This is a genomic window from Paraburkholderia largidicola (assembly GCF_013426895.1).
GTDB lineage: Bacteria > Pseudomonadota > Gammaproteobacteria > Burkholderiales > Burkholderiaceae > Paraburkholderia > Paraburkholderia largidicola.
The window spans coordinates 1,316,374-1,373,397 of the sequence record NZ_AP023175.1 but is presented as its reverse complement, the minus strand read 5'-3'; the positions used below and the strand labels follow the sequence as shown (position 1 = coordinate 1,373,397).

53 protein-coding genes and 1 pseudogene (2 of these 54 cut by a window edge) are annotated in these 57,024 nt (G+C 61.8%); 33 read left to right on the top strand and 21 right to left on the bottom strand.

What is annotated here, in order from left to right:
- The 3 genes from PPGU16_RS22770 to PPGU16_RS22760 all read right to left on the bottom strand — a co-directional run.
- Positions 1-181, bottom strand: partial view of a porin gene (locus PPGU16_RS22770; protein WP_180722680.1) — the beginning only. Its footprint begins 956 nt before the window's first position; 181 of the gene's 1,137 nt are visible here — the first part of the coding sequence; it begins with the start codon at positions 179-181; the stop codon falls past the left edge of the window.
- 312 nt (positions 182-493) lie between these two features.
- Entirely contained in the window at positions 494-904 is a 411-nt protein-coding gene (locus PPGU16_RS22765) for a DoxX family protein (RefSeq protein ID WP_180722679.1), read from the bottom strand.
- Positions 905-948: 44 nt separating this feature from the next.
- Positions 949-1,674, bottom strand: a complete 726-nt coding sequence (locus PPGU16_RS22760) for a pirin family protein (protein WP_180722678.1) — start codon at positions 1,672-1,674, stop codon at positions 949-951.
- A gap of 167 nt (positions 1,675-1,841) precedes the next feature.
- Between PPGU16_RS22760 and PPGU16_RS22755 the strand changes: the two genes are divergently transcribed.
- The 4 genes from PPGU16_RS22755 (at position 1,842) to PPGU16_RS22740 (ending at position 7,251) form a co-directional block, all read left to right on the top strand.
- On the top strand, positions 1,842-2,732 hold the full coding sequence (locus PPGU16_RS22755; RefSeq protein WP_180722677.1) for a LysR family transcriptional regulator: 891 nt from the start codon (positions 1,842-1,844) through the stop codon (positions 2,730-2,732).
- Positions 2,733-2,924: 192 nt separating this feature from the next.
- On the top strand, positions 2,925-3,125 hold the full coding sequence (locus PPGU16_RS22750) for a DUF3311 domain-containing protein (protein WP_180722676.1): 201 nt from the start codon (positions 2,925-2,927) through the stop codon (positions 3,123-3,125).
- Complete coding sequence (gene mctP / locus PPGU16_RS22745; protein ID WP_180722675.1) at positions 3,122-4,597, top strand: monocarboxylate uptake permease MctP; 1,476 nt, start codon at positions 3,122-3,124, stop codon at positions 4,595-4,597. Before PPGU16_RS22750 ends, mctP begins: the two co-directional genes overlap by 4 nt.
- A gap of 248 nt (positions 4,598-4,845) precedes the next feature.
- Positions 4,846-7,251: a penicillin-binding protein 1A gene (locus PPGU16_RS22740; RefSeq protein WP_243460603.1), complete on the top strand. Its 2,406-nt coding sequence runs from the start codon at positions 4,846-4,848 to the stop codon at positions 7,249-7,251.
- A 15-nt stretch (positions 7,252-7,266) separates the two neighbouring features.
- Here the strand turns inward: PPGU16_RS22740 and PPGU16_RS22735 are convergent, their stop codons facing one another.
- The 3 genes from PPGU16_RS22735 to PPGU16_RS22725 form a co-directional block, all read right to left on the bottom strand.
- Positions 7,267-8,076: a hypothetical protein gene (locus PPGU16_RS22735; RefSeq protein WP_180722673.1), complete on the bottom strand. Its 810-nt coding sequence runs from the start codon at positions 8,074-8,076 to the stop codon at positions 7,267-7,269.
- Positions 8,077-8,096: 20 nt separating this feature from the next.
- Complete coding sequence (locus PPGU16_RS22730; protein WP_180722672.1) at positions 8,097-9,560, bottom strand: metallophosphoesterase family protein; 1,464 nt, start codon at positions 9,558-9,560, stop codon at positions 8,097-8,099.
- Between the two features lie 134 nt (positions 9,561-9,694).
- Entirely contained in the window at positions 9,695-10,594 is a 900-nt protein-coding gene (locus tag PPGU16_RS22725; RefSeq protein WP_180722671.1) for a DUF72 domain-containing protein, read from the bottom strand.
- A 355-nt stretch (positions 10,595-10,949) separates the two neighbouring features.
- On the opposite strand from PPGU16_RS22725, the gene PPGU16_RS22720 reads away from it, so the two are divergent.
- From PPGU16_RS22720 to PPGU16_RS22705, 4 genes and pseudogenes are all read left to right on the top strand, one after another.
- On the top strand, positions 10,950-11,258 hold the full coding sequence (locus PPGU16_RS22720; protein WP_180725184.1) for a hypothetical protein: 309 nt from the start codon (positions 10,950-10,952) through the stop codon (positions 11,256-11,258).
- Positions 11,259-11,503: 245 nt separating this feature from the next.
- Positions 11,504-13,156: pseudogene (locus tag PPGU16_RS22715) on the top strand (acyl-CoA synthetase).
- A 325-nt stretch (positions 13,157-13,481) separates the two neighbouring features.
- Positions 13,482-13,736 carry an H-NS family nucleoid-associated regulatory protein gene (locus tag PPGU16_RS22710; protein ID WP_180722670.1) on the top strand — a complete coding sequence of 85 codons (255 nt, stop codon included), beginning with the start codon at positions 13,482-13,484 and terminating at the stop codon, positions 13,734-13,736.
- Positions 13,737-13,835: 99 nt separating this feature from the next.
- Positions 13,836-14,621: a class II aldolase/adducin family protein gene (locus PPGU16_RS22705; RefSeq protein WP_180722669.1), complete on the top strand. Its 786-nt coding sequence runs from the start codon at positions 13,836-13,838 to the stop codon at positions 14,619-14,621.
- Between the two features lie 179 nt (positions 14,622-14,800).
- On the opposite strand, the gene pcaG is transcribed toward PPGU16_RS22705, so the two are convergent.
- The gene (pcaG, locus tag PPGU16_RS22700) at positions 14,801-15,391 is read right to left on the bottom strand and encodes a protocatechuate 3,4-dioxygenase subunit alpha (RefSeq protein WP_180722668.1); all 591 of its coding nucleotides are present in this window, start codon (positions 15,389-15,391) and stop codon (positions 14,801-14,803) included.
- Between the two features lie 2 nt (positions 15,392-15,393).
- Positions 15,394-16,098 (bottom strand): protocatechuate 3,4-dioxygenase subunit beta, encoded by a 705-nt coding sequence (pcaH, locus tag PPGU16_RS22695; RefSeq protein WP_009771205.1) that lies wholly within the window; start codon positions 16,096-16,098, stop codon positions 15,394-15,396.
- A gap of 109 nt (positions 16,099-16,207) precedes the next feature.
- Here pcaH and pcaQ point away from each other — a divergent pair, with 109 nt between their 5' ends.
- Together pcaQ and PPGU16_RS22685 are read left to right on the top strand one after the other, a co-directional pair.
- Entirely contained in the window at positions 16,208-17,338 is a 1,131-nt protein-coding gene (pcaQ, locus tag PPGU16_RS22690; protein ID WP_180722667.1) for a pca operon transcription factor PcaQ, read from the top strand.
- 117 nt (positions 17,339-17,455) lie between these two features.
- Complete coding sequence (locus PPGU16_RS22685) at positions 17,456-18,583, top strand: 4-hydroxyphenylpyruvate dioxygenase family protein (RefSeq protein ID WP_180722666.1); 1,128 nt, start codon at positions 17,456-17,458, stop codon at positions 18,581-18,583.
- An 830-nt stretch (positions 18,584-19,413) separates the two neighbouring features.
- Here PPGU16_RS22685 and PPGU16_RS22680 read toward each other — a convergent pair.
- Positions 19,414-20,040, bottom strand: a complete 627-nt coding sequence (locus PPGU16_RS22680) for a helix-turn-helix domain-containing protein (RefSeq protein WP_180722665.1) — start codon at positions 20,038-20,040, stop codon at positions 19,414-19,416.
- Between the two features lie 325 nt (positions 20,041-20,365).
- Between PPGU16_RS22680 and amaB the strand changes: the two genes are divergently transcribed.
- Both amaB and PPGU16_RS22670 read left to right on the top strand, forming a co-directional pair.
- A complete protein-coding gene (gene amaB, locus PPGU16_RS22675; RefSeq protein ID WP_180725109.1) occupies positions 20,366-21,865 on the top strand; it encodes an L-piperidine-6-carboxylate dehydrogenase in 1,500 nt (499 codons plus the stop codon).
- A gap of 130 nt (positions 21,866-21,995) precedes the next feature.
- Positions 21,996-23,168 carry an NAD(P)/FAD-dependent oxidoreductase gene (locus PPGU16_RS22670; protein WP_180725108.1) on the top strand — a complete coding sequence of 391 codons (1,173 nt, stop codon included), beginning with the start codon at positions 21,996-21,998 and terminating at the stop codon, positions 23,166-23,168.
- 10 nt (positions 23,169-23,178) lie between these two features.
- Here PPGU16_RS22670 and PPGU16_RS22665 read toward each other — a convergent pair whose 3' ends face one another.
- The 5 genes from PPGU16_RS22665 to PPGU16_RS22645 all read right to left on the bottom strand — a co-directional run bounded on the left by PPGU16_RS22665 (position 23,179) and on the right by PPGU16_RS22645 (position 27,985).
- Entirely contained in the window at positions 23,179-24,768 is a 1,590-nt protein-coding gene (locus PPGU16_RS22665; RefSeq protein ID WP_180725107.1) for an alanine/glycine:cation symporter family protein, read from the bottom strand.
- Between the two features lie 166 nt (positions 24,769-24,934).
- Positions 24,935-25,444 (bottom strand): metal-dependent hydrolase, encoded by a 510-nt coding sequence (locus PPGU16_RS22660; RefSeq protein WP_180725106.1) that lies wholly within the window; start codon positions 25,442-25,444, stop codon positions 24,935-24,937.
- A gap of 129 nt (positions 25,445-25,573) precedes the next feature.
- Complete coding sequence (locus PPGU16_RS22655) at positions 25,574-25,912, bottom strand: sugar ABC transporter ATPase (RefSeq protein WP_180725105.1); 339 nt, start codon at positions 25,910-25,912, stop codon at positions 25,574-25,576.
- Positions 25,913-26,136: 224 nt separating this feature from the next.
- On the bottom strand, positions 26,137-26,556 hold the full coding sequence (locus tag PPGU16_RS22650) for a YfiM family lipoprotein (protein ID WP_180725104.1): 420 nt from the start codon (positions 26,554-26,556) through the stop codon (positions 26,137-26,139).
- 274 nt (positions 26,557-26,830) lie between these two features.
- A complete protein-coding gene (locus PPGU16_RS22645) occupies positions 26,831-27,985 on the bottom strand; it encodes a porin (protein WP_035997692.1) in 1,155 nt (384 codons plus the stop codon).
- A 684-nt stretch (positions 27,986-28,669) separates the two neighbouring features.
- Between PPGU16_RS22645 and PPGU16_RS22640 the strand changes: the two genes are divergently transcribed.
- Entirely contained in the window at positions 28,670-29,173 is a 504-nt protein-coding gene (locus tag PPGU16_RS22640; protein WP_180725103.1) for a hypothetical protein, read from the top strand.
- A 26-nt stretch (positions 29,174-29,199) separates the two neighbouring features.
- On the opposite strand, the gene PPGU16_RS22635 is transcribed toward PPGU16_RS22640, so the two are convergent.
- Positions 29,200-29,634 carry an HIT family protein gene (locus tag PPGU16_RS22635; protein ID WP_180725102.1) on the bottom strand — a complete coding sequence of 145 codons (435 nt, stop codon included), beginning with the start codon at positions 29,632-29,634 and terminating at the stop codon, positions 29,200-29,202.
- 663 nt (positions 29,635-30,297) lie between these two features.
- Complete coding sequence (locus PPGU16_RS22630) at positions 30,298-30,735, bottom strand: hypothetical protein (RefSeq protein ID WP_180725101.1); 438 nt, start codon at positions 30,733-30,735, stop codon at positions 30,298-30,300.
- Positions 30,736-30,985: 250 nt separating this feature from the next.
- Here PPGU16_RS22630 and PPGU16_RS22625 point away from each other — a divergent pair, with 250 nt between their 5' ends.
- The 6 genes from PPGU16_RS22625 to PPGU16_RS22600 all read left to right on the top strand — a co-directional run bounded on the left by PPGU16_RS22625 (position 30,986) and on the right by PPGU16_RS22600 (position 37,773).
- Positions 30,986-31,672 carry a CDP-alcohol phosphatidyltransferase family protein gene (locus PPGU16_RS22625; RefSeq protein ID WP_180725100.1) on the top strand — a complete coding sequence of 229 codons (687 nt, stop codon included), beginning with the start codon at positions 30,986-30,988 and terminating at the stop codon, positions 31,670-31,672.
- On the top strand, positions 31,672-32,526 hold the full coding sequence (locus tag PPGU16_RS22620; protein ID WP_180725099.1) for a HalD/BesD family halogenase: 855 nt from the start codon (positions 31,672-31,674) through the stop codon (positions 32,524-32,526). Before PPGU16_RS22625 ends, PPGU16_RS22620 begins: the two co-directional genes overlap by 1 nt.
- Entirely contained in the window at positions 32,523-33,527 is a 1,005-nt protein-coding gene (locus PPGU16_RS22615; RefSeq protein ID WP_091786377.1) for a flippase-like domain-containing protein, read from the top strand. Before PPGU16_RS22620 ends, PPGU16_RS22615 begins: the two co-directional genes overlap by 4 nt.
- A 21-nt stretch (positions 33,528-33,548) precedes the next feature.
- A complete protein-coding gene (locus PPGU16_RS22610) occupies positions 33,549-34,313 on the top strand; it encodes a phosphocholine cytidylyltransferase family protein (protein ID WP_180725098.1) in 765 nt (254 codons plus the stop codon).
- Between the two features lie 181 nt (positions 34,314-34,494).
- Positions 34,495-35,634, top strand: a complete 1,140-nt coding sequence (locus tag PPGU16_RS22605; RefSeq protein ID WP_180719574.1) for an IS481 family transposase — start codon at positions 34,495-34,497, stop codon at positions 35,632-35,634.
- A 735-nt stretch (positions 35,635-36,369) separates the two neighbouring features.
- Complete coding sequence (locus PPGU16_RS22600; protein ID WP_180725097.1) at positions 36,370-37,773, top strand: MFS transporter; 1,404 nt, start codon at positions 36,370-36,372, stop codon at positions 37,771-37,773.
- Positions 37,774-37,813: 40 nt separating this feature from the next.
- On the opposite strand, the gene ehuA is transcribed toward PPGU16_RS22600, so the two are convergent.
- The 4 genes from ehuA to ehuB all read right to left on the bottom strand — a co-directional run bounded on the left by ehuA (position 37,814) and on the right by ehuB (position 41,071).
- Positions 37,814-38,638, bottom strand: coding sequence for an ectoine/hydroxyectoine ABC transporter ATP-binding protein EhuA (ehuA, locus tag PPGU16_RS22595; protein ID WP_274599991.1), 825 nt, complete (start codon positions 38,636-38,638; stop codon positions 37,814-37,816).
- A gap of 50 nt (positions 38,639-38,688) precedes the next feature.
- Positions 38,689-39,348, bottom strand: coding sequence for an ectoine/hydroxyectoine ABC transporter permease subunit EhuD (gene ehuD, locus PPGU16_RS22590; RefSeq protein ID WP_180725096.1), 660 nt, complete (start codon positions 39,346-39,348; stop codon positions 38,689-38,691).
- On the bottom strand, positions 39,348-40,028 hold the full coding sequence (gene ehuC, locus PPGU16_RS22585) for an ectoine/hydroxyectoine ABC transporter permease subunit EhuC (protein WP_180725095.1): 681 nt from the start codon (positions 40,026-40,028) through the stop codon (positions 39,348-39,350). Before ehuC ends, ehuD begins: the two co-directional genes overlap by 1 nt.
- 188 nt (positions 40,029-40,216) lie before the next feature.
- Entirely contained in the window at positions 40,217-41,071 is an 855-nt protein-coding gene (ehuB, locus tag PPGU16_RS22580) for an ectoine/hydroxyectoine ABC transporter substrate-binding protein EhuB (protein ID WP_180725094.1), read from the bottom strand.
- On the opposite strand from ehuB, the gene PPGU16_RS22575 reads away from it, so the two are divergent.
- From PPGU16_RS22575 to ppk2, 13 genes are all read left to right on the top strand, one after another.
- Positions 41,046-41,249, top strand: coding sequence for a hypothetical protein (locus PPGU16_RS22575; RefSeq protein ID WP_180725093.1), 204 nt, complete (start codon positions 41,046-41,048; stop codon positions 41,247-41,249). The two genes, ehuB and PPGU16_RS22575, sit on opposite strands and share 26 nt — an antisense overlap.
- A gap of 81 nt (positions 41,250-41,330) precedes the next feature.
- Complete coding sequence (gene ehuR / locus PPGU16_RS22570) at positions 41,331-42,728, top strand: MocR-like ectoine utilization transcription factor EhuR (RefSeq protein ID WP_180725092.1); 1,398 nt, start codon at positions 41,331-41,333, stop codon at positions 42,726-42,728.
- Between the two features lie 156 nt (positions 42,729-42,884).
- Positions 42,885-43,859 (top strand): hydroxyectoine utilization dehydratase EutB, encoded by a 975-nt coding sequence (eutB, locus tag PPGU16_RS22565; RefSeq protein ID WP_180725091.1) that lies wholly within the window; start codon positions 42,885-42,887, stop codon positions 43,857-43,859.
- 13 nt (positions 43,860-43,872) lie between these two features.
- Positions 43,873-44,874: a cyclodeaminase gene (locus tag PPGU16_RS22560; protein ID WP_180725090.1), complete on the top strand. Its 1,002-nt coding sequence runs from the start codon at positions 43,873-43,875 to the stop codon at positions 44,872-44,874.
- 9 nt (positions 44,875-44,883) lie between these two features.
- Positions 44,884-46,113, top strand: a complete 1,230-nt coding sequence (doeA, locus tag PPGU16_RS22555) for an ectoine hydrolase DoeA (RefSeq protein ID WP_180725089.1) — start codon at positions 44,884-44,886, stop codon at positions 46,111-46,113.
- 4 nt (positions 46,114-46,117) lie between these two features.
- Positions 46,118-47,137, top strand: coding sequence for a N(2)-acetyl-L-2,4-diaminobutanoate deacetylase DoeB (gene doeB, locus PPGU16_RS22550; RefSeq protein ID WP_180725088.1), 1,020 nt, complete (start codon positions 46,118-46,120; stop codon positions 47,135-47,137).
- Positions 47,134-47,610 (top strand): Lrp/AsnC family transcriptional regulator, encoded by a 477-nt coding sequence (locus tag PPGU16_RS22545; protein ID WP_180725087.1) that lies wholly within the window; start codon positions 47,134-47,136, stop codon positions 47,608-47,610. Before doeB ends, PPGU16_RS22545 begins: the two co-directional genes overlap by 4 nt.
- Positions 47,610-47,849, top strand: coding sequence for a hypothetical protein (locus tag PPGU16_RS22540; protein WP_180725086.1), 240 nt, complete (start codon positions 47,610-47,612; stop codon positions 47,847-47,849). Before PPGU16_RS22545 ends, PPGU16_RS22540 begins: the two co-directional genes overlap by 1 nt.
- A gap of 683 nt (positions 47,850-48,532) precedes the next feature.
- Entirely contained in the window at positions 48,533-50,038 is a 1,506-nt protein-coding gene (locus PPGU16_RS22535) for an NAD-dependent succinate-semialdehyde dehydrogenase (protein ID WP_180725085.1), read from the top strand.
- 38 nt (positions 50,039-50,076) lie between these two features.
- Positions 50,077-51,474, top strand: coding sequence for an aspartate aminotransferase family protein (locus tag PPGU16_RS22530; RefSeq protein WP_180725084.1), 1,398 nt, complete (start codon positions 50,077-50,079; stop codon positions 51,472-51,474).
- A 157-nt stretch (positions 51,475-51,631) separates the two neighbouring features.
- Complete coding sequence (ggt, locus tag PPGU16_RS22525; RefSeq protein ID WP_180725083.1) at positions 51,632-53,362, top strand: gamma-glutamyltransferase; 1,731 nt, start codon at positions 51,632-51,634, stop codon at positions 53,360-53,362.
- A gap of 118 nt (positions 53,363-53,480) precedes the next feature.
- Complete coding sequence (locus PPGU16_RS22520) at positions 53,481-53,867, top strand: VOC family protein (RefSeq protein ID WP_180725082.1); 387 nt, start codon at positions 53,481-53,483, stop codon at positions 53,865-53,867.
- 142 nt (positions 53,868-54,009) lie between these two features.
- On the top strand, positions 54,010-54,936 hold the full coding sequence (gene ppk2 / locus PPGU16_RS22515; protein ID WP_131240036.1) for a polyphosphate kinase 2: 927 nt from the start codon (positions 54,010-54,012) through the stop codon (positions 54,934-54,936).
- 102 nt (positions 54,937-55,038) lie between these two features.
- Here the strand turns inward: ppk2 and PPGU16_RS22510 are convergent, their stop codons facing one another.
- A complete protein-coding gene (locus tag PPGU16_RS22510; RefSeq protein ID WP_180725081.1) occupies positions 55,039-56,628 on the bottom strand; it encodes an inorganic phosphate transporter in 1,590 nt (529 codons plus the stop codon).
- Positions 56,629-56,860: 232 nt separating this feature from the next.
- On the opposite strand from PPGU16_RS22510, the gene PPGU16_RS22505 reads away from it, so the two are divergent.
- Positions 56,861-57,024, top strand: the 5' portion of a protein-coding gene (locus PPGU16_RS22505) for a LysR substrate-binding domain-containing protein (protein WP_180725080.1). Its footprint extends 778 nt past the window's final position; 164 of the gene's 942 nt are visible here — the first part of the coding sequence; its start codon is at positions 56,861-56,863; its stop codon lies beyond the right edge, outside the window.

Sequence of the window (57,024 nt, the reverse complement as noted above, 5' to 3'; positions counted from 1 at the left end):
TCGCGCCGTTGGTCATGAACAGACGGCCGTCGTTGTTTGCATTCGAGTGCGTGAGATAGCGAATGCCGACGTCCGCGACGCCATATAGCGTCACCGAGCTTTGCGCGAATGCGCTTTGGCAAGCGAGTGCGATGGCCGTTGCGCCCAGCGCGGTAACTGTGCGTTTGATTTGCCTGGTCATGGGTGTTGTCTTTTCATGTGTTGAGAACCCTGCACGAGCTTGTTGTTGTTGTGCGCTACGGGTGGCGGAGATGCGGTCGCGTCTGCGTTGCAATCGAAGCGCAATGCATACCGTCCATTCAAGTCTTATAGGTCCGCGCGCACGTGATCCCGTGCAGCCCGGCGGACTTTTATCACATCAGTTTCGGCTACGCCGCGAACATGACAAGAGTGTTGCATTCATGCCTAAAGTGCCTGGCATCGCATTGCAAACAACAAAAAAGGGCGGCCCGAAGGCCGCCCGCTTGACAACGCGTAGTGCCGCTTGATTCGCTTATGCGCGATCGATCGAGTACTTGCCCGGACCCGTCACGAACAACAGCAGCAAGCCGCCAATGATGCTGATGTTCTTGTAGAAGTTGATCATGTTGATGTACTGCTCCATGCCCGTTTGCGTCCAGAAGTGGTGGCCGATGAACGCGGTGCCGAGCGTATAGAGCGCGAGCACCAGTGCGAGCACACGCGTCTTGAAACCCACGGCGATGACGATGCCAACAGCCAGTTCCATCACGATCGCGATCACGGCGGCCAATGCCGGGACGGGTGCGCCCGTCGACGCCATGTATTGCTCGGTGCCCGAGAAGCCGGTGAGCTTGCTCCAGCCAAACAGTACGAAAAGGACGACCAATAGCACGCGTGCGACGAGCAGCAGTGCATCCTTGCGTTGTTCGATAAAGATGTTCATGTTCAATCCTTTTTCAATGTGGTCGGGTCGTTGGCGTTCGCTGCTCAGGACCACAATTCCGATACTTCGTTATTGCGCAGGTCGAATACGAGTACTTCCGCATCGTGGCCTTCCGTGAATTCGAGGCGACGCTCATTGCGAATGCGCGCACCGTCGCCTTCGTTCAACTCGACGCCGTTCAGCTTCACGCTGCCGCGCGCCACATGCACATACGCATAGCGGTCGGCGGCGATATCGATGCCAGCCGCTTCGTTGCCGTCGAAAAGACCTGCATACACACGCGCGTCCTGGCGCAATTCGAGCGAGCCATCCGTGCCTTCAGGCGACAACACGAGACGCAACTTGCCGCGCTTGTCTTGCGCCGAAAAATTCCGCTGCAGGTAACGCGGCGTCGCGCCCTTGACCGACGGTGCAATCCAGATCTGCAGGAAGTGGACGGAGTCGCTGGCCGAGTGATTGAACTCGCTGTGCGCCACACCCGTGCCCGCGCTCATCAGTTGCACGTCGCCGGGAACGATCACGGAACCCGTGCCCATCGAATCCTTGTGCTCGAGCGCGCCTTCCAGCACGTACGAGAAGATTTCCATGTCGCGGTGCGGATGCTTGCCGAAGCCACGGCCCGGCGCCACGCGGTCGTCGTTGATCACGAGCAGGTCGGAGAAGCCGATCTGCTTCGGATCGTAGTAGTTCGCGAAAGAAAACGTATGACGCGAGCTAAGCCAGCCGTGTTCGGCGCGTCCGCGTTCGTTGGCGTGTCTGATGTCGATCATTTCTCTTCTCCGTTATCGAATTGCCTTTGCTTCTCGTGACATCGGCGGCGCCGTTGTCTGAAGCAGTGATTGAAGTGTAGGTCAATCAGAGTGGCTATAATCGACGTCAAAAGAGAATCACTGTCACGGTGAAGTGGACAATTAACGCGTAACGCAGAGGCAAAGCCATGCAGTTGGACGATCTGAAGATCTTCGTCGCCACCGTCGACGCGCGCAATTTCACGGCCGCCGCGGTCCGCCTGCAACTGTCGAAACAGTTCGTCAGCCGGCGCGTGATGGCGCTGGAGGCGAGCCTTGGCGTGCGGTTGCTGGTGCGCAATACGCGCAAGCTCGCGGTGACGGACCTCGGCTACGAGTTCTATCAGCGCGCGACGCGCATCCTCGGCGATGTCGAGGATGCCGAGCAGGCGATGTCGTCGGGGCGCTCGGACCCGCGCGGACTGCTGCGCGTCAGCGCGCCGATGTCGTTCGGGATGATCCATCTGTCGCCGCTCGTCGCCGCGTTTCTGCGTGCGCATGCCGACGTGCGCATCGATCTGGAACTGAGCGATCGCGTCGTCGATGTGGTCGGCGAAGGTTTCGACATGGCGCTGCGCATCGGCACGCTCGCGGATTCGACGCTGATCGCGCAGAAGCTCGCCGAAATGCGTATGGTCGCGTGTTGCAGCCCTGCGTATCGCAAGGCGCGACGGCCGCCTGCGACGCCCGACGATCTCGCGCGCCACGCGTGCCTGCTATATGGGCAGGAAGCGCGCAGCGGCTGGGAGTACATCGTGGATGGCGCGAGCCGGACCATCGAAGTGCACGGCCCGCTTCGCGTCAACAACGGCGAAGTGATCCGCGATGCCGCGATTGCGGGGCTCGGCATTGCGCGTCTGCCGGAATTCATCGTGGCCGACGCTCTGGCAAGCGGCAAGCTCGTCGAAGTGCTCGGCGACTACGTCTCGCCGCCGTTGACGCTGTACGCCGTGTACCCGCAGCACCGTCAGGCCTCCGTGACGATACGCGCGTTCACACAGTTTCTTCGCGACCGCTTCGGCAAGGCCATGCGCAAATAACACCGTGTTTTAAAGCTAATTGAAAGCTTGGCGCGCATTGAATAAACGCTTGTTACGCTGCAAGCAACAATAAAGCTTTTCGCAGATAATGCGCGTACTTTCGCGGGCGCCCGCGTGAATATGCACGCTCTCGCATGTATTCGGGCGCATCAGCAAAGCGGATTCAATCAGATAGACCAAAGAGGGACACACGTGGAACCTACCGAACCGGCCGGCCGTTCTTGGCTCTGGCTCATCTTGCTAATCCCCTATATCGCGCTGCTGTGGCTGCCTTTCTATAACGACACGCGCCCGTCATTCGCTGGCTTTCCTTTCTTTTACTGGTATCAGTTCCTGTGGGTTCCGCTCACGTCGCTGCTGATCTACGTCGTGTACCGGGGCATTAAACAATGAGCGATCTGAACCCTGTGAACCCGGTCGCGATGACCGTCTTCGTCGCATTCTTTCTACTCGTCACGGTGCTGGGTTTCGTCGCCGCGCGCTGGAAAGCAGGCGATCTCACGCAATTGCACGAGTGGGGCCTTGGCGGCCGGCAATTCGGCACGATCATTTCGTGGTTTCTGGTAGGCGGCGATTTCTATACGGCCTATACGGTGATCGCGGTGCCCGCACTGGTCTATTCGGTCGGCGCGTATGGCTTCTTCGCGTTGCCTTATACGATCATCGTCTATCCGTTCGTGTTCGCGGTGATGCCGAAGCTGTGGAAGATCGCGCACGCGAAGAACCACATCACGGCAGCCGACTACGTGCAAGGCGAGTACGGCGGCAAGTGGTTCCCGGCGGCCGTCGCGCTGACGGGTATCGTCGCGACGATGCCGTATATCGCGCTGCAACTGGTCGGCATGCAGGTCGTCATCAAGGGGCTTGGTATTTCCGGCGAAGCACCGCTCGTGATCGCGTTCATCATCCTCGCGCTCTACACGTATACGAGCGGCCTGCGCGCGCCGGCGATGATCGCATTCGTCAAGGACATCATGATCTATATCGTCGTGATCGCGGCGGTGTGGCTGATTCCGTCGAAGCTCGGCGGCTATGGTCATGTGTTCGATGCAGCGGACACCTACTTCAAGGCGAAAGGCGGCGCGACGGGCATCATCCTCAAGCCGACGCAGTTCACCGCGTATGCATCGCTTGCGCTCGGCTCGGCGCTCGCGGCCTTCATGTATCCGCACACGATGACGGCCGTGCTGTCGTCTTCGTCGATGCAGACGGTCCGCAAGAACGCGATCTTCCTGCCGGCGTACACGTTGCTGCTCGGCCTGATCGCGTTGCTCGGCTATATGGCGATTGCCGCGGGCATTCACGTGAAGTCGCCGTCCGACGTCGTGCCGACGCTGTTCGGCACGCTGTTCCCGTCGTGGTTCGTCGGCTTCGCTGCTGCCGCCATCGCGATCAGCGCGCTGGTGCCGGCCGCCATCATGTCGATCGGCGCGGCGAACCTGTTCACGCGCAATCTGTGGCGTCCGCTGGTGTCGCCGAACATGGCACCCGCTCAGGAAGCCTCGACGGCGAAGATCGTGTCGCTGGTCGTGAAATTCGGCGCGCTGCTGTTCATCGTGTTCCTGCCTACGCAGTACGCGATCGACCTGCAACTGCTCGGCGGCGTGTGGATTCTGCAGATTTTCCCGGCCATCGTGTTCTCGCTGTACACGCGCCGCCTGAACACGCCGGGCCTGTTCTTCGGCTGGCTGGTCGGCATCGTGCTCGGCACGGGGCTCGCGATTTCGCAGGGCCTCAAGCCGGTGTTCGCGCTGCATGTCGGCGATTCGACCTGGCCGCTGTATATCGGCCTGATCGCGCTGGTCGTGAACGTGGTCGTGACATTCGTCGTGTCGATGGTCACGCCGAAGCGCGCTCACGCCTGATCGCGCAGTAGCCTTGTGAGTCGGCCGAATCGGCCCGCGCAAGCGGCGCAGATTCGGCCGAACTCTTTTCCGGCGTCGCCCCGCGGCTTCCGTTCGCGCTGCCGATTCTTGCAAAACGCCAGTACGCCCACGCTGTTTTGGTAGGATGCAGCCTTTTCTGCCGATGGTGCGTTAGCGTGAGACAGTCGATACTGTCCTTCCTCAGGGAAATCTCCGTCCGGGCCTGGGCCCGTGCAAAGCCGCTCCTCATGCGCGCGGTGCAACGTTTGCGCCGTCCGACATGGCGCGGCGTGGCGTTGTCGGTCGCCTCCATTCCCGCGCTCGTTCTGCTCTATGTGCTGATCCTGGTGCCGTTCACGCCGGGCATCGGCGACATACGCAAGGCGAAGATCGAGCAGCCCGCGCAGATCTATTCGGCGGACGGCAAGCTGCTCGCCGAATTCAAGCCGACCAACCGCGTGTGGATGAAGCTCTCCGACATCTCGCCGCATGTCGTCGATGCATTGATCTCCACGGAAGACCACCGTTTCTACGAGCACCACGGCATCGACTTTCGACGCACGGCGGGCGCGGCGCTGCATACGTTTTCGGGTGATCGTCAGGGCGGATCGACGATCACGCAGCAGCTCGCGCGCAATCTCTATCCCGACGACATCGGTCGCGCGCCGACGCTCACGCGCAAGATCAAGGAAGCGCTGACGGCCTTCAAGATCGAAGCCGTCTATACGAAGAGTGAGATTCTCGAAACGTACCTGAACACGGTGCCGTTTCTCTACAACGCGTACGGCATCGAAATGGCGGCGCGCACTTACTTCGACAAGTCCGCCGGCAATCTGACCGTGCTCGAAAGCGCGACGCTGATCGGCATGCTGAAGGGCAACAGCTATTACAACCCGGTGATCAATCCCGAACGCGCGCTGGACCGGCGCAATATCGTGCTCGGGCAGATGGTGAAATACGGGCGTTTGTCGCAGGCGCAATTCAATTCGCTCAAGGCAAAGCCGTTACGCGTCGACTTCGAGCGTCAGACGGAGCCGCCCGGTCCCGCGCCGCATTTCGCGCAGCAATTGAAGAAGTGGCTGATCGCGTGGGCCGACGCGAACGACTACAACATCTATTCCGATGGACTCGTCGTGCGCACGACCATCGACGCGCGCCTGCAAACCATGGCGACGCAGGCGTTGACGTTTCAGGGCAACCAGTTGCAGTCGATTGCGAATGCAGCGTGGAATGCGCGTAGCGCGTGCACCGGTCACAAGGATGTGTTCGATGCGTTTATTCGCGAGACGCCCGAATACCATAGTGCAAAAGATTCGGGCATGAGCGACGAAGATACGCTCAAGCATCTGTCGGCGGATCGCGGTTTCATGAAAGCGTTGTGCGACAGCAAGACGCGCGTGCAGGCCGCATTTGTCGCGATGGACCCACGCAATGGCGAAATCAAGGCGTGGGTCGGCAGCCGCGACTTTACGCAGGACCCGTTCGATCACGTGTCGCAGGCGCGGCGTCAACCGGGTTCGACGTTCAAGCCGTTCGTCTACGGCGCGGCGTTCGAGCAAGGCGCAAAGCCCGACGATACCTTCCCCGATCAGGCCGTCGAAATCCCGCTGGCAGGCGGCGAAGTCTGGCGCCCGAGCGACGAAGACGCGCCGAGCGGTCGCCCGATCACGCTGCGCGATGGCCTCGCGTATTCGCGCAACCGCATCACCGCGCAACTGATGGAATCGGTCGGTCCCGCCAAGGTGGCGCGGCTCGCGCGCGCGATGGGCGTGCGCGACAGCCAGCTCGACGCGGTGCCTTCTCTGGCGCTGGGCACGAGCCCCGTGACGCTGAAAGAGATGGTGTCGTCGTACGGCACGATTGCGAATGAAGGCGCGTATGTCGCGCCGATGCTCGTCACGCGGATCGAAGACCGCAAGGGCGAAGTGCTCGCCGGGTTCCAGCCGTCGCGCGCCGATCGCGTGATGCCCATTGCGAGCGCGCAGACCCTGCTCGACGTGATGCGCTCGGTCGTCAACAAGGGAACGGGTTCGGCGATTCGCACGCGGTTTGGCATACGCGCCGATGTCGCGGGCAAGACGGGCACGACGCAGGACAACGCGGACGGCTGGTTCATCCTGATGCATCCGCAACTCGTCGCGGGCGCGTGGATCGGCTTCAACGACAGCCGCGTGACGTTGCGCAGCGACTACTGGGGGCAGGGCGCGCATAGCGCGTTGCCGATCGTCGGCGATTTCTTCCAGCGTTCGCTGCGCTCGCGCCTTGTCGATCCGCGCGCGAAGTTCGCGGAAGAGCCGCCGCCCGGCATGTTCGACACGTTGCGCATGAAGCTGCGCGCATGGATGCAGTACCTGTTTTCGTCTCCGGCGAAAACCGAAACGCCCGCGCCGCGGCCGAAGCCGCGTCCGGCGCCCGCGACGCCTGCCGCGCCCGTGGTGCAGAATGCGTCGCCCGTTGTCGAGGCTTCCGCGCCGACGGATATCGAGCCGCCGCAAATCATCTCGCCCGCCGCATCGCAGCCGCCAATTTTGCCTTCGCCGGGCGAGGCGAGCGCAGCGGCTGCGGCGAGCGCGACCGCTTTCTTTAGCAACGAAGCGCAGGCGCCCACGTTCGCGTCGACGCCTGCTGCAAGCGCGCCCGCGTCACAGCCCTGAACTGATAACTGATGCTCACTTCTTCGCTTTGCGTTTGGGCGCTGGAGAAGGAGCAGGCGCAGCGGACGGCTCGACGATCGGATAGGTATGCGGCGTGTAAAAGCGCCCAATCGGCTCGCGCCCGTTGAACTTCTCGAAGTACTCATGCCAGTAATTCGCTGCAGCCCAGATTGCTTCTGGACATGATGCTCGCGATTCGAGCCCCGGCGTCAGGTCGAAATTCGCAGCGGCGCACACGGTTTCGATCATGCAGGTAGACGGCAAGCCGTAGTTGTCGTGCAGCGGATTCGGCGTACGTGCCGCGCCCCATGCAAAGGCGAGCCAGCGCAAGACATGTTCGAGCGCATCGAGCGTCGCGCGCGACTGCTCGAAACTCGCCACCTTGTCGACCACCTTGTCCTGCGCCACGGGCAATGCGATCACGGCGATATTCGGAAAGCGCGACGTGTCGTCGAAATCCGTCAATGGGCGGGCGACCACGCCGTTCACGCGCGCCGCAAACGCGGGCCCTTCCGGCTGATGCAAAGGCACATGCAATGCTTCGGCATTCTTGAGCGTCGCGCCGCCGAGCCGCACGAGTATCGACTCGGACCAGAACGACGGCAACATGTCATTGCGCAGATGCGATTGCGCGACCCGCACGCGAAACGCCAGCGTATCGCTGCCGCCTAGCAGCACGACATAGGTCCATTCATCCGGCCCGCCCGCTTTCATATCGAGTACCGCGCGCTCGCCCCATGCGGTATTGCTCTCGCCGTCCTTGCGCTCGAATGGCGTGAACTGCGGATTCGATTGTGTCGTCGTCGATCGTACGATCTTCAGCATGAGCTTGCCTCGTCTTTTAATTAACGCGCGCGCAGTTCGAAGCGCGCCGTGGATTCCGATTGTGAAAGCGCTTTATCGCTGGAAATGCCGTAATACATGACCTGCATGTCGACCCCACTGCCGACGCGCGTGAACGACAGGATCGCAACCTGATCGCCGCGTCGCCCGAATTCCTGCTTGAGTGCGAAGCGGTGATTCACGCCGAAGCGGTCGGGCACATCCTCGGGATCGGAATGACGCGGCCACGCAGTGCCGCCGCCGAAAATCCCTTTGACCGAATTGGCCGCTTCTTTTGCGGTGTCGAGCAACGGCGTGCGGATCAGCCGCGACGGCGAGGCGATCACTTCGTAGAGCGCCGTGCTCGTCTGCAGATCGTGACCCGATGCGACGCGTCCCCAATGCACGTCGCCCGTCATATAGACGATCGGGACGCCGTTGTCCGCCAGCCGCCCGAGGGTCGCTTGCAGAACGTCGAATTGCGCGTAGTTCGGCATTTCGGCGTCGAAGGTCTTCTTGCGCCAGTTGCTCTCGGGCGGATCGATGAAGAGCGCCTGCCCGGAAGCGAGCAGTCCGACAGCGGGTTGCCCTGCGGCGTGTGCATCGATGAGATCTTTTTCCCATGCCTGCATCGCCGCAACGGCTTTGGGGCCCATCAATGACTTGAAGGTACTGTCGCGGTCGCAGCGCATATCGACGAACAGCATCTTCAACGGCTCGACGTCCAGCCGGATCGCACCGCCCGCGCCGCCCGGCGCACCGCCGATCTGGTAGTCCTCGTAAAGCGCGCGCGCCGTATCGCCGAGCAGTTGGCGCGATCCGTCCGTCCACGTATCGGGCAACTGCTTTTGTGCAAAGGGATAGTTGTTCCAGAACTCGTGATCGTCGGGAATGCACACGACGGGCGCGCGCTCCAGCACCGATTGCAACCCCGGCACGCGCAACGCGCCGGAGAGCCAGTTGAGGTAGTACTTGTTGGCGAGCAGCCGCGCGCGGTCGGGGTTCTGATCGGGCACGCGCTGCGTGAGCGGCAGGTCGAGGTACACCTGGTCGCCCGCGAGCACGGTCAGATGCGGTTGCACCTTGATCTGCGAGACGATCGTGCCGAGCAATCCGTCGATGTCTTCCGGCTGCGAATAGCACGACGACAGCAGGATATTGAAGCTGCCGTCCATCAGCGTCGGCACTTCTTTCGGCAATGAAGTACTGGCGAATTCGAACTGTTCGCCACCTGCGTTGATGACGATCTGACGCGGCCGCGATTCGTCTGGCACGTCGAAGCGCAGCACGCATTGATGATTGATGGACTGGCCGTTGTCGTCGACGCTGAAATCGCGAATCGGGAAAAACGCGGGCGGATCGAGCGGCACGGCCGCTTGCCGGTCGATGGAAACCTGCGGCACGGGCGGCGCAGCAACGCCGAACATGCCGATCCATAGCTGCAACAGGCCCGGTTTGCTGGCCTGCACATAAGCCGTCAATAGCATCGGTGCACCTTGTCTTTTTCGTCTTATGAAAGCTATTTGTCTGGTTCGAATAAGACGAGGCTAGTCGATGCAAACTGAATTGCAACCGGAAAAGGCTTTAGTGCATTGCGTGTTTAAAGATGCACGACGCGTATTTACGCAAAGCGCTCTTGCTGAAGGATACGGATCATCGAATGCGCATTGCGTTGCGCGGCGTCTTCAAAGCAGTTGTTGAACACCACATGGGTGCGCCCCACGCGTTTCGCGATCTCGCGCACGGGCACGGCGATCTCTTCCAGTTCGCGCTCGGTGTAGTCGTAATTGAAGCGGCCCGCTGCCGTCGTGCTGCCGCTCCAGGTTTCCGCATTGCGGCCGTGCAACCGCACGATCACCAGTTCCGGCGACGTCGCTTCCCACACGGTATGCGCGCGGTTCGGCACGCCTTCGGGCGCATCCATCACCACGTGCACGAGGCTGTGCTCGCGTTCGAATGCGAGCGTCGATTCGCGATTCCGGTCGTCGAGCCAGCTGGCATTGCGGAATTCGAATGCCGTCAGATAAGGCGTCATCCGGTCCGCGCAGTGCCGCACGTGCGATTTGTCGCGCGGCGCAGTGGAGATCCACGGCGCGAACTGGAACAGCACCGCGCCGAGCTTGCCAGCCGTGCGCAGCGGCTCGAGGGCCTCGAAGAAGCGCCGCCACATCTCGTCGATGATGTCGGGCGGCACGTCGCGGTAGTACAGGTTCTTCTTGTCGTTTTGCGGCAGCAGCGGCTGAATGTCCGGCGGGAAGAACTTGCGCTCCGTCTGATGCCCGGTGAAAAGCCGGAATGCCTTCACATTGAACGTGAAGTGCTCAGGCGTGCGTTCGGCCCATAGCGTGCTGGTCGCCGCGCTGGGCATCGCGTAGTACGACGCATCGACTTCGACCATTGGAAACTGGCTCGAATAGAAACGCAGGCGTGCCTCGGCGCTCGTGCATCCCTTCGGATAGAAGCGGCCGGATTTGATGAGCGTGGCGTCCGTCCAGGACGCCGTTCCGACTTCGATCGACATGGCTCGTCTTCCCCGTGCAGGTCAGTGCGGCCATCGTACTGCATGCGCGCGCGGTTCATCAGCATGCTGAGTACTCAGCGCGGGCCGCTATGTGCGCCGCGCCGCATTGGTGCAAACCCCGGGTTCAGAACCATTTACGCACGACCGTTATAGAAAGTGGAAGCCATTCGAAGACGCAGTCATTCCACGCACTGAACTGTCACGCGGCGGTCGGCGCCGCAGAGTACATCCGGATAGTAGCGTGCAACGGAGCGGTGCTCTTCGAATGGGTCCGTCTATATAGGTCGACGCGTGTCCACTTCGTCTAACCAGACATAAGTGCTACGATGCCTGGGTGACGACGATGGAGGTGGAAATGGCGACCTATGCTATCGATGCCGTACGCATTAACCCTATGACTGACCGCGTCACCCACGTCCGTTGGGCTCTCGTCAATCCAAAAACGAATGAATGGCTCTCGCCACATGAAATTGTCGAAGTCGCGGACGTCGTGACGGCAATTCATGCGGGTAATGCCGTCTGGTCGTTCTTCACGCTGGGCGGCCTGCATCTGCTGGGCCCCAAGATCAAAACGGTTTCGCACGCCGACGGCAACGACGGGATCGACACCGACGTGCCGGATGGCCACGTCGAGAAGTTCATCGACGATCTGCCGCGCGTCTGATTTTTCAGGCGCGCGATGTTCTGAGGGCGACAGCCCGATTTCCGGTTTGCGCGCGCGGGCCGCGTTCGACGCGGCTGCCGCGCGTTCCGCGCTGCATTGCGGCTTCGCACAAAATCTTGCGCCCGGGCATTGGCGGCGCTGATTCATGCAATGCTTTTGCACGTGCATTACGCATTCGAACCCGATATCCATTGCCACAAAACAACTAAATCGACGGGGCCGCACGCTTCGGAGGAGACACAGCCATGACGCATATGTACGACGCGGGACTCGCCCGTCGCGAGGCCAATCATGTACCGCTGACGCCGATCGATTTCATCGCGCGGGCCGCCGAAGTCTATGGCGACCGGCTCGCCGTCGTGCATGGCGACGTGCGCCGTACGTGGCGCGAAACGTATGAGCGCACACGGCGTCTGGCGAGCGCGCTGCAACGCGCGGGCGTCGCGCGCGGCGAGACCGTCGCGGCGCTGCTGCCCAATATTCCGCCCATGATCGAAGCGCATTTCGGCGTGCCGATGGCGGGCGCCGTGCTCAATACGCTGAATACCCGGCTCGATGCCGCTTCGATCCTGTACATGCTGCGGCATGGCGAGGCCAAAGCGCTGATCGTCGATAGCGAATACGGAGAGCTTGCGCTGCGCGCCGCGCGCGAGTTTCCGCAATTGCGCATCATCAGTGTCAGCGATGCGCAGCCCGCCGATACTCGCCATTTCCCGAACGCGACCGACTACGAAGCGTTCCTGCAAGAGGGCGATGCGCGGTTCGCCTGGACGCCGCCCGCCGACGAATGGGACGCCATCGCGCTCAACTACACGTCGGGCACGACGGGCGAGCCGAAGGGCGTCGTCTATCACCATCGCGGCGCGTATCTGAATGCGCTCAGCAATATCCTCGAATGGGATATGCCGAAGCATGCGGTGTATCTATGGACGCTGCCGCTCTTTCACTGCAACGGCTGGTGTTTTCCATGGACAGTCGCGGCGCGCGCGGGCGTCAACGTGTGTCTGCGCAAATTCGATCCGAAGCTCGTCTTCGATCTGATTCGCCGCGAGCGCATCACGCATTATTGCGGTGCGCCCATCGTGCAGAGCGCGCTCGCGAATGCTCCTGCCGAGTGGCGCGACGGTATCGCGCACCGCGTGTCGACGATGGTGGCGGGCGCGGCGCCTTCGCCTGCCGTGATTGCTCGCATGAAGGCGATCGGTTTCGATCTGACTCATGTGTACGGTTTGACCGAGGTGTACGGACCCGCCTCTGTCTGCGCGAAGTAGGACGCATGGGATGCGCTCGACGACGACGAACGCGCGCGGCTCAACGCGCGCCAGGGCGTGCGCTACCACCTGCAGGCAGCCGTCGACGTGCGCGACCCCGATACGCTCGAACCCGTGCCGCGCGATGGAGAAACGATCGGTGAACTGATGTTTCGCGGCAATATCTGCATGAAGGGCTATCTGAAGAACGAGCGCGCAACGGAAGCCGCATTCCGCGGCGGCTGGTTCCATACGGGCGATCTCGGTGTGATTACCGAAGACGGCTATGTGCGCATCAAGGACCGCAGCAAGGACATCATCATTTCAGGCGGCGAGAACATTTCGAGCATCGAGATCGAGGATGCGCTGTACCGTCATCCGGCCGTGTCGGTGGCGGCCGTGGTCGCGATGCCCGACGCGAAATGGGGCGAGGTGCCCTGCGCCTTCGTCGAACTGAAGGACGGCGTGGACGCGAGCGCCGAGGAAATCATTGCGCATTGCCGTCAATTGCTCGCCGGATTCAAATTGCCTAAAGCGGTCTTCTTTGGCGAATTGCCAAAAACCTCGACGGGCAAGATCCAGAAATTCGAATTGCGCGCACGCGTGAAGTCGTCGAGCGCAATCGATCAGGAGCCGGAAAAAAAGTAGCATGCTTATGGTCCGATTGTCGCAAACGTAGAGCCCATGCCGCTTTCCGCAGCTATCAAAGCAGCGGGTTCGACGCGCACGCATGGGAATGAATGCTAGAATCCCGAGAAATCAGGGAAGCGACCTTGGCTCTTCAAGGTTCATGGCGAATTCCAGTACGCACCATGCGGGTTTTTCGCCGCCATTCAATCTGTCGGAACGCGCTGACAACTTCATTCGGCAGAAGTTGGTGGATCCGTATTAAGGCTTCGCTGTCAGTGCGAAGTCATTAATCTATTTAACGCGTGCTAATTGGCCGCGTAATTCGAAACGTTATCGGCACGTTATGAAAGAGCGAGAGGAACATCGGACGCTCGACCTCGACGGTCAAGCGCGAGAGCGGCTGATCTTGTGGATCCGTCGCCGCATGGATGAATTTGGCATTACGCTTGAAGCGCTCGAAGAGGCGCTGATCGCCGACGCCGCCGTGCCGAAATACCGCGATGCATTCGGGCACGAATGGGACGGCAAGGGCGACCGCCCCGACTGGCTCACGCGCGCCATCAACGCGGGTCAGGACATCGAGCATTTCCGCGTCTGAGCGCCGCATTCGCGGACGCTATTATCGAGTCCGTTTTTTTGTCACCGCTTTCCGCTTTCCCTTCACACGCCGCGCGACTGTATTCATGGAGACATCGCCATGTCCGACATGACCCCGCAACAGGCTGGATATAGCAGCGAAGAATGGACGACGCGCTGTGAGCTCGCCGCGCTGTATCGGCTGGTCGCGCATTTCCGCATGACCGATCTGATCGACACGCACATCACCGCGCGCGTGCCCGGTCCCGGGCATCACTTTCTGATCAACCGCTATGGCGTGCTTTTTCACGAGATGCGCGCGTCGGATCTCGTGAAGATCGATCGCGACGGGCGCGTGGTTGAAGCGGCGGACAAGGTCGCCGCCGATCCGAAGCGCTATCGCGTGAATGCGGCGGGCTTCACGATCCATTCAGCTGTGCATACCGCGCGGCCCGACATGCGCTTCGTGATTCACACGCATACGTCGGCCGGCTCGGCCGTGTCCGCGCAAAAGCAGGGCTTGCTGCCCATCAGCCAGCACGCGCTGAAGTTCTACGGCGCGCTCGCGTATCACGACTACGAAGGCATTGCACTCGATCTCGGCGAGCGCGAGCGCCTCGTCGCCGATCTCGGTTTGTGCAACGCGATGATCCTGCGCAATCACGGCCTGCTGGCGGGCGGTAAGTCGGTGGCGACGGCGTTTCAGGAAATTTACTTCCTCGAACGCGCGTGTCAGATCCAGATCGACGCGCTAGCGGGCAATGCGGAATTGACGCTGCCGCCCGAACACGTGCGCAAGCTCACAGCCAGCCAGTTCGCACGCGACGACGAAGAAGGCATCGCGGAACTGGCGTGGGAATCGGCTTTGCGGCTGATCGACAATTCGGTTTCCGATTACCGCAGTTGACGCACGGCGCGGCGTGACGAAACGCAGACGAAAAAAAGCCCGCGTCAAAGCGGGCATCCAAAAACTGCTCGGAGTTTCATTGCGCGATTTGACTCGCGCAACGCATCCTAACTTTCATTTGTGAACAGGCGATGAACCTTGCATCGAATGCATGCGAGGTTCGTGCACCGTGCGTCGCATCACAGGTCGAAGAACACCGTTTCCTTCGGGCCCTGCATGTGGATGTCGAAGCGATAAACAGCCTTGCCGCCCTGCGTTTCGCGCTTCGCGACCAGCGTCGCGCGGCGCTCGGCGGGCACGCTCGTAAGCACGGGGTCTTTGTCGTTTGCGGCGGTTTCGTCGTCGAAGTAGACGCGCGTGAACGTGTGCAGCAGCATGCCGCGCATCGTCACGATCACGTTCAGATGCGGCGCTTCGTCGGGCGATGCGCGGCCCGGCTTCACCGTTTCGATGATGAAGCGCTTCTGCGGGTCCGTGCCCGTGCCGAAGCGCGCAAAGCCGCGAAAGCCCGTCTTCGCCACTTCTTCGCGTGACTGCGGATAGCGGCCTTCGCTGTCCACCTGCTGCACTTCGATCATCGCGTCGCCGATCACCGCGCCGTCGCCGTCGAATACCTGGCCGACCAGCGTGATGTGCTCGCCCGCTGCCTCACGATCCGCGAGGACGTTCGTAAAGAGGCTCTTCAGATCGAAATTGTATTGCTCGGGGCACAGGCCGTAGGCGAAGTACGGTCCGACCGTTTGCGAAGGGGTCTGCTTAAACGTCGTCATGATCAGCGCTCCATCGGGGTTTCGTTCGGGCCGCGCAGCACGATGTCGAATTCATAGCCGAGCGCGTAGTTTTCCTGGGTCACGTCGAGTGTGAAGCGCGAGATCAGCCGGTCGCGCGCGCCTTCGGGCGTCCCCTGGAAGATCGGGTCGTACTGCAGCAGCGGATCGCCGGGGAAGTACATCTGCGTGACGAGGCGCGAGCCGAAATAGTCGCCGAACAGCGAGAAGTGGATGTGGTTCGGGCGCCACGCGTTCGGGTGATTGCCCCACGGATACGCGCCGGGCTTGATCGTCATGAAGCGGTAGCGGCCTTCGTTGTCGGTCAGGCAGCGGCCCGCGCCGAGGAAGTTCGGGTCGAGCGGCGCGTCATGCTGGTCGTTCTTGTGCACGTAGCGGCCGGCGGCGTTCGCCTGCCACACTTCGACCAGTGTATTGCGCACCGGGCGGCCGCCTTCGTCGAGCACGCGGCCCGTCACGATGATGCGTTCGCCGAGCGGCTCGCCGTTTTTCGCGGCATTGCGCGTCAGGTCGTTGTCGAGCGCGCCGAGGTCTTCCGCGCCGTAGACGGGCACGCGCTGGTCGCGCAGGCGCTCTTTCAGCGGAATCAGCGGGCGCGTCGGGCCGCGCTTGACGGACGATCCATACGGCGAATGGACGTAGGCGGGATGCGAGGGGAAGTCGCGCGGACTCAGAATGGAATCGTCCATCAGGTGTCTCCTTGGGGGATTCGATTTTGGCTAGTGGATGACGTGACTTTATAGAAGCCGAGAAGTTATGCAAAATGACGTTTTTTCCCATCTCGTATAACGATCCGTTATGCAACGCAGCCTCGCGGATAGCCGCGTCAAGTTCCGGCATTTGCAGTGCTTTCTTGCCGTCGCGCAGTTCGGCGGCGTGCAGAAGGCGGCGGAGAGCCTGTCGATCACCCAGCCTGCCGTGTCGAAGACGGTGGCCGAGCTGGAAGAGATTCTCGGCGTGCGCCTGTTCGAGCGCGGCCGGCACGGCGCCGTGCCGACGCGCGAAGGCCAGCTTTTCATGCCGCACGCCAGCGCCTGCGTGAGCGCGCTGCGCCAGGGCGTCGATCTGCTCGCGCGCGCGGAAGGCGAAGCTGCCGCGACGCTCGATATCGGCGTGCTGCCGACTGTCGCCACCTCGCTCGTGCCGCCCGTGATGCGCCTGTTCGGCGAGCAGTGGCCCAATGCGATCGTGCGGCTCAAGACGGGTTCGAACACCGAACTGCTGGAGCGCCTGAAGGCGGGCGCGATCGAGTTCGCCGTTGGCCGGCTGGCCGATCCGGAGCGCATGGTGGGGCTGACCTTCGAGCAGCTGTACAGCGAGCCGCTCATTGCCGTGGTGTGCGCGGGGCACCCGCTGGCGTCGGGCGGGCTGTCGTCGGCTACGCGCTTGCTGGAGTTTCCCGTCGTCGTGCCGCCGTATGGGACGCTGATCCGGCAGTCGGCGGAAAGCCTGCTGCGCGCGTGGGCGGTGCCGCCGCTGTCGTCGTTCATCGAGGTGCTGTCGGTGTCGGTGGGGCGCGCGCTCGCGCTCGAAAACGACGCCGTATGGTTTGTGCCGCGCAGCGCAATCGAATACGAACTGGCGCACGGCTTGCTCGTGACGTTGCCGTTGCCCGTCGCGGGCACGGAGGAGCCCGTCGGCCTGATCCTGCGCTCGGACACGCAGCCGACGCCCGTCGGACGCGCGCTGATCGAGGCCGTGCGCAAGGTCGCGCGCGAGCGGCTCGCGCGCCATGTGCAGGCGCGCGCGGAAGAGGGACGAGCCAGGCCTTCGGGGAAGCGCCGCACAAAACGCGACGCCGGGATCGACGCCAAAGTCGACGTCGGTATTGACGTGAAGCGCGACGCGAGCCATGGTGCAACCAAGCGTGGCGCGAAGTCACAAGGGGACAAAGCCTCGGGAACGACCCGCCGGAAGATGCCTCTTTGAACCGATTAGTACAAAATCGAGGTTGCACGAGTGGCGCTGCACGGTGTAAAACACGGTGCGCGGCGCGCCCATCTGCGCGCTTGCCGAGTTGAAACAGCACGTTCCATGGAGATGCACATGCCCAGCGACCTGCCGACCCCTGCCGACGCGCTCAAGGCCGTCGCGGACCCTGAGCACAATCCGCTCGGCACGGCCGGCATCGAGTTCGTCGAGTTTGCCGCGCGCCATCCGCAGACACTCGCCGACACCTTCGTGAAGCTCGGCTTCAAGCCGATTGCGCGCCACATCAGCAAGGACGTGACGCTGTTCCGTCAGGCCGATATGAATTTCCTGCTGAATGCCGAGCCCGATTCGTTCGCCGAGCGCTATGCGGAAGAATATGGCGTCGGCATTTGCGCGATCGGCATTCGCGTCGCCGATGCGCAGCGCGCTTATGACCGCGCGACCGAACTCGGCGCCTGGTCGTTCGAAGGCGAGCGGGTCGGTAAGGGCGAACTCACGATTCCGGCCATTCAGGGCATTGGCGATTCACATATCTACTTCGTGGACCGCTGGCGCGGGCGTGGCGGCCAGAAGGGCGGCCTCGGCGATATTTCTATCTTCGACATCGACTTTCGACCGATTGAACCCAGCACTGCGCAGGCCGATCTGAGCCACGCGGGCACGGGCCTGATCGCCGTCGATCATCTGACGCAAACGGTCGGCGCGGGCCGCATGCAGGAATGGATCGACTTCTACCGCGAGCTGCTCAACTTCCGTGAGATTCACGAATTGCATGCGAACTGGCATGTGTCGGCGGAATCGCGTGTGATGGTGTCGCCGTGCGGCGCGATCCGGATTCCGCTGTATGAGGAAGGCACGCGGCGTACGAGCCTGATGCATGAGTATTTGCCGGATCATCCGGGCGAAGGTGTGCAGCACATCGCGCTCGCTACCGAGGATATCTTTGCATGCGTCGATCAGTTGCTCGCCAACGGCATCGAGCTGGTTGAGCCGCCTCCTGCCTATTACGAGCAGATCGATACGCGTTTGCCGGGGCATGGGGTCGATATCGAGCGCTTGCGGCGCGGCCGGATTCTGGTCGATGGGGAGATTGGCGCGGACGGCGTGCCGTTGCTGTTCTTTCAGACTTTTGTGCGGCGGCGGGAAGGCGATATCTTTTTCGAAATCGTGCAGCGCAAGGGGCATCACGGTTTTGGTGAGGGGAATCTCAGCGCACTTGCGCAGGCGCGGGCGGTGGGGTGAATCGCCGGTTTTGGTTTTTGGTCTTTGCTGCGCAAGCGGTGCGGTTTGCTTGTTCTTGAGCTGGCATCCGCGGTTTGCTCTTTCATTGGCATCCGCGATTTGTTAGCGTGCTTCAGGCGTCGCCCCTGTGCGGGGCGGCACCTACTTTTCTTTGCCGCCGCAAAGAAAAGTAGGCAAAAGAAAGCGGCTCACACCGCCAGCCCGTGTTCTTGTCCACGGGCCCCCAACGTGCCCACCTTTCACACGGCAGCGTCCTTATTCGCGGGCGTTGCTAACGCTTCGAACAATCGCATCACCCGCTTCAGGCACCCGTACAACGGCAGACGGCAGCGAATGGTATGTGCCGCCCAGGTGGCAAACTGTGTGTAGGTTGTCGCGTCGTATAAGTTCGCGCTCTTACAGGGTGGAACGCGTGCGCAGGCGGTCCGAAGTGAGGCGTATGGAGAACTTGGGCCTACACACAGTTTGCCACCTGGGCGGCGGTGGACTGTCTGGCTCCGCGTGCTGTAGTGCGGGAGCGTGAAGCGGGTGAGGCGCTCATAAGAGCGCTGGCAACGAGCATGTATGACGTGATTGCCGTGTGAAGTGTAAGACCCTGTGGGGGCCCTCAGGCAATAACCAGAACTGGCGGTGTGAGCCGCTTTCTTTTGCCTACTTTTCTTTGCGGCGGCAAAGAAAAGTAGGTGCCGCCCCGCACAGGGGCGACGCTTGAAGCACGCTAACAAAACGCGGATGCCAGCGCAAAGGCAAACCGCGGATGCCAGCGCAAAGGCAAACCGCGGACGCCAGCGCAAAGGCAAACCGCAGACACCAGCGACCACCAACGGTCGCTATTTCTTCGATGCAGTGCCACCAGAAACTGGCAAATCAGCACTCGTCGCCATCCACAAGACCTCAGCGTCTTCTTCGCTCGTCGAGACCGCGGCATGCCCCGTTCGGCTATCGAAATAAAGACTATCCCCCGCATTCAGATGCGTAGGAGCATAAAGCTCCGAGTACAGGCACACACTGCCGCTGATCACATACAGAAACTCTTCGCCCTCGTGGCGACCCCAGTCATCAAAAGCATCGAGCGTATGCGCGGTGATACGAATGCGAAACGGCAACATCGCCTTGTGCGCGAGATCCGTCGCCAGCAATTCCATCTGATACCCGCGATACGCGTGGCGCTGACCCGCGTCCTTGCGCGTGAGCGCGCGCCGGCCGCTCGCGTTAACTTTCGGCGTCGAGCCGAACAGCTCGCCCAGATCGATCTTCAGACCCACGACGATCTTTTGCAGCACGTCGAAGGTCGGCGACATCAGGCCGTTTTCGATCTTCGACAGCGTGGAGCGTGATACGCCGCACAGGCGGCTGGCCGTTTCGAGCGTCAGATCGTGCGCGAGCCGTGCGGCACGCACGCGGCGGCCGAGGTCCGAGGTCGAGCTTTCGGGTGTCTTGGTGAGCGAGCTATCCATGGGCGTGAATGACTATGCGGCGTAATGCTTTTGATGTTTCCGATCATAACATCGGCCTGTTCGCGGACCGCCGCCCGGCCAGCACGGCGGGCGATGGATGCCAGCGGATTTCCGATCTGAAACGCACCCGCAGAGTGTGCACGATGATGCCTCGCACTGAAAAGCGCTACGCGTACAAACTCGGGAAAACCCTCATTTCTCCCCGTTTTCGGCCTTTCAGCGGATCGCGCAAGTTCATGTCGCAGTGCCGCTTGTCGTCATAAATGACGGCGTGTATAGTTTCCGAACTTACTTTTGTTTCGTATCGGAAATCAAGGGAATCCAGATGAACGCATCGAGCATCCTTGCCGATCTCGGCATTGCAGACGCAACGCAAGCGGGCGACATCGCCGTCCATTCGCCCATCACGGGCGAACTCATTGGCCGCGTGGCCAGCCAGTCGGCGGCGCAAGTCGATACGGTGCTGGCCAACGCGAAACAGGCATTCGAGCAATGGCGCAACGTGCCCGCGCCGCGCCGCGGCGAACTCGTGCGCCTGCTTGGCCAGCGTCTGCGCGAGAAGAAGCAGGCGCTCGGCAGCATCATCACGCTGGAGACGGGCAAGATCCTGCAGGAAGGACTCGGTGAAGTGCAGGAAATGATCGACATCTGCGACTTCGCGGTCGGCCTGTCGCGCCAGCTGTACGGTCTGACCATCGCATCGGAGCGCCCCGGCCACCGGATGGCCGAATCGTGGCACCCCATGGGCACCTGCGTCGTGATCTCGGCGTTCAATTTCCCGGCAGCCGTGTGGTCGTGGAACGCCGCGCTCGCACTGGTGTGCGGCAACGCGGTGGTCTGGAAGCCGTCGGAGAAAACGCCGTTGACGGCGCTCGCCGTCAACCAGATTCTCAACGAGGCACTGAAGGAATTCGGCGATGCGCCCGCGGGCCTCACGGCTGTCGTCAACGGCGGGCGCGATGTCGGCGCGAAGCTGGTCGCGGACCCGCGCGCGTCGATCGTCAGCGCGACGGGCAGCACGGAAATGGGCCGCACGGTCGGCGTCGAAGTGGCGAAGCGCTTCGGTCGGTCGCTGCTCGAACTCGGCGGCAACAATGCGGGCATCGTCGCGCAGACGGCCGACCAGGAACTGGCGCTGCGCGGCATCCTGTTCTCGGCAGTCGGCACGGCCGGGCAGCGTTGCACGTCGCTGCGCCGCCTGTTCGTGCACGACAGCGTGTATGACCAAACGGTCGAGCGTCTGAAGCAGCTCTATGCAAAGGTGCCAATCGGCAATCCGCTCGAAAAGGGCACGCTGATGGGACCGCTGATCGACAAGCAGTCGTTCGCGCGCATGCAGGAAGCGCTGCAACAGGCAGCGGCCGAAGGCGGCAAGGTGTCCGGCGGCGAGCGCGTCGAAGTGAAGGGCTATGAAGGCGGCTACTACGTGCGTCCGGCGCTGGTCGAAATGCCGTCGCAAACGGCCGTCGTGCTGAAGGAAACGTTCGCGCCGATTCTCTACGTGCTGCGCTACAAGGACTTCGACGATGCCATCGCGGCGAACAACGCGGCGCATCACGGCCTGTCGTCGTGCGTGTTCACGACCGACCTGCGCGAAGCCGAGCGCTTCACGTCGGATTCGGGTAGCGATTGCGGCATCGCGAACGTGAATATCGGACCGAGCGGCGCGGAAATCGGCGGCGCGTTCGGCGGCGAGAAGGAAACGGGCGGCGGTCGCGAGTCCGGCTCGGACGCGTGGAAGGCGTACATGCGGCGCGCGACGAACACCGTCAACTACTCGTCGGCACTGCCGCTGGCGCAAGGCATCGACTTCAATATCGGCTGATGCTTCGGCGCGGCGTGTCCCGGCTTCTCAAGCTCGAAACGCGCCGCGCTTTCTTCGATCAATCTGCTTAACGTTTTCAACCTGTCGCGGGCATTCGTTGCCTGCCGACCCGCTTCGTCTGGAGTGGCCTGTGAGTTCGAAAGTCGTCATTGTCGGTGGAGGCGTGATCGGCAGTTCGATCGCGTATTTCTTGCGTCTGTCGGACCCGACGGTCAGCGTCACCGTGATCGAACGCGATCCGACTTATGCGCGCTCGTCGTCGGCGTTGTCGGCGGCGTCGATCCGGCAGCAGTTCTCTACGCCGCTTTCCATTCAGATGTCGCTGTTCGGCATCGAGTTTCTGCGCACGATCGGCGAGCGTCTGGAGATCGACGGCGCGAAGCCTTCCATCGATCTGCACGAAGGCGGTTATCTGTTTCTCGCGACGCCTTCGGGCGAAGCGACGCTGCGCGAAAATCACGCGCTGCAAAAGCGTCTCGGCGCCGACATCACGTTGCTCGACAAGACGGCATTGGGCGCGCGCTTTCCGTGGCTCAACACTGACGACCTGAGCGCGGGCGCATTCGGCGAGACGGGCGAGGGCTGGTTCGACGGCTATGGGCTCGTGCAGGCGTTGCGCAAGAAAGCGCAGGCGCTTGGCGCGCGTTACGTTGCCGATGACGTCACAGCGCTGCATCGCGAAGGGCGGCGCGTCACACAGGTCGTGACTTCGCGCGGCGAGACTCTTCCGTGCGATGTGGTCGTGAATGCAGCGGGCGCGTGGGCGCGGCGGGTGGCTTTGATGGCGGGTATCGAGCTGCCCGTGTTCGCGCGACGCCGCAGCATTTTCAACGTCAGCTCGCCAGCGAAGCTCGAACACTGTCCGTTGCTGATCGATCCGACGGGCGTTTACTTTCGGCCCGAGGGTACGTCGTTTATCTGCGGCACATCGCCCTCAGCGGACAACGATCCTGACGATCTGCCGCTCGACGAAGTCGATCACGCGCTATTCGACGATGTGATCTGGCCGACGCTCGCGCATCGCGTGCCGCAGTTCGAGGCGCTGCGCGTCGAGCATTGCTGGTCCGGGTACTACGAGTACAACGTGCTGGATCAGAACGCGATCATTGGTCATCACCCGGATGTCGACAACTGCATCTTTGCCAACGGGTTCAGCGGCCACGGCTTGCAGCAGGGACCCGCAACCGGGCGCGGTGTCAGCGAACTCATCCTGCACGACCGGTACGTGACGCTCGATCTGTCTTCGCTCGGTTTTGCGCGCGTGCTGGAAAACCGGCCGATCGTCGAGAAGAACGTCGTGTGAGCGCCGCCAGTTAGCTGCCGACGCGTTCTTTCTGCGCTTCGGCTTGCTGGTGAACACCGTTGCGCTGATCGGCCGTCCAGTAGTCGGTGCGCACGCCGATCTGTTCCGACACGAACGGGCCACCGCGCGTCGCGCGATAGTGCGCGAGCGCCTTATAGACGAGGCGTTGCCCGACCAGCACGATCGGCACGTTGAGCAACACCATCACGATGTTCATCAGGTCGGATAGCGCCCAGAGGTTGGGCAGTTCGAGTCCGGCCAGCACCGTCAGCGCGCCGAACGGCACGAACACGAGCGAACCCACCACACGAATGCCCGTGATGAAAGCGCGGCTGCGCGAAATGAAGTTCGCCGAGATCTCGGCGAACGAAATCATGCCGAGCAGCGTGGTAAAGGCGAACAGGCCGTAGCACACGCACATCACGATCTTCACGGCCTGCGCCACCGCTGCAGGCACGAGCGTTTGCACGGAAGCCAGATAAACCGTGATCTTCGACGCGCGCACCGATTCCCACGCCTGCCCGTCGACCGTGCCCGTCCACACATGCGCCATCACGACGATGAAGCCCGTCATCGTGCAGATCACCATCGTGTCGAAAAACACGCCGAGGCTTTGCACGAAGCCCTGCTCGCACGGGTGATCGTTATCGGCGATGGCGGCTGCCATCGTGATGGTCCCTTGTCCCGCTTCGTTCGACATCAGCCCGCGTTTGACGCCTTGCGCGAGCGCAGTGCCGATCGCGCCGCCGAAAAGCGCATGCGGCGCGAATGCCCCGACGATCACTTCGTGAAAGAAATACGGAATCAGCGGCAGGTTGATCAGAATGATGATCAGCGACATCAGGCAGAACAGTGCGGCCTTGATGGGGACGAGCACGTCGGTGTACGCGGTCACGCGGCGAATGCCGCCCATGATGATGAACGAGCACGCGACGATCAGACACGCCGCGATCGCGTAGTACACCGTCGACTGGCGCGCGAGGTGCGTGCCCGAGACGGTATCGGCGATCGTGCCGATCGCGGTGAACACGTTGAAGGTTTGCGGCGGCACGTTGAACAGCGCATACACGATGAACACCAGCGACAGAAACGTGCCCACCACGCGCCGGTCGCCGAGAACGCGCCGCCCATAGAACGGCAACCCGCCGACGAACTCGTCGTGTTTCCGTTCCTTGAAAAGCTGCGCGAGCGTGGATTCCATGAAGGCCGTCGCCATGCCGAAGAACGCGGCCACCCACATCCAGAACAACGCGCCAGGGCCGCCGACCGAAATCGCGCCCGTGATGCCGACGATATTGCCCGGCCCCGCGCGCATCGCCAGTCCGAGCATGAACGACGCGAGCGCGCTGACGCCCGTATTCGACGATTGCCGCCGCAACATGATGCGCACGATCTTGCCGACATTCATCGTCTGGACGAAGCGTGTGCGAATGGAAAAGTGGATGCCGACGCCGACTAGCAAAAGAATCGCGAACGGGAATTGCCCGAGCACGGGAATCTGCGCATAGCTTTTGAAATTGGTGGGAAAGTCCCAGAGGAAATCCGAGATGGGGGCAATGAAGGCAAAGAATGCGTTCACGGATTGGAAAAGATCTTCCACGGGACTTTCCTCTCAGGCGTCGACCTGTCTAGAGCAGGCGTTTGGTATTCGGGATGTGCAGGGACGGACGGCAGGCATCGAGTGCGTGATGCTGCCGTCGCGGGTCGCCATTATACGGACCCGGTGCACGCCTATCGACGCATAGGCGATGTTGCGGACCGGATGGCTAGAGCAGTTGCCTCAATAGCGTCAGCGGAGCCGCGTGCGGCATCCAGACATGCGACACGACGAACCACGCGCCTACCCAGGATGCGGCGACGACGATCAGATCGCAATGCCCGCTATTCCAGAGCTTCAACGAATGGCGTCCGACAATCCACGGCACGCCGAGCGGATTCGGCCAGTCGGCCAGCAGATGCATCACGCCGCCGCATGCAAAGCCAAATGCAACGGCGGCTGCGGGATGATGCGCCATCGCTTGCCATGAGAAGAAGAGCGCCGCGAGCCAGCCGATTCCCCAATGCGTCGCCGTGCGATGCGTGATCCACAGACGCTTGCTGCGCGACCACCACGCCACCTCGAGCCAGTCCGGCGCCGTCGCACCCGCGACGCCTGCCACGAGCGCAAGCCACGCCCACACGTGAAACGGACCTTGCAATCCATGACGCGCGGCCAGCGCCACGGAGATGACGCCGGCCGCCCAGCCTGTCGCGTGATGTGCCTTGCTCGATGCCATTGAAGTCGCGCGACGACGGAGGTCGCGGTAAAACGCGGGCGGCCATTCTTGCAGAAGCGCATGTAAAAAAATAGCCCGCGACATGCGCGGGCTATGACAACCGGTCGTGCCGTTACGAAGATTTACACATCAGGTCGTGCAACGCGCGATTGCAAAGCGCATTTCTTCTTCGGGCGGATCGTCGCCCGTGCCGCGCACGACCTTGATGACGGAGCCGCCATTCGAAGGCGTCAGCGTGATGAAGTACGAACCGTTCGACGATGAGCCAACGGTCAGATCGGTCACGCCGTTGTTCTTCGATACATGCACGCGCGACAGACGGCTGTCGAGGCAGCGCGCGATGTCCGACGCGGGCCGCGCTGACGAGACATACACCATCGGTTGGGAAGAAGCGCTGGCGTCGGGACCGCGCGACGAGCCACACGCGGCGAGCAAGGCGATAGGGGCAAGAAGGATGAGTCGTTTCATGGTTGTGTCGTCGGCGTCTCCGTGCTGCGGGGTACGTGGGCGCAAGCGAAGCGCAAGGCTTCGCGACGAAACCGCTTGCGCCGCCACGCTCATTCGATGGATGAACTTCGAACGAAATGTTATCGACTGCAAAAACGGCTCTGGCCGAAGTATACCGATGCAAGCCGGATGCGCATGCGCATCGTGTGAGAAATTAATTCGAAGCGGATCGCGGGGCGTGCTGTCTAGAAGCGACTCCTGTACGCGAGCCCGAGCGTCGTGCCCCGTGCCGTGCGCTGGTACATGATTGCCCAGTGCGTCAGCGCCGCGCCCGTCAGCGCGCCGAGCGCGTCGGCTGCAAGGTCTTTGTAGGAGAAGCCGTCGGTGCGGCAGGTGCCGTCGAACACTTCTTTCGCGAGGCCCGGCACGGTGCCGATCAGCGTCCCGTAGACGACGGGATGTTGCGTGTCGCGCGCGAGGTACGCGCCCAGCGCGCCGAACGGCGCGGATACCGCGAAGTGTGTGAGTTTGTCGCTGCCTGTCCAGCTATCCGAGGACTGCACTCGCCAGCCGCCACGCGAGCCGCTGCAATCGAGTCCCGCGTGTGCGGCCGAACTGGCCGCCAGCAACAGCGCGAGCGCGCCCGCCCGTCTGATCGTCGTCATATGCTCTCCGATTTTGTTATTGAATCGCGCGCGTTCTGTCAGATGTATCTGGCGCGTGTAAGCATTTAACGACAGACAGAATCAAATCATTAGTAAACCGAAAGAAAAGTGTCAACGAATGTTTCGGGGTATGCGTACGCCGGTTCGCGTCTTCGCATCGAGCATAAAAAAACGCGCGCGTCAGACAGCACGCGCGCGTTTTTACGGAAGACACCGGCAGCCCGGTGCGGATCGTCATCCGCTCCGGCCGCCTGTGGCGTCGTTCCTATAGAGCTTAGAAGCGGTGACGCAGGCCGACAGCGACAGCCGTCTGGTTTTGCGTCGACGACGGCGTCAGCGTGTTGATCGCTGCGACGTTCGCGCCGAAGTTGCCGAGTTCGCCCGAAGCATGCTGATACACGCCTTCCAGGTACACGTCGGTGCGCTTGCTCAGCGAGTAGTCGCCTTGCAGCGAAACCGTGTGCCACTTCGGCGAACCGTCGCCGTTCGAACCCGAGACCTTGCCGTCCGTGAACGTGTACGCAGCGGCCAGGCTCAGTGCCGGTGTCAGCGCGTAGCGACCGTTGACTTCATAGTTGTCCAAGTGCAGGTTCGTGCCCGAGATGCCGTTGATGAACGTGCCGCCGACATTCGCGCTCTGCAGGTTGTCCAGTTGCGAGTGCGTGTACACGAGGCCGACGGTTGCCGGGCCGTACGTATAGTTCGCGCCGACGCCGTACGTGCGTTGCGTTTGTGCAGCCAGTTGCGCTGCGCCGCCCGCGCCTGCCGAGATCGCGCCGTTCGTGTTGTTGCTGCCCGAGTTGTTCAGTTGCAGGTAAGCGGCTGCGACGTTCAGCGGACCGTTCTTGTACGAAGCGCCCGCGCTCCATGCCCGGTTGTCCGCGAAGCCGTTAGCTTCGTTCGAGAAGCCATACAGGCCGCCGAACTGCAGGCCTGCGAAGTTCGGGCTCGCGTACTTGACCGAGTTCTTGACCGAGAACGAGTTGTCGAGGTTGTCGTTGTCGAACGGGTGGCCGGCCAGGTTGTTGCCGAAGCCCGAGCCCGCTGCCGACAGCGGCGCGAGGTAGTCGACCATGGAGTCATACTGGCGGCCCAGGGTCACCGTGCCGTACTGGTTGCTTTGCAGACCGACGTACGCCTGACGGTTGAACAGCGTGTTGTTTTCCTTGAGGCTGCCGTTGTTCAGGTTGAAGCCGCTTTCCAACGTGAAGATGGCGTGCAGACCATTACCGAGGTCTTCGCTGCCGCGCAGGCCGAAGTACGTGTCCGAAACCGAGCCGCTGCCTTGTTGCCAGTTGCTGTGGCCAGCCTGGTTGTTCGTGTAGATGAGGCCTGCGTCCAGCGTGCCGTACAGGGTAACGCTGCTTTGCGCGTGGGCGGTGGCTGCGAAGGCGCCGAGAATGCCCGCGGCGATAAGGGTTTTTTTCATGCTTTATTACTCCGAGACTTTGCGTGGAGACCGTAATACGGAACACGCGCTGCAATGCGTGCCGTCGATCCGGAGCGAAGTGTATTACTGATAATCGCCGGGTTACTTTCGTCTCGCGCAACAATGCTTTCCAGAAAACGGAATAGACGGATTAACGTCGCTAAGTATTTTGGTTTTAAAGGGTTTTTTGAATTCGGCGTGCGCCGGAGGAGGTGTTGTCAATTGTCGCATTGTTGCAGTAGTGCGACGGTGACAGCCAGAAGTCAGCCGGGTTAACCCGTTGAAAACCGTTTACGTGGGCTTTTGCAAGCCTCGATTAGTGCGATTTTTGGAAAGGTACTCTTCCACTGGATGGGCTCGCGTCGGCGAGTGACTGCTTATAGAATTTGTCTCAACCCTCGACCAAGGGTTGTCTTTTTCATCTGTTTTCAGCGGCCTTCGGGCCGCTTTTTTTTGCCTTTAAACAAGGTGGAATCGTTCAGTTTAATAATCGTCAATGAATTGTTTCGTAGATCGATATCGAATTAAATTGAACTTTTCCATATTTGCACGATAAGGCGCCTTTTTTTTGTCCATTGGTTATAGGCGTGCGCGTGGCCGATTTTGCGGCGGCGCGCCTGGGTAAAATGGAGGTTTCGCGCCGCAGGTTCGATGCGGCGCCCGACGAACCCGAGCCCTCTCTCAATGACCGATACGCCTCTCACCGAACCCGACGCGGACAGCGCGTCCGAAGCGCTGCACGAAGACCGCCTGTGGCGCGACAACGGCTGGACCGCACGCGTCAAGAAGAATGAAGACGACGACGGCTGGGCTGTCGAGATGATCAAGGACGGCGAGGCCGAGCCCGCGCTGGTGGGCCCGTGGACGATGGGCCGCGACAAGAAGAATCCGAAGCCGCTGGACACGGGCGCATTCAACACGCTCGTGAAGACGGCTTCGGAAGTGCTGCGCCGGCATGAACAGCAACTGCACGCGCAGTTGCACAAACGGATGGCGGTGGAGTCCGGCGACGCTACCATCGAAGTCACGCTCGACATCGTCCCCGACGAGGACGATCCCTATGCGCTGCTCACCGCGTTCGATTCCTTCGGCGAGCAGCTCGCGCAAGTGAAGGTCGCGCCGAACTTCAAGTTCAGCAGGGCGAGCGCGGCGTCGTGGGTCGAGAACGAGTTTCGTCGGCCGGGCTGACGCCGCTTATCTCTACAGTTAGCGGCTCAGGCGGACGCGGACTTCTTCAGCTCCGTCTTGATGCGCTCGGCCAGCGCGCGCAGCTCGTCGAGATCGGCGCGTTCGGCTGCGTGGATCTTCAACGGAATGCCGTCGTGACGCGGAATCACGTGAAAGTGCACGTGCGGCACGGTCTGGCCGGACGCCGCGCCGTTCAGTTGCGCGATCATCATTCCCGGCGGGTTGAGCGCCGCTTTCACGGCAATCGCGACCTTACGCGCGGTGCGGATCGCGGCGGCCGCCGCGTCTTCCGACAGTTCGAACAGCTCGGCGGCGGGCTCTTTCGGCAGAACCAGCACGTGGCCTTCGGCCTGCGGCATGATGTCCATCATCGCAACGGTGTGCTCGTCTTCATAGATACGGATGGACGGCAATTCGTCACGCAGGATGCGGGCAAACGGGTTCTGCTGATCGTAGGGCATGAAAGGCTCCGGTGGTCAGGCGCATTGGCCTTGCGTCGAAGGCCGTGCATGAATGGTCCGGGGATTTTAGCCGACGCGCTTTCACGCAATGTGTGGGGCGCGCGCGAATGTCGGTGCATCGATCGGCAACGTAGGTCGAACTTCCTTTGGCGGCAAGCACTTGCGTGTGGTGTGCTCAGCTTGTCCACATCCTTGTGAACAAAATCTGTGGACAAGCCGGATGCGGTTCGCCGGGCTTGCGCGTTTGCCTGCTGGATGCAGCGCGTTTAAGTTCAGTCGCATCAAGCACTTGCCGATCTCGTGCGCAGGATACTCACAGGCTTGTGAACAAAATCTGTGGACAACCTTGGGGCGTGTCCGCACGCCGGAGAAGCGTCTGTGAGCGACGCGACGTAGATGCATCGAGTGCAATCCGTGTTGCGTCAATGACTTGCGTTGGTCTTGCTCAGGTTACTCACAGGCTTGTCACCAAAAACTGTGGACAAGAACGCAGGCTCGCGCGCGTCAAAAGCCGTCGATCAGCGAATGCATGCGCCCTCGCATGCACGACACACATTCCGAGCCACATCAATGACTTGGCGCGTCCGTGCGCAGGATACTCTCAGGCTTACCCACGAAAAGTGTTGATAACTCATGTGCCCGCGTCGCTGCCAGTGAACGTGCTCAACTACGCTTGCAGAAAATCGCCGTCACATGCGGCGCGACATGATGAACGATGGCCGTGCTGCCCGCGGCGGTGACGGCTGTCTGAACCTTCTCGTCGCTGCCCCAGACGACGGCGCCGTAAGCCGACTTCGCGAGCGGCTCGCCGCTGCCGACGCGAAAGATCGGATCGTCCTGCTCGTAGCCGACGACAGCGAACACGCTGAAGCCATACGCATCCAGATTCGCGCCGCGCACGGGTCGGAACGCGTTGATCGAATTGCTCTCGACGCGCATCGGTTTCGGATCGATCAGTTGTTGCGCGGCGAGATCGGCGATGAACTTGTGCGCCGATTGGTCGCATGCAAGGGCGGCATCGAGCGATGCGGCGTTCGCGGCGAGCGGCGACGCCGAAAGCAGCATGGCGATGAGGGCAGAGCGGACAAAAAGCTGTTTCATGTTTTTGAACGACATCCGCTGGGGCGCGGATGGACAGAGAGGCGAAAAAAGCGCGAAGTACCGCGACGATCGACGACAAACAGGCCGCGAAAGGGATCGAAAGACCCGGTAACATCGGCACGACCGGCGTGCACTCTACCTGCGTTCGGAAAAACATGCTGTCAGGTCGAGCACGAGTAGGTCTTTGAAAAGCAACAGAATTGTGCGCGACTAAGGCAAGAAAATGCGATCCCGTATATATTTCCGGGTTATGACTTCGCAATCACACCCTCCCCGGAACGTTCCGCCGCCCAGGATGTGGGACGCCCGGCTTGCCCGGCGGCTCATCATGCCGCTCGTGGACACGCCCGTTACGCCCAATCACCTGACGACGGTACGCCTGCTGATCGGTCTCGCAGGCGGTCTGGCACTGGCGCGCGGCGGTTTCGCGTGGACCAACGTCGGCGCGTTTCTGATCGTGCTGTCCAACTTCGTCGATCACACTGACGGCGAGCTCGCGCGCGTCAGCGGCAAGACGAGCCGCATCGGTCATTTTTACGACCTCGCATGTGACGCGCTCGTGACGGTGCTGCTGTTCGGCGGCATGGGCTATGGCATGACGTCGGCGCAGGTCGGCAATCTGATCGGGCTGGCCGTGCCGCCGTTCCTGCTTGGTACTATTGCGGGCATCGCGGTCGCGCTGATTTTCTTCCTGCGCATGCGCATCGAGGAAATGGCGGGCAAGACGGGTACGAAGCAGGCCTCCGTCGGCGGCTTCGAAACCGAGGATGTGCTTTACCTGCTGCCGCTCGTCACGCTGACGGGTGGCGTCGCACCGTTTCTCGTGGCTGCGTCGATCGGCGCGCCGTTATTTGCTGCGTACGTGGTGATCGATTACCGGCGCGTCGTGCGCCGTACTCGCCCGGCGCAAAAAGACAGTCAAGCGTTGGTGAGTTGATGAGTGTGCCCGCAGAAGAAAACGTGATTACAAGCAATTCGATGGAACCCGCTGCCGGCCTCGCGCCGGCTTCTGCCGTTTCTGGGGCCGCTGCTTCGAGCGGCGTGCCTGATGCGGATCGCGCTGTCGCGAGCCGCGTCCGCACCTTCGACAACGCGCAGTTGCGCAAGGACTTCGACGACCAGAGCGCGTTTCTGTACCTCGAAGATTTCCTTGCGCCCGAAGTGACTGCACAACTGGTCGCCGCGGCGCGCGGGCTGCTGCCTGATGTGAACCGCAACTATCTGCCGGGCCACAAGCAGGGCGGCAGCGTCAGCCGCCATACGATCGATCGCCTTGCGCCGTTTATCGCGCAGCTGTATCGCTCGAAGGAGCTGATCGGCTTTCTGGAGAACCTGACGGGCGACAAGCTGCTGCTGTCGCCGGCCGACGATCCGCATGCGTACGCGCTCTACTACTACACGAAGCCGGGCGACCATATCGGCTGGCACTACGACACGTCTTACTATGACGGCCGCCGCTATACGCTGCTGCTCGGCGTGATCGACGAATCGTCGTGCCGTCTCGACTACGAGCTGCACACGCGCGACCCGAACAAGGCGGACTTGCCGGGCTCGGTGCAGATTCCGCCGGGCGGTCTCGTGTTCTTCGACGGCGACAAGCTGCGCCACCGCATCACGCCCGCGCTCGAAAACGAAATGCGCGTCTCGCTGACGTTCGAATACGTCACGGATCCGAACATGCGCCCGTGGCGCCGCGTGATTTCGAACTTCAAGGACGCGATTGCGTACTTTGGCTTCCGTCAGGTGTTCAGCCAGTTTGCGCGCCGTAACGCCAAAGGAGAAGGCGCGTGACGCGTGCCGCCGTCATCCTGTTGACGATCGGCGGCGGACTGTTCGTCGCGTTACTCGCATGGCAGGGCTTCGGCTCGGTCGTCTCGACGTTAATGGCGGCCGGCTGGGGTCTCGCCGTCGTCGCCGCGTTCCATCTGTTGCCGCTCGTGCTCGATGCAGGCGCGATCTCCGTGATGTTCGACCGACGCCGCAAGGAAGTCACCGAACTCGACGCGGTGTTCGCGCGATGGATCGGCGAATCGGTGAACAGCCTGTTGCCGGCTGGTCAGATCGGCGGGCCCGTGATGATGGTGCGTCAGTTGTCGCAACGCGGCTTGCGCATGCGCGACGCCGCGGCTGCGATCACCGTCAGCACCACGTTGCAGGCGCTTGCGCAGATCGTCTTCGCGATGCTTGGCCTGCTGCTGTTCGGCGCGTCGGCCGCGCACGGCGCGATGCAAGACTTGCAGACGGCTGCGCTGATTGCAACGGGCGTGCTGGCGGCGATGATCGTCGGCTTCTATATGGCGCAGCGGCGCGGCCTGTTTGGCAAGGCACTGCGCGTCGTGTCGAAGGTGTTCGGCAAGCGCGACTGGTCGGCACTGACCACGCGTGCCGATGCCGTCGATGTCGCCGTGCGCGAACTGTATGACCAGCGCGGCAAGGTTGCGGCGAGCTTCGCACTGAGCCTCGCGGGCTGGATCATCGGCACGGTGGAAGTGTGGCTGGCGCTGCGCTTTCTTGGTCATCCCGTTGGCTGGGTCGATGCGTTGCTGCTCGAGAGTCTCGGCCAGGCGATACGCGGCGCGGCTTTCGCGATTCCCGGCTCGCTGGGCATCCAGGAAGGCGGCTATCTGCTGCTGGCGCCGTTGGTCGGCCTGCCGCCCGAGGCGGCGCTGGCGTTGTCGCTGGTGAAGCGCGCACGCGAGTTGCTGCTGGGTCTGCCCGGTCTGCTTTATCTGCATTTCAGCGAACGTAGCTGGCAGCGGCGGCGCGATTCGCGTCTGCCTGCTGTCGATTGATTTTTTTAGAAAGGACCGCGAATGCGCGCCATCATTCTTGCTGCAGGTCTTGGCCTGCGTCTCCAGCAACCTGTCGGAGAACAGTTTCCCAAATGCCTGCTGCGTTTCGACGGCGTGACCCTGCTCGAGCGTCATTTGCAGATGCTCGACGCAGCGGGCGTCACGGACGTCGTGCTGGCGCTCGGCTTTCAGCCGGAACTGGTCGAAGCTGAACTTGAGCGGATTCAGTGGCCGCACAAGGTCGAGATCAAGCTGAACCCGCGTTTTGACCTTGGCAGTGTGCTGACGGTGCATACCGTCGCGGATGCGGTGACGGGCGGCGGCGACGTGCTGGTGATGGATGCTGACGTGCTGTATGACGAGCGTATCTTGAGCGCGCTCGTCGCGGGCGAGCATGTGAACCGTTTGTTGATCGATCGTGACTTCGAGGCAGGCGATGAGCCTGTCAAGTTGTGTCTGAAGGATGGCGTGCCGGTTGAGTTGCGTAAGCAACTGGCTGTGGGGCTCGAGTACGACACGATTGGCGAGTCGGTTGGGTTCTTCCGGCTGCGGGAAGAGACGGCAAAGCGATTTGCCGAGATCGTGGCGGGGTATGTCGATAGCGGGCGCGCGAATATGCCTCATGAAGAGGCTGTGCGGGATTTGCTGCTCGAGCGGAGTCATGTGTTTGATACGGCGGATGTCACCGGCGCGCCGTGGATCGAGATTGATTTTCCGAATGATGTTAAGCGGGCGGCGGCTGAGATTCTTCCGATGTTGCAGCCGATGGTGGGTGCTGCGCGGTAAGGGTTTGGGTTTGTCTGGGTTTTTGCTGGCATCCGCGTGATGTTTTTGGTCTGCTAGCGTTGCCCCTGTGCGGGGCGGCACCTACTTTTCTTTGCCGCCGTGTACAGACTGGAGACATCGCTGACAGGTGTACAGGGACATGACTGACACTTTCGGGTAATCAAACGCCCGGATTCCAACCATGCCCTGGGATGTAAAAGACACCATGAATCGTCGCGAAGATTTCGTCTGCGAGGCCGCCACACAGGCGGTCCCGTTCAGCGAGCTATGCCGTAAATTCAAGATCACCCGCCAGACCGGCTACAAGTGGCTCGCCCGCCACAAGTCTGAGGGTAGCAAGGGGCTGGCCGACCGCTCCCGGCGCCCGCATCACAGCCCCACACGCTCACCGGAGCACATCGAGGCACTGGTGCTGGACCTGCGCCGCCAGCATGGCTGGGGCGGACGCAAGATCGCACGGCGCCTGCGCGATCTGGGCCAGATTGAGGTTCCCGCGCCCGCCACCATCACCGAGATCCTGCGACGCCACGGGCTCATTGATGAACAGGCGTCCCGCCAGCGCCAGCACTGGCAACGCTTCGAGCACGAGCATCCGAACTCGTTGTGGCAGATGGACTTCAAGGGCGACTTCCCGACCCTGGAGAGCGGGCGCTGCGCGCCGCTGACGGTCATCGATGACCACTCGCGCTACAACATCGTGCTGAGCGCCTGCGCGCGCACCACCACCGGGATCGTGCAGGCAGAGCTTGAGCGGGCGTTTCGCTGCTACGGACTGCCATCGCGCATCAACACCGACAACGGCGCGCCGTGGGGCTCGCCCAGTGCGCCGGGGCAGCTCACCGAGCTCGCGGTCTGGCTGATCCGGCTGGGCATCCAGGTGAGCTACAGCCGCCCATATCACCCGCAGACCAATGGCAAGGATGAACGGTTTCACCGCTCGCTGAAGGCTGAAGTGCTGGAGCGGCACACGTTCACCACGCACGCGCACGTGCAGCAGGCACTGGATCGCTGGCGGCAGGTGTACAACACCGAACGACCGCACGAGGCACTGGGGATGGCGGTGCCGGTCACCCGCTACGCGTGCAGCCTGCGCAGGATGCCGGAGCGGCTGCCCGAGCCCGAATACGGTTGCGGCGATGAAGTGCTACAGGTCAATGCAAGCGGCGTGGTGCGCGTGCGAGGCGAGAAAGTGAAGCTCTCGATTGCGCTCAAGGGGCTGCAGGTGGCAGCCCGCCCGAGCGAAGAAGACGACGGGGTGATCGAGATCTGGTTCGCCCATCAGCGAGTCGCAAAACTTGACCTGAAGACAGTAAAACCCTGACCATCATGTGTCAGCGATGTCTCTGTACATGTGTCAACCATGTCTCCAGTCTGTACACCGCCGCAAAGAAAAGTAGGCAAAAGAAAGCGGCTCACACCGCCAGTGCTACTTCCTGCCTGAGGGCCCCCAACCGGTCCTACACCTCACACTGCATCGCGCTGGCCGACGTCCGTTGCCAACGCTTCGAACGGATGCCTCAGCCGCTTCAGACACCCGCACAAGGGCGAGCGACAGCGAGCGGTTCGTGCCGCCCAGGTGGCAAACGATGTGTAGGCATTCGCGCCATAGGCGCATTACTCCGGACTGTGTAGCAGGATTGGTGTTTCTGGTAAGAGCGCTGATCTGTACGGTGCGACAACCTGCACACCGTTTGCCACCTGGGCGGCGGCGGGCTATCTGGCACGGCGTGCTGTGATGCGGGTGCGTGAAGTGGGTGAGGCGTACGGAGAGAACGTTGGCAACGAACGCGAAACAAGGTGCTGCCGTTTGAAGCGTAAGACCCGTTGGGGGCCCTCAGGCAAACACTAGAACTGGCGGTGTGAGCCGCTTTCTTTTGCCTACTTTTCTTTGCGGCGGCAAAGAAAAGTAGGTGCCGCCCCGCACAGGGGCAACGCTTGAAGCACGAAGGCAAAGCGCGGATGCCATCGCCAAGGCCAGAACAACCAACCCGCCCACGCACCACAAAAACCCAACCAACCCCCAACAGCGTCGCAGACAAAAAAACACCAAAACACCATGCCTCTGGCAATCGGCACCTTCATCGTGCCCCTCATCGTCGCCTGCGCGATGTTCATGGAGAACGTGGACTCGACAGTCCTCGTCACGTCACTACCCGTGCTGGCCCGGGACCTGGGTCACGACCCAATCACACTGAAACTCGCCATCACGGCCTACGTGATCGGCCTCGGTGTCTTCATCCCCGTCTGCGGTTGGGTAGCCGACCGCTACGGCCCACGCTCCGTATTTCGCACGGCAATCGGCATCTTCATGGCCGGCTCGCTGATGGCGGCTGCCTCGACGAATCTGCCGCTCTTCGTCGCCGCGCGTTTCGTGCAGGGCATCGGCGGCGCAATGATGGTGCCCGTCGGGCGCATCATCATCTTCAGGTCGGTGCCGAAGTCGGACTTCATCCGCGCCGTCAACTATCTGACCGTGCCCGCGCTGCTCGGGCCCGTCGTCGGGCCGCCGCTCGGCGGCTTCATCACGACCTATCTGCATTGGCGGCTGATCTTCATCGTCAACATTCCGATCGGCCTGTTCGGCATCTGGCTCACGAACCGACACATCGCCAACGTGCGCGAAGCGCATCCCGGACCGCTCGACTGGACCGGTTTCGTGCTGTCGGCCAGCGGCGCGTCGCTGTTCATGCTCGGCTTGTCGCTGGTCGGCGGCGAACTGGTATCGGACCGACTATCGACGGCGATGTGCGTGCTCGGCGCCGTGTTGCTGCTCGTCTACTGGCGCTACGCGAGCCGCGTCGAACGTCCGGTGCTCGATCTCAGGCTGCTGCGCATCCCGAGTTTTCACGCGAGCGTCGCAGGTGGCTCGCTGTTCCGGATCGGCCTGGGGGCCGTGCCGTTCCTGTTGCCGCTCGCGTTGCAGGAAGGGCTCGGCATGACGCCGTTCGCGGCGGGCACGATCACCTGCGCATCGGCGTTCGGCTCGATCTTCATGAAGACGATCGTGTCGCCGGTGCTTGCGCGCTTCGGCTTTCGACGCGTGCTGATGTTCAACGCGGTGCTGGCCGGTTGCGCGATCGCGAGTTATGGTCTGTTCGGTCCAGGAACGCCGCACGCTGTGATCTGGTTCGTCGTGCTGTTCGGCGGCGTGTTCCCGTCGTTGCAGTTCACGTCGCTGAACTCGCTCGCCTACGCTGACATTCCAGGCCGCGATGTGGGCCGCGCGACGAGCGTCGCGAGCGTGGTGCAACAGATTTCACTCGGTCTCGGCGTGACGATCGCGGGCATCGTGCTGCAGATCTCGCACAACGTGCAAGGGCACCCCACCATCGTGTGGAGTGACTTCTGGCCCGCGTTCCTGGTGGTCGGCCTGTTCTCGCTCGCGTCGATTCCCGTGACGGCAAAGCTGCCGCACAACAGCGGCGAAGAACTCGCGCGCGGCGGAAGAGGGAAAGCGTGACGCGCTCCTTTGCGAACGTCACGCGTCAGCGCAAAACGCTTTAGACCGCTTCGCGAACCGCGCGCAGGAACTGCTGCGTGCGTTCGTGCTGCGGCGATGTGAAGAATTGCTGCGGCGGTCCCTGCTCGATGATCTTGCCTTGCGAGAAGAAGCACACGCGGTCGGCAAATTCACGCGCGAAACCCATCTGGTGCGTCACCATCAGCATCGTCAGGTTGTGTTCTTCGCCGAGCCGGCGGATCACGTTCAGCACTTCGCCGCATAGCTCGGGATCGAGCGCGGACGTCACTTCGTCGAACAGCATCACCTTCGGGCGCATTGCCAATGCGCGCGCAATCGCTACGCGCTGCTGCTGACCGCCCGACAACTGCGACGGATAGTGATTGCACTTGTCCGCGAGACCCACCAGCGAAAGCAACTCGCGCGCACGTTCCGTTGCTTCCTTGCGCGACAGGCCGAGCACCTGCATCGGCGCTTCGATCGTATTGGCGAGGGCTGTCATGTGCGGGAACAGGTTGAAGCTCTGGAACACCATGCCGATCTTGCTGCGCACGCGGCGCAGATGCGCGAGCGAGGCAGGCACGAGCACGCCGTTCTTGCGCATGTGGGTGAGCGGTTCGCCGTCCACTTCGATCATGCCGCTCGTCAGCGGATCGAGCGTCATCAGCACGCGCAATAGCGTCGACTTGCCCGAGCCGCTGGGCCCGATGATCGCCACCTTCTCGTTCGGCGCGATTTCCAGATCGAGTTCGTCGAGCACGGTGAGCGCGCCGTAGCGCTTCGTCACGCCGGCGAACCGGACCATCGGCTGTTCGCCAATCGGGTTCGATGTTTCGCTCAACGCGGCAACGGGGTCTCGCTTCATCTCTTTCTCCATCACGGGGGACTCGGACTGCAAAGGGGTGTCGTGTGTTTTCATGGCAGCCTCAGGCGGAATTCCAGCTGCCGCACGAGTTGGGCGAACGTTACGCTGATGACGAGGAAGAACAAACCCGCGAGCGTGATCGGCTCCAGGTAGCGGAACGTTTCCGAGCCGACGTTCTTCGCCTGCTGCATGAGTTCGACCACGGTGATGGCCGATAGCACGGGCGTGTCCTTGAACATCGCGACGAGATAGTTGCCGAGCGCGGGAATGATGGGCCGCACGGCCTGCGGCAGAATCACACCGCTATACGTGCGCCACGGCGACAGCGACAACGCGCACGCCGCTTCCCACTGGCCACGCGCAACGCCGTTCAAACCCGCGCGATACACCTCCGACGTGTAGCACGCATAATGCAGCGCGATACCGATCGTGCCAGCCATAAGCGCCGACATCGTGATGCCGTATGCCGGCAGCACATAGAACAGCACGTAGACCTGGATCAGCAGCGGCGTGCTGCGGATGAATTCGACGATGAACCCGACCGTACGCGACACGGCTTTGATCGGACTGCGCCGCAGGATCGCGAGCACGAGGCCGAGTACCAGCGCAATCGCAAAGCCGACCAGCGTGATCAGGATCGTGTAGATAGACGCGCGCGCAAGGTCAGGCAGGATATGCGCGGCGTATTGCAGATCGAAGAAGTGATTCATTACGCCGCCTTTTGCGTGGTCTGACGCGAACTGTGCGCGATGATGCCGTGGCTCATGCGCCGCTCGAAATGACGCATCAGCGTGACGAGCAATTGCGCGAGCACGAAGTAGATGACGAGCGTGAGGCAGAAGATCTCCGCTGTCTTGAACGTTGCCTCGTCGAGCTGGCGCGCGCGGAACGTGAGATCCGACAGCGTGATCAGCGAGACGAGCGAGGTGCCCTTCAACAGCTCGATCATCAGGTTGGTCGCGGGCGGTAGCGCGTTGATCATCGCCTGCGGCAGGATGATGCGGCGCATGCGCGAGAAGGCCGACATGTTCAGCGCGACGGCTGCTTCGAACTGGCCCCCCGGCACCGAGCGCAGCGCGCCGCGCAGAATCTCCGAGCCGTACGCGCCGTAGTGCAGGCCAAGGCCTACGATAGCCACGGTGAAAGGCGTCAGTTCGATCCGGAACGGCGGCAGCGGCAGCACGAAGAAAAACCAGAACAACTGCACGAGCAGCGACGTGCCGCGAAAGACTTCGACATACACGTTCCCGACCCAGCGCAACGGCGCCCATGTCGCGAGCTTTGCAGCCGTGGCGACGAAGGCCATGGCGATGGCGAGCAGCGTGCCGAGCGCGGCAATCTCGATGGTCACGAGCGTGCCTTGCAGCAGCAGAGGAAATAGTTCACGCATGGCGGTTGCCTCGCTTGCATGATTGGCGCACGAATGCGCCCGGGTTTAGATGCAGGAAGCAATCTCGGTGCCTCCCTGGCGTGCGCGATCCGCATTGCACCGCAAGCAATGTCTGGCGTTTGCGGCGCGTGAGATTCGCGTGCCCCGCACTGGGTTACGCATTCACTTTACGTACCCGTCGCGACGCATCACTGGCCGCAGATTTGCGCGGCTGTCTTGCTGGTCAGATTCGTTTTGTCGAAGCCGAAGGGTCCGACGGTGGCGAGATGATCGGGTGTGCCGAGCCATTGATGCAGTTGCTTGTTCACGGCATCGCGCAGTTCGGTGTCTTCTGGACGGAACGCGAGCGCGCCGTAGCCCGTGTGGTTCGGATCGTCCTTGAAGAACGAGACGGTTTCGACCTGGCCTGCATCTTTCGATGCAAGCCCCTTCATCGTCAGCGCGGTACCGGCTGCAGCGTCGGCGCGGCGCGTGCGCACTGCCTGCAACTGCGCTGTGGTGTCGGGCACTTGCAGCAATTGCGCGTCCTTGACGCCCGCATCGCGCGAATTGGCGACTTCGACGGCGCCTGCCATCACCGCGAGCTTGAGGTCCGGCTGCTTCGCGAGATCGCCATAGCTGTGCAGATTCTTCGGATTGCCCTTCATCACGAGCAGCGTGTCCTGGATCTGGTATTGCGGATCGGCGAACGCAACCTGCTTGCATCGCTCGGGCGTGATGTACATGCCCGCAGCGATGACGTCGAAGCGCCCTGCGCGCAGGCCCGGAATCAGCGAACCCCATTCCGTCAGCACGGCATCCACTTTCTTTACACCGAGCTTTTCGAAGATCTTGCGCGAGATTTCAGGCGACTCGCCCGTCACCTTGCCGTCCGGCTGCGTGTACGCGAACGGCGCTTCGTTCGCGTAACCGATGCGCACCTCGCCGGTGCGCTGGATGCGCTGCAACGTCGTTTCAGCCGACGCGAACTGGGTGTGCATGGCGAGGCTCGCTGCCGCGAGGCAGAGGGCGCCGAGCATGACTGACGTGCGCTTCGATTTCATGGCGATTCCGTATGAGGACGAAAAGGAGAGTGATGAATGGCGCAGTGCGGCGTGCGCCATGAACCCGGGAAAACCCGATGTGGCATGCACTTCCGGGGCGTTCGAGATGTCCCGTGATGCGACCCATGAACGCAGCATACAAAGCCATTTTTTTGTTGCGATTGCTCTAGGACAATAATTTTTGCAGCCTCTTTTGTCGCACTATGCATGGTGTCGGGCGCGCTGCATGAGCGGCTTTGCATGAGACGGGAGTCAGCAGGTGATCGAGCAATGGCGGGAAGCGGTCGGCGCAGTACATGGCGTCGAATCGAAGTACAAGCGGCTGGTAAAGGCGATTGCGACGGATATCGAAAGCGAGTCGCTGCGCGCGGGCGCGCGCCTGCCGCCGCAGCGCGACGTCGCTTCCGAGCTGTCGATCAGCGTGCAGACCGTGACGAATGCATACAAGGAACTGGAGCGGCAGGGGTTGATTCGCTGCGAAGTGGGGCGGGGCAGCTTCGTCGCCGAACGCGTCACGGAGACGATGTCGAACTACATGCTCGATACGGCGGAGCGCTCTGTCATCGACTTTTCAATTGCACGCATCATCCATACGCCCGAGCACGACGCGATGTGGCGCAAGGTGTGCGCGACACTCTCGAAGATCGAAGACCAGCCGTGGATCCGCGCGTTCAGGCCGATTGCGGGTTTCGAGCATCACCGCCAGGCGGGCATTGCGTGGCTGCAGACAATGGGCATGCCCGCTTCGATGGATACGATGCTCGTCACCAATGGCGCCGCGCACGGCATCTTTCTCGCGCTCGCGTCGCTGGTCGGTCCCGGCGATACGGTGCTATGCGAAAGCCTGACCGATCACGGCGTGATCGGCTCCGCGAACGTGCTGGGATTTACGCTGAAAGGACTCGAGATCGACGAGTACGGCATACACCCCGAGCATTTCGAAGAAATGTGCGACAGCGAGCGCATTACGGCGCTCGTCTGCACACCCACGCTGAACAATCCCACGGTCGCGATGATGCCGGAGTCGCGACGCCGTTCGATTGCGCGGATCGCGGAACGCTACGGTGTGTTCGTGATCGAGGACGACGTCTATGGGCCGTTGCCCGTGTCACGCCCTGCGCCGATTTCGAGCCATATTCCGGACCTGTCGTTCTACTGCACGAGCATGTCGAAGTCGGTGTTGGCGGGCTTGCGCATCGGTTATTTGACGACGCCGCGCCGGCTCGCGCTGCGCGCCGAGAGCGTATTGCGCGTGAGCAGCTGGATGGCGACCTCGCCGATGGCGGAAGTGGCGACGCGCTGGATCAACGACGGCACGGCGGCGAGGCTCGTGGACATGCAGCGCGGGCGGCTGGCGATCCGTCAGGCGATCGCGCGAAAAATACTGGAGCCGTATGTGCTCGGCTCGCATCCGCAAGGGCTGTCGGTATGGCTGCGCGTGCCCGATCACTGGCAGGCGGATCGGCTCGTGCGCGAGCTGCGCAACCGCAATATCGCCGTGACGTCGCCTGATCCGTTTCTCGTGCGCGGCGCGGATCGGCCCAATGCGGTGCGCCTTTGCGTGGGCGCGGAAGTGAGCGACGAGGTCTATCAGGAAGCACTTGAAACGATGCGCGACGTGTTCGAGCAATACCCGCAGGTGCATGACTTTGGCTGAACGCGTCACCGCATGCGAACGGGCAAAACGAAATGTACCAGGACAATAGAAAACAATATTTAGAACATTAGACTGGCCGCACTGAGTCCGCTGCAGCCCGCGTCGAATCCCTGCGACGCGTGCCGCAGCGGTCGTGAACAGGTGCAAGGGCCGTCCATGTCCGAACTTTCGCTCGCCGATGTCTATGCCGCCCGACGGCGTATGGAGGGGCGCGTGCTGCGCACGCCGCTCGTCGAATCGCACGCCTTGTCGGCTGTTGCGAAGGCGCCCGTCTATCTGAAACTCGAAACCGTCCAGCCGACGGGCAGCTTCAAGCTGCGCGGCGCGACGAACGCGCTCGTGCGCCTTGCCGAAGCGGGATGCACACGGGTGGTCACGGCGTCGACGGGCAATCACGGGCGAGCCGTCGCACACGCGGCGCGCGCGCTCGGCATCGAGGCGGCCGTGTGCATGTCGTCGCTGGTGCCGTCGAACAAGGTCGAGGCCGTGCGCGCGCTGGGTGCCCAGGCGCACATCGTCGGCAAGAGTCAGGACGATGCGCAACATGAAGCGCAACGACTCGTACGCGAAGAAGGCTATGCGTACGTGCCGCCGTTCGATCATCTCGACGTGATCGCCGGGCAGGCGACCATTGGCATCGAGATCGCGGAAGACTTGCCCGACGTCGCGCATATCGCGGTGCCACTGTCGGGCGGCGGACTTTTCTCCGGTGTCGCGTTCGCCGCGAAGCAGATCGCGCCGAGCGTGCGCATGACGGGCGTGACGATGGAACGCGGCGCCGCGATGCACGCGAGTCTCGTGGCGGGCAAGCCCGTACTCGTCGATGAGCTGGTGACGCTCGCAGACTCGCTGGGCGGCGGCATCGGGCTCGACAACCGGCATACGTTTTCTCTATCGCGAGAACTGATCGACGAGGTCGTATTGCTCGACGAGGCGTCGATTGCGCGCGGCATCGTGCACGCATATGAAGCCGAACATCTGGTGCTCGAAGGCGCTGCCGCAGTGGGCATCGCTGCGCTGCTCGCGGGGCGTCTCGGCAATGGGGCGGTTGAACACGGCCCGATCGTGCTGATCGTGACGGGCGCCAATATCGACATGAACCAGCATCGCCGCATCGTCGGTGCAGCCTGATATGGAGTGACGGATGACAGCCATTACCTTGCTCGGCGAAGCGCAACTCAGAGCACTCGTGCCACTCGACCTCGCCGCCGTCGATCAGATCGAATCCGCGTTTCTGGCGCTCGCCACGGAAGCCGTTGCGATGCCGCCGATCCTGCGGCTCGATTTGCCCGAGCATCGCGGCGAAGTCGATGTGAAGACCGCGTATCTGCCGCGCTTCGACAGCTTCGCGATCAAGGTCAGCCCCGGATTCTTCGACAACCCGAAGCTTGGACTGCCGAGTCTCAATGGATTGATGCTCGTGCTGTCGGCGAAAACGGGACTCACGGAAGCGGTGCTGCTCGATAACGGTTATCTGACGGCCGTGCGTACAGCGGCCGCGGGCGCCGTCGCGGCGCGCTGGCTTGCGAAACAGCACACGCCAAACGTTGCGTTGATCGGCGCAGGCGAACAGGCACGTCTGCAATTGCAGGCGCTCGCGATGGTGAGAAAGGTCGAGCGCGTGAAAGTGTGGGCGCGCAATCGCGCGAACGCCGAACGATTCGCCGCCGACATGTCCGCGCAATTGCAGATCGCGTGCGAAGTGGCGCGCGACGTGCATCACGCGCTCGCCGAAGCGGACATCGCGATCACGACCACTCCCAGCACCGAGCCGCTGATTCACGCGGCCGACCTGCATCCGGGCCTGCACATCACGGCGATGGGTTCGGATGCGGAGCACAAGAACGAGATCGCGCCGCAAGCACTGGTGGCGGCGCGCTATGTGTGCGACCGCGTCGCGCAGACGCGCGTGCTCGGCGAGCTTCATCACGCCGTTGAAGCGGGCGTCGTCGACGCGAATGCACCGCATGCCGAACTCGGACAGATCATCGCAGGACAGGCCCAGGGCCGCACGAATGACAGCGACATCACGCTATGCGACCTCACGGGCACGGGCGCGCAAGACACGGCCATTGCGACGCTTGCCGTCGCGCGTGCACGCGCGGCCAATGCAGGCACCCTTTTCCGCAACGACATGAAGCGCTGAGAGGAGACCATGTCAGATACACCTCAACTGGAGCGGGACGATGTGAAGCTGGCGGCACCCGTAGTTCGCTTGCCGTTCGATCGCAGCGAGTACGATGCGCGCATCGCGAAGACACGCCGCGCGATGGAGAAGGCCCAGATCGATCTGCTGATCGTGACGGACCCGACCAACATGGGATGGCTCACCGGTTACGACGGCTGGTCGTTCTATGTGCATCAGTGCGTGCTGCTCGCACTGGACGGCGAGCCCGTCTGGTATGGCCGTGGACAGGACGCGAACGGCGCGCTGCGCACGGTGTTCATGAGGCGCGAGAACATCGTCGGCTATCCGGATCATTATGTGCAGTCCACCGAGCGTCATCCGATGGACTATCTCGCGCGTGAAGTGATCGCTGCGCGCGGCTGGCAGGCACGCCGTATCGGCGTCGAAATGGATAACTACTATTTCAGCGCGGCCGCATTTGCATCGTTGCAGCGCAATCTGCCCAATGTGGCGTGGCGCGACGCGACGGCGCTCGTCAACTGGCAGCGCGCCGTGAAGTCGCCGCGTGAGATCGAATACATGCGCATTGCTGCGCGCATCGTCGAGAAGATGCATGCGCAGATCGTCGAGCGGATCGAGCCTGGCATGCGCAAGAGCGATCTCGTCGCGCAGATCTTCTCGGCCGGGATTACGGGTGTCGACGGGTATGGCGGTGACTATCCGGCAATCGTGCCGCTGCTGCCTACAGGCGCCGATGCCGCCGCGCCGCATCTCACATGGGACGACTCGCCTTTTGAAAAGAACGCGGGCACGTTCTTCGAAATCGCCGGGTGCTTCAAGCGTTATCACTGCCCGCAGTCGCGCACCGTCTATCTCGGCAAGCCGCCGACGCATTTCATCGATGCCGAAAAGGCCGTGGTTGAAGGCATCGAAATGGGTCTTGCTGCGGCGAAGCCCGGCAATACCTGCGAAGACATCGCGAATGCGTTTTTTGCCGTGCTGCGCAAATCGGGCATCGAGAAGAATAGCCGGTGCGGTTATCCCATCGGCGCGAGTTATCCGCCCGATTGGGGCGAGCGCACGATGAGCCTGCGTCCGGGGGACAAGACTGTCCTCGAACCCGGCATGACGTTTCACTTCATGCCGGGGCTGTGGCTCGACGACTGGGGACTCGAAATCACGGAAAGCATTCTGATTACCGAGTCGGGCGTCGAGACGTTTTGCAATACGCCGCGCAAGCTGTTCGTCAAGGAGTAGGGCAATGCGGGCTTCACCCATTTCCGCCACGATCGATTTCGAGGCCGACGGCGAACAGCATGGCTTCCTTAAGCTGCCGCATTCGCATGATGCATCCGCGTGGGGCGCCGTGATGATTCCCATCACGGTGATCCGCAATGGCGATGGGCCGACCGCCTTGCTGACGGGCGGCAATCACGGCGACGAGTACGAAGGTCCCATCGTGCTGTCGAAGCTCGCATCGACACTGAAGACGAGCGATGTGACGGGGCGCGTGATCATCGTGCCGTTCATGAACTATCCGGCGTTTCGCGCGGGCAGCCGCACGTCGCCCATCGATCGCGGCAATCTCAACCGCAGCTTTCCGGGCAAGCCGGACGGCACCGTCACAGAGAAGATTGCCGACTACTTTCAGCGCTACTTGCTGCCGCTCGCGGACTATGTGCTAGACCTGCACGCGGGTGGCCGCACGCTCGACTTCGTGCCGTTCGCCGCCGTGCATGTGTTGAAGGATGCGAAGCAGCAGGCGCGTTGCGAAGCGGCGATGTGTGCATTCGGCGCACCGTATTCGATGCGGATGCTGGAGCTGGATAGCGTCGGCTTGTTCGACACGGCTGTCGAAGAAGCGGGCAAGGTATTCGTCTCGACGGAACTGGGCGGCGGCGGCACCGCGACGGTGGCGAGCGTCGCTGTCGCCGAACGCGGCGTACGCGGCTTTCTTGCGAATGTGGGTGTGTTGTCGTTGCATGATGGCGATGATGTGGCGCCGCGCACGACGACCTTGCTCGATATGCCGGACGGTACTTGCTATACGACGAGCGAGCACGACGGGCTACTCGAGATGTGCAAGGACCTTGGCGACAGTGTCGAAGCGGGCGAAGTGATCGCGCGGGTTCACGACATGACGCGTACGGGCACCAAGGCTGTCGAATACCGCGCGCGGCGCGGCGGGTTGCTTGCTGCGCGGCATTTTCCGGGGCTCGTGCGGATTGGCGATACGGTGGCCGTGGTGGCTGATGTCGTAGAACGCGGCATTCGGGTATGAAACTCGATCGCTATGATCTTGCGATTCTTCGCATTCTTGCGCGAGATGGACGTATTACGAAGTCGCGGCTCGCGGAGGAAGTGAATCTGTCGATCTCACCTGCGTGGGAGCGGGTGAGGCGGCTCGAAGAGAGTGGCCTGATTCGTGGTTATCGGACGGATATCGACTGGACGAAGGCTTTTAAGGGTAGCAGGATTGTTGTTGAGGTGACCCTTGCCCGGCATACGGCGCATGATATGCGGCGGTTCGAGGAACGTGTGGGTTCTTCGTCTGAGGTCGTGCAGTGTTATGCCACCGGCGGTGGTGTCGATTACGTTTTGCACGTGGTGGCGCGGGATATCGACCACTATCAGCGGTTTATTGATTCGCTGCTTATCGATGAGGTCGGGATTGAGCGGTATTTTACTTATGTCGTGACTAAGGTCGTTAAGGAGACGGGTGAGTCGGTGCCCGACTGGGCTGAGTTTGGGTGATGGTTCTCGTTTTTGACTTTGGTTTTGAGTTTTGTTTTTTTTTGCCGCTGTGCGGCTGGTTTGGTTTTTTGGGGGCTTGCGCTGGCGTCTGTGATTTGTGTTTTTGCTGGCATCCGCGTTTTGTTACTGGTGCTTCAAGCGTTGCCCCTGTGCGGGGCGGCACCTACTTTTCTTTGCCGCCGCAAAGAAAAGTAGGCAAAAGAAAGCGGCTCACACCGCCAGTTCTTATGTTTGCCTGAGGGCCCCCAAAGGTTCTTATCCTTCATACGGCAACCACGTGACCCACGTCCGCTGCCAGCGCTCTAAAAGAGTGCCTCACCCGCTTCACGCTCCCGCGCTACAGCACGCCGCGCCAGATGGTCCACCGCCGCCCAGGTGGCAAACTGTGTGTAGAGCGTAGTACCTCGCACGCCTCACTTCGGACCGATAGCACACGCGTTCCACCCTGTAAGAGCGCCAGGCTATACGACGCGACAACCTACACACAGTTTGCCACCTGGGCGGCATATACCATTCGCTGCCGCTGGTTCAAGTAGGGGTATTCGAAGCGGGTGAGGCGTTCATTCAAAGCGCTGGCAACAAGCACCGACCAGGGCACTGCCGTGTGAAGCGTGGGGACGTTGGGGCCCGTGGATAGGAACACGTGCTGGCGGTGTGAGCCGCTTTCTTTTGCCTACTTTTCTTTGCGGCGGCAAAGAAAAGTAGGTGCCGCCCCGCACAGGGGCAACGCTTGAAGTGGTAAGTCATATCGCGGATGCCAGCGTAGACACGAGCAATCCAAAACCAAAAAAACCACCCACCTACGATCAGAAAACAGAAAAAGCCAAAACCAAACCACCCCGAGAACAAAAAAACCGGAGCCCGCGCAGCCTTTAAAGTGACACACAGAGATATCAAGGAAAGCCAAAGAAAGGAGATCACCATGCTGCTTGGCCATCCCGTTCTATTCAAATCACTGTGTTACATCGACGGCCGCTGGGTCCACAGCGAAACAGCCTCCACGGTAGCGGTGCAGAACCCCGCAGATCAAAAAGTAATCGGCCACGTCCCGATGCTGGAAGCCCAACAGATCACTCAGGCAGTCGACGCCGCGCATCGCGCATTCGAAACCTGGCGCTGGGTCCCAGCCGCAAAACGCGCCACCCTACTGCTACGCTGGCACGAACTCATCCAACGCCACCAACAGGACCTGGCAGGCATCCTGGCACTGGAACAGGGCAAGCCACTCGCCGAGGCAACCGGCGAAATCATCTACGGCGCGAGCTTCATCGAATGGTTCGCGCACGAAGGAAAACGCCTGAACGGCCGCACGATCCCCACACATATCGACGGCGCACATCTCGGCACGATAGTAGAGCCCGTCGGCGTCGCCGCACTGATCACGCCGTGGAATTTCCCCAACGCGATGATCACCCGCAAGGCAGCGGCGGCGCTTGCAGCGGGCTGCACGGTCGTCGTGAAGCCCGCCCATGAGACGCCGTTTTCCGCGCTAGCGCTCGCGCAGCTCGCAGAAGAAGCCGGCTTCCCGCCGGGCGTGTTCAATGTCGTGCTCGGCGAGCCGCAAATGACGATGGAAACACTGGTGCGCGATCCGCGGGTACGCACCGTGAGCTTCACGGGCTCGACGCGCGTCGGGGGACTCGTCATGCAGGCCGTCGCGCAAAGCGGCATCAAGAAGACGGCGCTCGAACTCGGCGGCAACGCGCCCTTCATCGTCACGCAGGACGCCGACATCGATCAGGCGGTGCGAGTGGCCGTGGCGGCGAAGTTTCAGACGTCAGGGCAAGACTGTTGCGCGGCGAATCGCATACTCGTTGCGCGTCCCGTCTACGACGCATTCGTCGAGCGCTATGCGCAGGCGGTGCGCCAGCTGAAAGTCGGCCCGGCCTTCGAGCCGGGCGTCGAAGTCGGTCCACTGATGCATCAGGCCGCATTCGATGTGACCGTCCAACGCGTCGAGGACGCGCGCGCGAAAGGCGCGCGTGTTCTGGTCGGCGGCGCGCCGCACGAGCGCGGCGGCTGGTTCTTCGAGCCGACCGTGATCGCGGATGCAGAGAAGGGCATGCGTATTTACGACGAAGAGAACTTTGCGCCCATTTCGGCTGTATCGCCGTTCGATTCGCTCGAAGAAGCGATCGCGCGCGCGAACGACACCGAATACGGTCTCGCCGCCTATCTGTGCGCAAAAGACCTGAACACGGTCTTTCAGGTGATTCGCCAACTGGACTTCGCGATGGTCTCCGTGAACGGCGCGAAATTCACGGGCGCGCCGGTTCCATTCGGCGGCATGAAGGCATCGGGTCTGGGCCGTGAAGGCGGACTCGAAGGTTTCGAGCCATTCGTTGAAACGCATTACTTCTGCCTCGGTCAATTGGGCTTGCCGCTAACCGACGCCGCTGCTTCTGCTCGCCGGCCGCTTGCCGCGTGAGTCTCTCATTCAACTATCGACTAAAAATGGAGTGTCCCATGACCCAGTTCGATCACCTGTTCAGCGCGGACCGCGCGCATTTCATGCACCCGTCGACGCACGCTCACGATCACGCCAGCGGCGCGCTGCCGGGCCGTATCGTCACAGGCGCTAAAGGCATCCGCATCGAGGATCATCAAGGCAAGTCGTTCATCGATGCATTCGCAGGCCTCTATTGCGTGAATATCGGCTATGGGCGCACGGAAGTGGCCGACGCGATCTATGAGCAGGCAAAGAAGCTCGCTTACTACCACACCTATGTCGGACATTCGACCGACACGATCATCGAACTGTCGTCGCGCATCATCGACTGGTCGCCGAAGGGCATGAAGAAGGTGTACTACGGCATGTCCGGCTCAGACGCAAACGAAACGCAGATCAAGATCGTCTGGTACTACAACAATGTAAAGGGCCGACCGAACAAGAAGAAGATTATTTCGCGCCAGCGCGGCTACCACGGCTCCGGCATCGTCACAGGTAGCCTGACGGGCCTGCCGAGCTTCCATCAGCACTTTGATTTGCCGATCGATCGCGTCAAGCACACGGTATGTCCGCATTGGTATCGTCAGGCGCCCGCTGGCATGAGCGAAGCGCAGTTCGTCGACTATTGCGTCGAAGAACTGGAGAAGCTGATCGCAAAGGAAGGCGCGGATACGATCGCCGCGTTCATCGGCGAGCCGGTGATGGGTACGGGCGGCATCCTGCCGCCGCCCACGGGTTACTGGCCCGCAATCCAGAAAGTCCTGAAGAAGCACGACATTCTGTTGATCAGCGATGAAGTGGTGTGCGGCTTCGGGCGGCTCGGTTCGAAGATGGGTGCGCAGCATTTCGGCATCGAACCTGATCTGATCACGGTCGCGAAGGGTTTGACGAGCGCGTATGCTCCGCTGTCGGCCGTGATCGTCGGCGAGAAGGTCTGGGACGTGATCGCGCAGGGCTCGCAGGATCACGGTCCGATGGGTCACGGCTGGACCTATTCGGGACACCCGGTCTGCGCAGCCGCGGCGCTTGCGAATCTCGACATTCTAGAGCGCGAGAACCTCTCGCAGAATGCGGCGGAAGTTGGCGGCTATCTGCAGCAGCAGTTGCATGCAGCGTTCGATTCGCATCCGCTCGTCGGTGAAGTGCGCGGATGCGGCATGCTTGCCGCGATCGAATTCATGGCGCATAAAGAAGAGCGTCGCCCATTCGATAGCGCATTGAAAGTCGGCCCGCGCGTGTCAGCCGCTGCATTGCAACACGGACTCATTGCGCGCGCGATGCCGCATGGCGACATTCTCGGGTTTGCGCCGCCGCTCGTGACGACGCGTGCGGAAGTCGACGAGATCATCAAGCTGACCCAGGCAGCCGTGGATGAAGTGGCATCGCAGGTGCTGAAGGAATCTGCTGCTGCCTAGCAGCCTCGCAACCGTATTGCAATTGGAGTAATCGCGCGAAGCAACTCGATGCGCCTGCAACATAAGGGGTTGCTTCGCAAATGCACTCGTTGCGTGTTATAAGCCCAAAGACAAGCTTGTAGTTCCGTCACTGGATGATTGTCTTTGGAGGCACGCATTGAAACTAATCGATAAAGCGAAATTCTCCGCAACAACACTGGCCGTTGCAGGGCTCTTCACCACGTCCGCGGGCTTTCTTGAGTCCGCACCTGCATACGCGAAAGCGCCCCCGCCGCAACAACCTGTACTGACCGCATCGGCCGTTGCCGTCGCGGACAAGTACAGCGCCGATGCTGCCGAGCAGATCTTCAAGGAAGGCGGCAATGCCGTCGACGCCGCGGTCGCTATCGCGTTCACGCTGGCCGTCACGTACCCTGAAGCAGGCAATATCGGCGGCGGCGGCTTCATGACGCTATACGTGAATGGAAAGCCGTATTTCATCGACTATCGCGAGCGCGCGCCGCTGGCTGCGACGCGCAATATGTATCTCGACGATCAGGGTAATGTGATCAAGGGCAAGAGCCTTTTCGGCTATTACGCGGCAGGTGTGCCGGGAACCGTGGCGGGCATGTGGGAAGCACAGCATCGTTTCGGCAAGCTGAAATGGAAACAGGTTCTGGCGCCCGCCATCAAATATGCGCGTGACGGTTTCGTAGTCGACGAGCAGCTTGCCAGGCGCCGCGAAGCTGCCGAAAAGGACTTCGAGGGCAAAACGAATTTCGACACCTATTTCGGCAATCTGAAAGAGGGCGTCAATTTCAAGCAGCCGGATCTCGCGGCCGTGCTCACACGCATTGCGAATCAGGGCGCACGCGAGTTCTATAACGGCAAGACGGCTGATCTGATTGCAGCGTCGATGAAGGGGCATGGCCTCATCACGAAGCGCGATCTGCAAGACTATCGGGCCGTGTGGCGTCAACCCGTTCAGGCGGACTGGAATGGCTATCACGTGATCACGGCACCGCCCCCGAGTTCGGGCGGCATTGGCCTCGTGCAATTGCTGAAGATGAAGGCGGACTTGAAGAGCGACTTCACGAATGTCGATCTCAACTCGCCGCAGTACATTCACCTGATTTCGGAAATCGAAAAGCGGGTCTTTGCAGATCGCGCGCAATACCTGGGCGACCCGGACTTCTATAAGGTTCCCGTCGCGCAACTGACGGACGATGCCTACATCGCGAAACGCGCGGCCGAAGTCAATCCAAACACGCCGTCGGACACGAAGAGCGTGCAGCCTGGCCTCGGCACGTCGATGCCCGAGAAAGCGGAGACGACGCATTTCTCGGTGGTCGACAAGTGGGGCAATGCCGTGTCGAATACGTACACGATCAACGGCTATTTCGGTTCCGGCGTCGTCGCGGAAGGCACAGGCATCGTGCTGAACGACGAGATGGACGACTTTGCATCGAAGCCCGGCGTGCCGAACATGTTCGGCGTGGTAGGCAGCGACGCGAACTCGATCGAGCCGAAGAAGCGCCCGTTGTCGTCGATGTCGCCGACCATTCTGACGAAGGACGGCAAGGTGTCGCTGGTGATCGGCACGCCGGGTGGATCGCGGATTTTCACGTCGATCTTCCAGGTGGTCAACAACGTGTACGACTTCAACATGCCGCTGAAAGACGCAGTTAGCGCAATGCGTTTCCATCATCAGCTGTTGCCGCCGAATACGATCTTCTGGGAGCCGTATGCGCCTATCGAAGGCGATCTCGCGAAGCAGGTCGAAGCGAAGGGTTATACGCTGAAGGCGCAGGACTTCAACGGCGACATTCAGGCGATCAAGATCGACGGCGAGCGGCCGGATGCCGTATCCGATCCGCGCGGACGCGGCGTGTCGCGTGTGATACCGTAATCTCGCGGCATGCGTTGGCGTCGCAGTCAATCACGCGACGCCACGTCGATTCGCTTTGCAGCGGACCTCGCCCGTGGGCGGTGTCCGCTGTTTTCACTTTCTGGAGCGGGAGTCAGCGATGAATCAGCCGGAATCACAAAGCGATGCGCAAGCGCCGCGATTCGAAGCACTCAGTGCTGTCACGCTCGCCACGCATGACATGGAGCGCGCCGTTGCGTTTTACCTCGCGCTTGGCTTTCCGCTTTCGTACGGAGGCCCTTTCGAGGCGTTCACGTCGTTTGCGTTCGGCGGCACCTATCTGAACCTGATTCTCGACACGCGAGGCCCGGTACTATGGTGGGGGCGTGTGATTGTTCACGTGTCCGACGTGGACGCCGTTTATCAAAAGGCGCTGGCGGCGGGATACCAGCCCGACGCCGCACCCGCCGATGCTTCATGGGGCGAACGCTACTTTCATATCAGCGATCCCGACGGCCACGAGATCAGTATTGCGAAGAGGCTTTGAAGGCGCAGTGGACGCCTGCTTGAAGCGCAGCACGCCACGCGAAAAGAGTAATATGACTGACACCAAGAAAGCTGACAATCACACGAGCCCACGCGCCGCGTCCACCCTTTTCCGCGCAAGGGAAGCAACAGGAGCTACTGTGATGAAGGAATCCGAACAGGAACTTGACGCCGAGTCGCTCGCCGCACGGCAGCGCCGCTTCGAAGAGGACCTCGTCGATGCGTACGACGAAGAACTCGAAATGGAAGTCGACGATCGCATCCTCGACGGCGGCGAGGGCTTCACGCCCGAAGCGCGCGAATTGCGCAAGCAGTATTTCCGCGAGCTGTTCCGTCTGCAAGGCGAACTCGTCAAGCTGCAGGACTGGATCGTCAAGACAGGGCATCGCCTTGTCGTGATCTTCGAAGGCCGCGACGCGGCTGGCAAGGGCGGTGCGATCAAGCGCATCACGCAGCGGCTGAATCCGCGCGTATGCCGGGTCGCGGCGCTGCCCGCGCCGAACAACCGCGAACGCACGCAATGGTACTTCCAGCGCTATGTCAGCCACCTGCCCGCAGGCGGCGAAATGGTGCTGTTCGATCGCAGCTGGTACAACCGCGCGGGCGTCGAGCGCGTGATGGGCTTCTGCACCGACGACGAATACGACGAATTCTTCCGCTCAGTGCCCGAGTTCGAGAAGATGCTGGTGCGCAGCGGTATTCAGATCATCAAGTACTGGTTCTCGATCACCGACGAAGAGCAGGAAATCCGCTTTCAGGCGCGTATCCACGATCCGCTCAAGCAATGGAAGCTGAGCCCGATGGACCTCGAAAGCCGTCGCCGCTGGGAGCGTTATACGCAGGCGAAGGAAGTGATGCTGCAGCGCTCGCACATTCCCGAAGCGCCGTGGTGGGTCGTGCAGGCCGTCGACAAGAAGCGCGCGCGGCTGAACTGCATTCATCATCTGCTGAGCCAGGTGCCGTATCACGAGATCGAACACCCGTCCATCGTACTGCCGGAACGGGTCTTCCACGAGGACTACAGCCGGCATCCCGTGCCGGACACGATGATCGTTCCCGACGTGTTTTGATCCCTGTTTGAAGGGCTGAAATGAAAAGCGCGGCATGAAAATGCCGCGCTTTCTGTTTTGCCGCCGCCGGATCGAATCGGCGCGGCGGCAAGATACGCGTTGTCAGAACAGGTGACGGAACAACCAGTACAGTCCCGCGGACAGCGCGATCGATGCAGGCAGCGTCAGCACCCACGCGAGCACCAGACTGCGCACGGTGCTCCATTGCAGACCTGAGCCGTTGGCGGCCATCGTACCTGCCACACCCGAAGACAGCACGTGCGTGGTCGACACCGGCAGGCCGTACATGTCGGCGGCGCCGATCGTGACCATCGCGACGAGTTCGGCCGATGCGCCCTGTCCATAGGTCAGATGCTGCTTGCCGATCTTCTCGCCCACCGTCACGACGATGCGCTTCCAGCCGACCATCGTGCCGAGACCCAGCGCGATCGCCACGGCCACTTTCACCCATGTCGGGATGAACTTGGTTGCGTGGTCCATCTGCTTCTTGAAGTTGTCGATGGCCTTGGCGTCGTCAGTTGCGAACGCGGGCTGCTTGGCCTTTTCCATCAGACGGATTGCTTCCGACGCGACGTACATGTTGTTGCGCACGTTATCGACGTTGTCCTGCGGCACGTTCGCCATCGTGCCCGACGAGCTGACCTGCTGGCCGATCTGCTCCATCAGCTTCTGCAGCGCGGGCACCGTCGCGGGCGCGAGCTGCCGCGTGCGCACGTAGTTCTCCACTTCGTTGCGCGGCGCGACGACGGGCGGCACGCCTGGCGTCGCATACTTGCCGAGCGCGGCCGAAGCCTGCTGCGAAACCGCGAGGAAGGTTTGCGTTTCGCTTGCCGTGACTGCCTTATTCAGCGCGTAGGCCGTCGGCACGGTGCCGATCAGGATCAGCATGATGAGGCCCATGCCTTTCTGACCATCGTTGGAACCGTGCGCAAACGACACGCCCGTGCAGGTCAGAATCAGCAGCCCGCGAATCCAGAACGGCGGCGGCGCTTTGCCTTTCGGCTCGGCGTACAGCGCGGGCACGCGCACGAGCGCCTTGAGGACCAGCAGCAGAAGACCCGCGAGCAGGAAGCCGATGAGCGGCGAGAACAGCAGCGACTTGCCGACGCCGGCAGCTTGCCCCCAATCGACGCCGCTCGTGCCGTCCGCGCCATGCAGCAGCTGGTTCATCAGGCCGACGCCGATGATCGAGCCGATCAGCGTATGCGAGCTCGAAGACGGCAGGCCGAACCACCACGTGCCCAGATTCCAGATGATCGCGGCGATCAGCAGCGCGAACACCATCGCAAAGCCTGCGCTGCTGCCCACTTGCAGAATCAGTTCGACGGGCAGCAACTGGAGAATGCCGAATGCGACTGCGCCGCTCGAGGTCAGCACACCAAGGAAATTCCACGTGCCGGACCACACGACCGCGACGTTAGGCGAGAGCGAGTGCGTATAGATCACCGTCGCGACGGCGTTGGCCGTGTCGTGAAAGCCATTGACGAACTCGAAGCCGAGCGCGATCAAAAGGGCGACGCCTAGCAGCAGATAAGCGAGGACAGAACCGGTGCGAACGGATTCGAGGTCGCCGACCAACTGAAACGCGCAATAGATCGCGCCAGCGACCAGCGCAATCACAAAGACTGCGAGTCCTAAGTTGCGGTTTTTGGCACTTGAGGTGCCTGTCTGCGGATATGAGAGTTCCGGCATGGCCTGGGCCTCGGGGATGGTCGGGGGGATCTCCGATCCTGCAAGCCCAGCATGTCGATACGATGACAAACGCGTGACGGATATGCCCCTTAACATTTGTGCGCCGCGTCACGCGCTGTCAGATGCCGCGCATTGCCGGTACGTCGGAACAAGGCCCGCGCGGCCCAGACGCTAAAATGAGCGCGTGGCGCCAGCGCGCCGATCCGGAATCGAGACCTCCTTGAAAAGAAAAATGCCAGCGCTCAATGCGCTCAAAGCCTTCGAAGTTGCCGGGCGCACGGGCAGCTTCACGCGCGCGGCGGAATTGCTCAACGTCACGCAAAGCGCGGTGAGCCGCCAGGTGCGGCAACTCGAAGAGCAACTCGGCGAAACGCTATTGCAGCGCAGGCATCATCA

Bases quoted from the DNA above. Each gene is read 5' to 3' on its own strand.
- PPGU16_RS22600 (WP_180725097.1), top strand. From the start codon at position 36,370: ATGCCTCTGGCAATCGGCACCTTCATCGTGCCCCTCATCGTCGCCTGC.
- PPGU16_RS22655 (WP_180725105.1), bottom strand. From the start codon at position 25,912: ATGAAACGACTCATCCTTCTTGCCCCTATCGCCTTGCTCGCCGCGTGT.
- PPGU16_RS22510 (WP_180725081.1), bottom strand. From the start codon at position 56,628: ATGCCGGAACTCTCATATCCGCAGACAGGCACCTCAAGTGCCAAAAAC.
- pcaH (WP_009771205.1), bottom strand. From the start codon at position 16,098: ATGGACGATTCCATTCTGAGTCCGCGCGACTTCCCCTCGCATCCCGCC.
- mctP (WP_180722675.1), top strand. From the start codon at position 3,122: ATGAGCGATCTGAACCCTGTGAACCCGGTCGCGATGACCGTCTTCGTC.
- ehuA (WP_274599991.1), bottom strand. From the start codon at position 38,638: ATGAAGCGAGACCCCGTTGCCGCGTTGAGCGAAACATCGAACCCGATT.
- pcaG (WP_180722668.1), bottom strand. From the start codon at position 15,391: ATGACGACGTTTAAGCAGACCCCTTCGCAAACGGTCGGACCGTACTTC.
- PPGU16_RS22545 (WP_180725087.1), top strand. From the start codon at position 47,134: ATGAAACTCGATCGCTATGATCTTGCGATTCTTCGCATTCTTGCGCGA.
- PPGU16_RS22650 (WP_180725104.1), bottom strand. From the start codon at position 26,556: ATGACGACGATCAGACGGGCGGGCGCGCTCGCGCTGTTGCTGGCGGCC.
- pcaQ (WP_180722667.1), top strand. From the start codon at position 16,208: ATGCAACGCAGCCTCGCGGATAGCCGCGTCAAGTTCCGGCATTTGCAG.
- PPGU16_RS22575 (WP_180725093.1), top strand. From the start codon at position 41,046: ATGACTGACGTGCGCTTCGATTTCATGGCGATTCCGTATGAGGACGAA.
- doeA (WP_180725089.1), top strand. From the start codon at position 44,884: ATGTCAGATACACCTCAACTGGAGCGGGACGATGTGAAGCTGGCGGCA.
- PPGU16_RS22680 (WP_180722665.1), bottom strand. From the start codon at position 20,040: ATGGATAGCTCGCTCACCAAGACACCCGAAAGCTCGACCTCGGACCTC.
- PPGU16_RS22625 (WP_180725100.1), top strand. From the start codon at position 30,986: ATGACTTCGCAATCACACCCTCCCCGGAACGTTCCGCCGCCCAGGATG.
- PPGU16_RS22740 (WP_243460603.1), top strand. From the start codon at position 4,846: ATGCGCGCGGTGCAACGTTTGCGCCGTCCGACATGGCGCGGCGTGGCG.
- amaB (WP_180725109.1), top strand. From the start codon at position 20,366: ATGAACGCATCGAGCATCCTTGCCGATCTCGGCATTGCAGACGCAACG.
- eutB (WP_180725091.1), top strand. From the start codon at position 42,885: ATGTCCGAACTTTCGCTCGCCGATGTCTATGCCGCCCGACGGCGTATG.
- PPGU16_RS22645 (WP_035997692.1), bottom strand. From the start codon at position 27,985: ATGAAAAAAACCCTTATCGCCGCGGGCATTCTCGGCGCCTTCGCAGCC.
- PPGU16_RS22520 (WP_180725082.1), top strand. From the start codon at position 53,481: ATGAATCAGCCGGAATCACAAAGCGATGCGCAAGCGCCGCGATTCGAA.
- doeB (WP_180725088.1), top strand. From the start codon at position 46,118: ATGCGGGCTTCACCCATTTCCGCCACGATCGATTTCGAGGCCGACGGC.
- PPGU16_RS22620 (WP_180725099.1), top strand. From the start codon at position 31,672: ATGAGTGTGCCCGCAGAAGAAAACGTGATTACAAGCAATTCGATGGAA.
- PPGU16_RS22660 (WP_180725106.1), bottom strand. From the start codon at position 25,444: ATGGCATCGAGCAAGGCACATCACGCGACAGGCTGGGCGGCCGGCGTC.
- PPGU16_RS22730 (WP_180722672.1), bottom strand. From the start codon at position 9,560: ATGCTATTGACGGCTTATGTGCAGGCCAGCAAACCGGGCCTGTTGCAG.
- PPGU16_RS22735 (WP_180722673.1), bottom strand. From the start codon at position 8,076: ATGCTGAAGATCGTACGATCGACGACGACACAATCGAATCCGCAGTTC.
- PPGU16_RS22755 (WP_180722677.1), top strand. From the start codon at position 1,842: ATGCAGTTGGACGATCTGAAGATCTTCGTCGCCACCGTCGACGCGCGC.
- PPGU16_RS22765 (WP_180722679.1), bottom strand. From the start codon at position 904: ATGAACATCTTTATCGAACAACGCAAGGATGCACTGCTGCTCGTCGCA.
- PPGU16_RS22610 (WP_180725098.1), top strand. From the start codon at position 33,549: ATGCGCGCCATCATTCTTGCTGCAGGTCTTGGCCTGCGTCTCCAGCAA.
- PPGU16_RS22705 (WP_180722669.1), top strand. From the start codon at position 13,836: ATGTCCGACATGACCCCGCAACAGGCTGGATATAGCAGCGAAGAATGG.
- PPGU16_RS22685 (WP_180722666.1), top strand. From the start codon at position 17,456: ATGCCCAGCGACCTGCCGACCCCTGCCGACGCGCTCAAGGCCGTCGCG.
- ppk2 (WP_131240036.1), top strand. From the start codon at position 54,010: ATGAAGGAATCCGAACAGGAACTTGACGCCGAGTCGCTCGCCGCACGG.
- PPGU16_RS22530 (WP_180725084.1), top strand. From the start codon at position 50,077: ATGACCCAGTTCGATCACCTGTTCAGCGCGGACCGCGCGCATTTCATG.
- PPGU16_RS22535 (WP_180725085.1), top strand. From the start codon at position 48,533: ATGCTGCTTGGCCATCCCGTTCTATTCAAATCACTGTGTTACATCGAC.
- PPGU16_RS22640 (WP_180725103.1), top strand. From the start codon at position 28,670: ATGACCGATACGCCTCTCACCGAACCCGACGCGGACAGCGCGTCCGAA.
- PPGU16_RS22630 (WP_180725101.1), bottom strand. From the start codon at position 30,735: ATGAAACAGCTTTTTGTCCGCTCTGCCCTCATCGCCATGCTGCTTTCG.
- ehuD (WP_180725096.1), bottom strand. From the start codon at position 39,348: ATGAATCACTTCTTCGATCTGCAATACGCCGCGCATATCCTGCCTGAC.
- PPGU16_RS22540 (WP_180725086.1), top strand. From the start codon at position 47,610: ATGGTTCTCGTTTTTGACTTTGGTTTTGAGTTTTGTTTTTTTTTGCCG.
- PPGU16_RS22560 (WP_180725090.1), top strand. From the start codon at position 43,873: ATGACAGCCATTACCTTGCTCGGCGAAGCGCAACTCAGAGCACTCGTG.
- PPGU16_RS22760 (WP_180722678.1), bottom strand. From the start codon at position 1,674: ATGATCGACATCAGACACGCCAACGAACGCGGACGCGCCGAACACGGC.
- PPGU16_RS22635 (WP_180725102.1), bottom strand. From the start codon at position 29,634: ATGCCCTACGATCAGCAGAACCCGTTTGCCCGCATCCTGCGTGACGAA.
- PPGU16_RS22720 (WP_180725184.1), top strand. From the start codon at position 10,950: ATGGCGACCTATGCTATCGATGCCGTACGCATTAACCCTATGACTGAC.
- ehuB (WP_180725094.1), bottom strand. From the start codon at position 41,071: ATGAAATCGAAGCGCACGTCAGTCATGCTCGGCGCCCTCTGCCTCGCG.
- PPGU16_RS22710 (WP_180722670.1), top strand. From the start codon at position 13,482: ATGAAAGAGCGAGAGGAACATCGGACGCTCGACCTCGACGGTCAAGCG.
- PPGU16_RS22725 (WP_180722671.1), bottom strand. From the start codon at position 10,594: ATGTCGATCGAAGTCGGAACGGCGTCCTGGACGGACGCCACGCTCATC.
- PPGU16_RS22605 (WP_180719574.1), top strand. From the start codon at position 34,495: ATGCCCTGGGATGTAAAAGACACCATGAATCGTCGCGAAGATTTCGTC.
- ehuC (WP_180725095.1), bottom strand. From the start codon at position 40,028: ATGCGTGAACTATTTCCTCTGCTGCTGCAAGGCACGCTCGTGACCATC.